General features: G+C 52.4%; 55 protein-coding genes, 2 pseudogenes and 1 riboswitch (2 of these 58 cut by a window edge). Of the genes and pseudogenes, 12 read left to right on the forward strand and 45 right to left on the reverse strand.

Annotation, left to right across the window (positions count from 1 at the left end):
* The 3 genes from H5T67_01240 to H5T67_01250 form a co-directional block, all read left to right on the forward strand.
* Positions 1–1,130, forward strand: partial view of a PTS ascorbate transporter subunit IIC gene (locus tag H5T67_01240; protein MBC7243943.1) — the 3' portion only. It extends 469 nt beyond the left edge of the window; 1,130 of the gene's 1,599 nt are visible here — the last part of the coding sequence; its start codon lies beyond the left edge, outside the window; the stop codon is at positions 1,128–1,130.
* Between the two features lie 13 nt (positions 1,131–1,143).
* The gene (locus H5T67_01245) at positions 1,144–1,797 is read left to right on the forward strand and encodes an SIS domain-containing protein (protein MBC7243944.1); all 654 of its coding nucleotides are present in this window, start codon (positions 1,144–1,146) and stop codon (positions 1,795–1,797) included.
* A gap of 98 nt (positions 1,798–1,895) precedes the next feature.
* Positions 1,896–3,044 carry a hypothetical protein gene (locus H5T67_01250; GenBank protein ID MBC7243945.1) on the forward strand — a complete coding sequence of 383 codons (1,149 nt, stop codon included), beginning with the start codon at positions 1,896–1,898 and terminating at the stop codon, positions 3,042–3,044.
* A 137-nt stretch (positions 3,045–3,181) separates the two neighbouring features.
* Here the strand turns inward: H5T67_01250 and H5T67_01255 are convergent, their stop codons facing one another.
* The 12 genes from H5T67_01255 to H5T67_01310 all read right to left on the reverse strand — a co-directional run bounded on the left by H5T67_01255 (position 3,182) and on the right by H5T67_01310 (position 14,865).
* Positions 3,182–4,171 carry a sugar phosphate isomerase/epimerase gene (locus H5T67_01255; GenBank protein MBC7243946.1) on the reverse strand — a complete coding sequence of 330 codons (990 nt, stop codon included), beginning with the start codon at positions 4,169–4,171 and terminating at the stop codon, positions 3,182–3,184.
* 60 nt (positions 4,172–4,231) lie between these two features.
* The gene (locus H5T67_01260; protein MBC7243947.1) at positions 4,232–5,374 is read right to left on the reverse strand and encodes a Gfo/Idh/MocA family oxidoreductase; all 1,143 of its coding nucleotides are present in this window, start codon (positions 5,372–5,374) and stop codon (positions 4,232–4,234) included.
* Entirely contained in the window at positions 5,374–5,796 is a 423-nt protein-coding gene (locus H5T67_01265) for a cupin domain-containing protein (protein MBC7243948.1), read from the reverse strand. The genes H5T67_01260 and H5T67_01265 overlap by 1 nt, the downstream gene beginning before the upstream one ends.
* A gap of 4 nt (positions 5,797–5,800) precedes the next feature.
* Complete coding sequence (locus tag H5T67_01270) at positions 5,801–6,952, reverse strand: 4Fe-4S binding protein (protein MBC7243949.1); 1,152 nt, start codon at positions 6,950–6,952, stop codon at positions 5,801–5,803.
* 11 nt (positions 6,953–6,963) lie between these two features.
* Positions 6,964–7,857 (reverse strand): sugar phosphate isomerase/epimerase, encoded by an 894-nt coding sequence (locus H5T67_01275; GenBank protein MBC7243950.1) that lies wholly within the window; start codon positions 7,855–7,857, stop codon positions 6,964–6,966.
* Positions 7,857–8,831: a Gfo/Idh/MocA family oxidoreductase gene (locus H5T67_01280; GenBank protein ID MBC7243951.1), complete on the reverse strand. Its 975-nt coding sequence runs from the start codon at positions 8,829–8,831 to the stop codon at positions 7,857–7,859. The genes H5T67_01275 and H5T67_01280 overlap by 1 nt, the downstream gene beginning before the upstream one ends.
* A gap of 12 nt (positions 8,832–8,843) precedes the next feature.
* A complete protein-coding gene (locus tag H5T67_01285) occupies positions 8,844–9,611 on the reverse strand; it encodes an ABC transporter ATP-binding protein (protein MBC7243952.1) in 768 nt (255 codons plus the stop codon).
* Positions 9,508–10,311 carry an ABC transporter ATP-binding protein gene (locus H5T67_01290; protein ID MBC7243953.1) on the reverse strand — a complete coding sequence of 268 codons (804 nt, stop codon included), beginning with the start codon at positions 10,309–10,311 and terminating at the stop codon, positions 9,508–9,510. The genes H5T67_01285 and H5T67_01290 overlap by 104 nt, the downstream gene beginning before the upstream one ends.
* 5 nt (positions 10,312–10,316) lie before the next feature.
* Positions 10,317–11,240 carry a branched-chain amino acid ABC transporter permease gene (locus H5T67_01295; protein ID MBC7243954.1) on the reverse strand — a complete coding sequence of 308 codons (924 nt, stop codon included), beginning with the start codon at positions 11,238–11,240 and terminating at the stop codon, positions 10,317–10,319.
* A gap of 180 nt (positions 11,241–11,420) precedes the next feature.
* Positions 11,421–12,308 (reverse strand): branched-chain amino acid ABC transporter permease, encoded by an 888-nt coding sequence (locus H5T67_01300; GenBank protein MBC7243955.1) that lies wholly within the window; start codon positions 12,306–12,308, stop codon positions 11,421–11,423.
* A gap of 96 nt (positions 12,309–12,404) precedes the next feature.
* The gene (locus tag H5T67_01305; protein MBC7243956.1) at positions 12,405–13,649 is read right to left on the reverse strand and encodes an ABC transporter substrate-binding protein; all 1,245 of its coding nucleotides are present in this window, start codon (positions 13,647–13,649) and stop codon (positions 12,405–12,407) included.
* 199 nt (positions 13,650–13,848) lie between these two features.
* The gene (locus tag H5T67_01310; GenBank protein ID MBC7243957.1) at positions 13,849–14,865 is read right to left on the reverse strand and encodes a LacI family DNA-binding transcriptional regulator; all 1,017 of its coding nucleotides are present in this window, start codon (positions 14,863–14,865) and stop codon (positions 13,849–13,851) included.
* Positions 14,866–15,127: 262 nt separating this feature from the next.
* On the opposite strand from H5T67_01310, the gene H5T67_01315 reads away from it, so the two are divergent.
* Positions 15,128–15,289 (forward strand): hypothetical protein, encoded by a 162-nt coding sequence (locus H5T67_01315; GenBank protein ID MBC7243958.1) that lies wholly within the window; start codon positions 15,128–15,130, stop codon positions 15,287–15,289.
* Positions 15,290–15,409: 120 nt separating this feature from the next.
* On the opposite strand, the gene H5T67_01320 is transcribed toward H5T67_01315, so the two are convergent.
* Together H5T67_01320 and surE are read right to left on the reverse strand one after the other, a co-directional pair.
* The gene (locus H5T67_01320; protein MBC7243959.1) at positions 15,410–16,477 is read right to left on the reverse strand and encodes a site-2 protease family protein; all 1,068 of its coding nucleotides are present in this window, start codon (positions 16,475–16,477) and stop codon (positions 15,410–15,412) included.
* 101 nt (positions 16,478–16,578) lie between these two features.
* Entirely contained in the window at positions 16,579–17,400 is an 822-nt protein-coding gene (surE, locus tag H5T67_01325; protein MBC7243960.1) for a 5'/3'-nucleotidase SurE, read from the reverse strand.
* A 276-nt stretch (positions 17,401–17,676) separates the two neighbouring features.
* Here surE and H5T67_01330 point away from each other — a divergent pair, with 276 nt between their 5' ends.
* Entirely contained in the window at positions 17,677–19,188 is a 1,512-nt protein-coding gene (locus H5T67_01330) for a glycosyltransferase (GenBank protein MBC7243961.1), read from the forward strand.
* On the opposite strand, the gene mutY is transcribed toward H5T67_01330, so the two are convergent.
* A complete protein-coding gene (mutY, locus tag H5T67_01335; protein MBC7243962.1) occupies positions 19,185–20,300 on the reverse strand; it encodes an A/G-specific adenine glycosylase in 1,116 nt (371 codons plus the stop codon). The two genes, H5T67_01330 and mutY, sit on opposite strands and share 4 nt — an antisense overlap.
* Entirely contained in the window at positions 20,281–20,772 is a 492-nt protein-coding gene (locus H5T67_01340) for a hypothetical protein (GenBank protein MBC7243963.1), read from the reverse strand. The genes mutY and H5T67_01340 overlap by 20 nt, the downstream gene beginning before the upstream one ends.
* A 198-nt stretch (positions 20,773–20,970) precedes the next feature.
* Here H5T67_01340 and H5T67_01345 point away from each other — a divergent pair, with 198 nt between their 5' ends.
* Positions 20,971–22,464, forward strand: a complete 1,494-nt coding sequence (locus tag H5T67_01345) for a glycoside hydrolase family 13 protein (GenBank protein ID MBC7243964.1) — start codon at positions 20,971–20,973, stop codon at positions 22,462–22,464.
* Positions 22,465–22,614: 150 nt separating this feature from the next.
* Here H5T67_01345 and H5T67_01350 read toward each other — a convergent pair whose 3' ends face one another.
* The gene (locus H5T67_01350) at positions 22,615–22,989 is read right to left on the reverse strand and encodes a hypothetical protein (GenBank protein MBC7243965.1); all 375 of its coding nucleotides are present in this window, start codon (positions 22,987–22,989) and stop codon (positions 22,615–22,617) included.
* A gap of 36 nt (positions 22,990–23,025) precedes the next feature.
* On the opposite strand from H5T67_01350, the gene H5T67_01355 reads away from it, so the two are divergent.
* Positions 23,026–23,463, forward strand: coding sequence for a tetratricopeptide repeat protein (locus H5T67_01355; protein MBC7243966.1), 438 nt, complete (start codon positions 23,026–23,028; stop codon positions 23,461–23,463).
* Positions 23,464–23,533: 70 nt separating this feature from the next.
* Here H5T67_01355 and H5T67_01360 read toward each other — a convergent pair whose 3' ends face one another.
* From H5T67_01360 to H5T67_01370, 3 genes are all read right to left on the reverse strand, one after another.
* Positions 23,534–24,559, reverse strand: a complete 1,026-nt coding sequence (locus H5T67_01360; protein MBC7243967.1) for a nicotinate phosphoribosyltransferase — start codon at positions 24,557–24,559, stop codon at positions 23,534–23,536.
* A 124-nt stretch (positions 24,560–24,683) separates the two neighbouring features.
* Positions 24,684–25,199 (reverse strand): cysteine hydrolase, encoded by a 516-nt coding sequence (locus tag H5T67_01365; GenBank protein ID MBC7243968.1) that lies wholly within the window; start codon positions 25,197–25,199, stop codon positions 24,684–24,686.
* 31 nt (positions 25,200–25,230) lie between these two features.
* Positions 25,231–26,010, reverse strand: a complete 780-nt coding sequence (locus H5T67_01370; protein MBC7243969.1) for an SAM-dependent chlorinase/fluorinase — start codon at positions 26,008–26,010, stop codon at positions 25,231–25,233.
* Here H5T67_01370 and H5T67_01375 point away from each other — a divergent pair.
* From H5T67_01375 to H5T67_01390, 4 genes are all read left to right on the forward strand, one after another.
* Positions 26,003–27,136, forward strand: coding sequence for a hypothetical protein (locus H5T67_01375; protein MBC7243970.1), 1,134 nt, complete (start codon positions 26,003–26,005; stop codon positions 27,134–27,136). The genes H5T67_01370 and H5T67_01375 overlap by 8 nt on opposite strands.
* On the forward strand, positions 27,133–29,040 hold the full coding sequence (gene gyrB / locus H5T67_01380; GenBank protein MBC7243971.1) for a DNA topoisomerase (ATP-hydrolyzing) subunit B: 1,908 nt from the start codon (positions 27,133–27,135) through the stop codon (positions 29,038–29,040). The genes H5T67_01375 and gyrB overlap by 4 nt, the downstream gene beginning before the upstream one ends.
* 136 nt (positions 29,041–29,176) lie before the next feature.
* The gene (locus H5T67_01385) at positions 29,177–29,623 is read left to right on the forward strand and encodes an OsmC family protein (GenBank protein ID MBC7243972.1); all 447 of its coding nucleotides are present in this window, start codon (positions 29,177–29,179) and stop codon (positions 29,621–29,623) included.
* 140 nt (positions 29,624–29,763) lie between these two features.
* Positions 29,764–31,065, forward strand: coding sequence for a ribulose 1,5-bisphosphate carboxylase (locus H5T67_01390; GenBank protein ID MBC7243973.1), 1,302 nt, complete (start codon positions 29,764–29,766; stop codon positions 31,063–31,065).
* A 151-nt stretch (positions 31,066–31,216) separates the two neighbouring features.
* Here H5T67_01390 and H5T67_01395 read toward each other — a convergent pair whose 3' ends face one another.
* From H5T67_01395 to H5T67_01405, 3 genes are all read right to left on the reverse strand, one after another.
* On the reverse strand, positions 31,217–33,637 hold the full coding sequence (locus tag H5T67_01395; GenBank protein MBC7243974.1) for an HAD-IC family P-type ATPase: 2,421 nt from the start codon (positions 33,635–33,637) through the stop codon (positions 31,217–31,219).
* Between the two features lie 613 nt (positions 33,638–34,250).
* Positions 34,251–35,063: a CPBP family intramembrane metalloprotease gene (locus tag H5T67_01400; protein ID MBC7243975.1), complete on the reverse strand. Its 813-nt coding sequence runs from the start codon at positions 35,061–35,063 to the stop codon at positions 34,251–34,253.
* A gap of 63 nt (positions 35,064–35,126) precedes the next feature.
* On the reverse strand, positions 35,127–36,242 hold the full coding sequence (locus tag H5T67_01405) for a hypothetical protein (GenBank protein ID MBC7243976.1): 1,116 nt from the start codon (positions 36,240–36,242) through the stop codon (positions 35,127–35,129).
* A 368-nt stretch (positions 36,243–36,610) separates the two neighbouring features.
* Here H5T67_01405 and H5T67_01410 point away from each other — a divergent pair, with 368 nt between their 5' ends.
* The gene (locus H5T67_01410; GenBank protein ID MBC7243977.1) at positions 36,611–37,258 is read left to right on the forward strand and encodes a hypothetical protein; all 648 of its coding nucleotides are present in this window, start codon (positions 36,611–36,613) and stop codon (positions 37,256–37,258) included.
* Between the two features lies 1 nt (position 37,259).
* On the opposite strand, the gene H5T67_01415 is transcribed toward H5T67_01410, so the two are convergent.
* The 22 genes and pseudogenes from H5T67_01415 to lon all read right to left on the reverse strand — a co-directional run.
* The gene (locus H5T67_01415; protein MBC7243978.1) at positions 37,260–38,102 is read right to left on the reverse strand and encodes a substrate-binding domain-containing protein; all 843 of its coding nucleotides are present in this window, start codon (positions 38,100–38,102) and stop codon (positions 37,260–37,262) included.
* A gap of 92 nt (positions 38,103–38,194) precedes the next feature.
* Positions 38,195–39,346, reverse strand: a complete 1,152-nt coding sequence (chrA, locus tag H5T67_01420; GenBank protein ID MBC7243979.1) for a chromate efflux transporter — start codon at positions 39,344–39,346, stop codon at positions 38,195–38,197.
* A 45-nt stretch (positions 39,347–39,391) separates the two neighbouring features.
* Positions 39,392–40,123 (reverse strand): phosphate ABC transporter ATP-binding protein, encoded by a 732-nt coding sequence (locus tag H5T67_01425; protein MBC7243980.1) that lies wholly within the window; start codon positions 40,121–40,123, stop codon positions 39,392–39,394.
* Positions 40,120–40,824: an ABC transporter permease gene (locus H5T67_01430; protein ID MBC7243981.1), complete on the reverse strand. Its 705-nt coding sequence runs from the start codon at positions 40,822–40,824 to the stop codon at positions 40,120–40,122. Before H5T67_01430 ends, H5T67_01425 begins: the two co-directional genes overlap by 4 nt.
* A 16-nt stretch (positions 40,825–40,840) precedes the next feature.
* Entirely contained in the window at positions 40,841–41,362 is a 522-nt protein-coding gene (gene mog / locus H5T67_01435; protein ID MBC7243982.1) for a molybdopterin adenylyltransferase, read from the reverse strand.
* A gap of 29 nt (positions 41,363–41,391) precedes the next feature.
* Positions 41,392–42,645 carry a molybdopterin molybdotransferase MoeA gene (locus H5T67_01440; GenBank protein MBC7243983.1) on the reverse strand — a complete coding sequence of 418 codons (1,254 nt, stop codon included), beginning with the start codon at positions 42,643–42,645 and terminating at the stop codon, positions 41,392–41,394.
* The gene (locus tag H5T67_01445) at positions 42,642–43,061 is read right to left on the reverse strand and encodes a molybdenum cofactor biosynthesis protein MoaE (GenBank protein ID MBC7243984.1); all 420 of its coding nucleotides are present in this window, start codon (positions 43,059–43,061) and stop codon (positions 42,642–42,644) included. The genes H5T67_01440 and H5T67_01445 overlap by 4 nt, the downstream gene beginning before the upstream one ends.
* 58 nt (positions 43,062–43,119) lie before the next feature.
* Positions 43,120–43,365, reverse strand: a complete 246-nt coding sequence (moaD, locus tag H5T67_01450) for a molybdopterin converting factor subunit 1 (GenBank protein MBC7243985.1) — start codon at positions 43,363–43,365, stop codon at positions 43,120–43,122.
* A complete protein-coding gene (moaC, locus tag H5T67_01455; GenBank protein ID MBC7243986.1) occupies positions 43,365–43,844 on the reverse strand; it encodes a cyclic pyranopterin monophosphate synthase MoaC in 480 nt (159 codons plus the stop codon). Before moaC ends, moaD begins: the two co-directional genes overlap by 1 nt.
* A 57-nt stretch (positions 43,845–43,901) precedes the next feature.
* Complete coding sequence (moaA, locus tag H5T67_01460) at positions 43,902–44,900, reverse strand: GTP 3',8-cyclase MoaA (protein MBC7243987.1); 999 nt, start codon at positions 44,898–44,900, stop codon at positions 43,902–43,904.
* A gap of 88 nt (positions 44,901–44,988) precedes the next feature.
* Positions 44,989–45,109, reverse strand: a riboswitch (molybdenum cofactor riboswitch).
* Positions 45,110–45,168: 59 nt separating this feature from the next.
* Positions 45,169–45,528, reverse strand: coding sequence for a hypothetical protein (locus H5T67_01465; protein MBC7243988.1), 360 nt, complete (start codon positions 45,526–45,528; stop codon positions 45,169–45,171).
* Between the two features lie 66 nt (positions 45,529–45,594).
* Positions 45,595–46,575 (reverse strand): HEAT repeat domain-containing protein, encoded by a 981-nt coding sequence (locus H5T67_01470; GenBank protein ID MBC7243989.1) that lies wholly within the window; start codon positions 46,573–46,575, stop codon positions 45,595–45,597.
* A 55-nt stretch (positions 46,576–46,630) separates the two neighbouring features.
* The gene (locus H5T67_01475; GenBank protein MBC7243990.1) at positions 46,631–47,470 is read right to left on the reverse strand and encodes a zinc ribbon domain-containing protein; all 840 of its coding nucleotides are present in this window, start codon (positions 47,468–47,470) and stop codon (positions 46,631–46,633) included.
* A gap of 11 nt (positions 47,471–47,481) precedes the next feature.
* Entirely contained in the window at positions 47,482–48,549 is a 1,068-nt protein-coding gene (locus H5T67_01480) for a site-2 protease family protein (protein MBC7243991.1), read from the reverse strand.
* Positions 48,550–48,745: 196 nt separating this feature from the next.
* Entirely contained in the window at positions 48,746–49,549 is an 804-nt protein-coding gene (locus H5T67_01485) for an isopentenyl phosphate kinase family protein (protein MBC7243992.1), read from the reverse strand.
* Positions 49,542–49,925 (reverse strand): DUF126 domain-containing protein, encoded by a 384-nt coding sequence (locus tag H5T67_01490; GenBank protein MBC7243993.1) that lies wholly within the window; start codon positions 49,923–49,925, stop codon positions 49,542–49,544. Before H5T67_01490 ends, H5T67_01485 begins: the two co-directional genes overlap by 8 nt.
* Positions 49,926–49,977: 52 nt before the next feature.
* Positions 49,978–51,213, reverse strand: coding sequence for an aconitase X catalytic domain-containing protein (locus tag H5T67_01495; GenBank protein ID MBC7243994.1), 1,236 nt, complete (start codon positions 51,211–51,213; stop codon positions 49,978–49,980).
* Between the two features lie 3 nt (positions 51,214–51,216).
* Positions 51,217–52,566, reverse strand: coding sequence for a UbiD family decarboxylase (locus H5T67_01500; GenBank protein ID MBC7243995.1), 1,350 nt, complete (start codon positions 52,564–52,566; stop codon positions 51,217–51,219).
* Positions 52,551–52,598, reverse strand: a pseudogene (locus H5T67_01505) (PD40 domain-containing protein). Before H5T67_01505 ends, H5T67_01500 begins: the two are co-directional and overlap by 16 nt.
* A 17-nt stretch (positions 52,599–52,615) precedes the next feature.
* A pseudogene (locus H5T67_01510) lies at positions 52,616–53,524 on the reverse strand (ribonuclease Z).
* A gap of 117 nt (positions 53,525–53,641) precedes the next feature.
* A complete protein-coding gene (locus H5T67_01515) occupies positions 53,642–55,351 on the reverse strand; it encodes a putative DNA binding domain-containing protein (protein MBC7243996.1) in 1,710 nt (569 codons plus the stop codon).
* Between the two features lie 16 nt (positions 55,352–55,367).
* A protein-coding gene (gene lon, locus H5T67_01520) for an endopeptidase La (protein MBC7243997.1) crosses the window boundary here: on the reverse strand, positions 55,368–57,671 show its 3' portion. The gene runs 168 nt beyond the window's last position; the window shows 2,304 of its 2,472 coding nt (coding positions 169–2,472); the start codon falls outside the window, past its right edge; it ends in the stop codon at positions 55,368–55,370.

Raw genomic sequence — 57,671 nt, forward strand, 5'->3', positions numbered from 1 at the left:
TCACCGCTTTGACTGCTACCAGGTTTAGCGCTCAACTGATTATCACCACAGTCGGAGCGTTTTTGGTACATGTTATTTTGGCGCGTTTTACTCCTTTACATTATATCTTCTTAAGTGGTCATAATATACTGTTCATTGCGGCTGTATGCGTTGCCATGCTGGTGAAATCTGGACTGCCTAACATCCAAGTTCTGCTCTATGCTTCGCTTATATCTGGCATCTTGATGACCGTTATGCCTGCCTTCTCGATGCCGTTTATGCATAGAGCGACCAAGGGCGCTGGCTTTGCCATGGGTCACTTAGCGACTGCTGGCTACTGCGTGGCTGGTCTGATCGGCAAGTGGGTTGGAAGCGATCCCGAACAGACAGATTCCGAAAAGATAGGGTTCCTTGGAAACTTGGGCCTTTTCCGCGAGTTATTCCGCGAGCCACTCTTGTCAATGGGGCTAGCCATTATCGTCATTTGCACGCTTACCGTGATCTTTGAGTTGAGCCAAGGTGATGGAACGTACCTTAATCCATTCGAATCTGTTGTCTGGTCAATTATGCAGGGGTTTACTTTTGCTGCAGGAATAACGATCATTTTGTTGGGAATGCGTATGTTCGTTGGGGAGATGGTGTCAGCATTCCGCAGCATCTCAGACAAATTTGTACCGGGTGCTATTCCCGCACTGGATTGTCCGGCTTTATTCCCATATGGGCCGAACAGCGTGGTGATTGGATTCTTTGGCTACACCGTAGGAATGGCCTTCATGATCGTGTTCTGTTTGATCATGAGGTATCCCTTAGTAATTGTACCCATGTTGTTCCATAGTTTCTTCATGGGCAGCACCGCGGGTGTATTTGGAAATGCCACAGGTGGTCGCCGCGGCGCTTTCTTGGGGGCAAGTCTTCATGGTTTTCTAAACACTTCCCTACAAGCCTTCTTATTCACCCTGATAGACGGTTCAGGTTTGAATGGTGCAATGTTTGCCGATACGGACTATTGCATAACTGGAATTATCATTGGCAAACTGAGCAGTTTTATGCCACTGGCACTGCTTGTGTTTGCTATTATACTAGCCCTTGCTACTTGGATCGAGGTGCGGATCACTCGTCCTCTATTAGCGAGGGAAATCAAGAGCAAATAGAAGGAGAAAAACAATGCGAAATGAAATGGAAGACACTGCAGTTATCACAGCCATCTTGCAGCAACGAATAAAGGAGAATGTCGAGGCATTGAACGCTTGCCTGGCAGAGACTCCTGCTTTTATAAAAGCAGTTGCGCTGGTTAAAGAGTGTTTATCCAGTGGGGGCAAGATCTTGTTTTGTGGCAACGGTGGTAGCGCAGCAAATGCATCCCACCTTGTGAATGACTTTACAGGCCATATGTACTTCGACCGTCCCCCATTGACCGCAATTTCCCTAGCAGACAATATTTCCACAATAACTGCCACAGCCAATGACTATAGTTATGACCAAATTTTTAGTCGCCAAGTAGAGAGTCTGGGTCGACGTGGGGATATCTTGATTTGCTTCTCCACTAGTGGCAACTCTCCCAATGTGCTCCTGGCAGCGGAGGTCGCGAAGGCAAAAGGGATGTTAGTCATTGGCTTTACCAACAAGGAGGGGGGAAAACTAGCCAAGCTGGCTGACATCTGGCTGCGTGCGGACTCGCTCAGCGCAGCCTGCTCCGAGCATGTGCACCTTATCATGATGCACACGCTTGGAGAGTGCGTGGAGAAGTTGATATACAGCGATTGTCCTCCTTGGGTATCAAAAAAGCAAACCACGGGATACGGCACATTGCTTGCTTGATCACGAAACGTCCGTATCTTATATCTATTCTCATTGGGCTGACAGAGCCCAGAGTCCATAGCAATGCAGGAGTTCACATATCTCAGGGAGGTGTGTTTATGGCTCAAATGACTTCACGGGAACGAGTCATGGCTGCTTTACATCACGAGGAACCGGACCGTGTCCCTTTTGATCTCGGTGGTAGTGGTACAACTAGCTTGACAATAGAGGCTTATGAAAACCTAAAGGCGTATGAAGGAATCTCGGCGCCCACGCAGATTATGTACAAGGCCTTCCGAGTTGCTAGGCTGGATGAGGAAACGATGCGTCGCTTGGGAAGCGACCTGCGACCTATCGTGATTAGGCCTCCGAAAAATTGGACCTCTCCGCCATCGGAGCCGGGTACCTTTGTGGATGAATTTGGAATCAAATGGCGTCAAGTTAATTACTCGAAGGGCTATTATTGGGAACTGGCAAGCCATCCATTGGCTAACGCAACTATCTCGGATCTGGATAGGTATCCTTGGCCTGATGCGGGTGATCCCGGCCGATACAAGGGATTAGCCGAAGAGGTTCGTGATCTCTTTGAACATACGCCATATGCACTGGTAGGTGACAGCGGATTCAAGGGGTTCTGGGAGCCTGCATCTATGCTGCGTGGTATGACTCAAGCGTTGATGGATCTGGTTCAAGACCCAGACTTTATACACGCATTGCTAGACAAACTGTTTGAATTGAACGCTGTTATCACGCAACGCTTCCTAGAGATTACTGGCCCCTATCTAGCAGCAATTCGCCTCGTTGATGACTTGGCTACACAGTCTGCTCCAATCATGTCCCCAGCGACCTACCGAGCGATGATCAAACCCTACCATAAGAAGTTCTGCGCACTGATTAGGCAGTACACAGATGCAATCATCGTTCTCCATTCCTGTGGGAACATCACTCTCCTGGTAGATGACCTGATTGATGCTGGTGTGCAAGCATTGAATCCAGTTCAAGTTTCAGCGATTCCTGATGTCGCTGGACTCAAAGCAAAATATGGAGATCGTTTGTCTTTTTGGGGTGGAATTGACAGCCAGCATGTGCTACCCCACGGGACGCCTGAGAATGTGCGTGAGGAAGTGGGACGGCGCATCCATCAATTAGGACAGGGAGGGGGCTACATCGCTGCTGCAGTACACAACATTCAGCCTGATGTTCCACCTCGTAATATTATCGCCATGAGCGAAGCAGTACGAGAACTAGGTGTGTATCCCATTCGGTAGATGACAATGACCATCTACTATTGGGATAATCACCTCTCAACAATGGTTTCTACTCTGGCTTACTCGCTACGCGAGAGCATGCAATAATTACCTCTTAAGACGGGTCAGCATCCTAAGAAGAATGACGCCATTCGTCTTCAATCATGCTTGATTGACTCATCGAATGCCATCTTAGAAGGAGCAAAATTCATCCTTTTCATGAACTCGCAGGCTTCGGTTGCTCCTAGGATACGATCCATGCCGGAATCTTCCCATTCGACGGAGAGCGGCCCTTGATAGCCTATCCAGTTGAGCATACGAACGATTTTATCAAAATCGACATCGCCGTGCCCCAGAGATACAAAGTTCCAGCCCCTGCGTGGATCACCGAATTTGAGGTGTGAGCCAAGGATTCCGCTCCTGCCATCAAGGTTAACATAGACATCTTTGACATGGACATGGTAAATCTTGTTTGCAAATGCCTGGAGAAAAACCACCGGATCCACCCCCTGCCAGACAAGGTGAGAAGGATCAAAATTGAATCCTAGCGTGTCACGATGGTCGAAAATTGCCAGCAATCTCTCTGCAGAGTAGTAGTCAAATGCTATTTCTGTGGGGTGAACTTCCAGTGCAAATTTGACGCCATACTTATCGAATTCGTCAAAAATAGGCGTCCATAGATCGCAGATTTGTTGAAAGCCCGCTTCGATCATCTCTTCACTAGTGGGTGGGAAAGAATACCAATACCTCCAAATGGGGGATCCCATAAAACCGTTAACGACCTGCACCCCAAATGCATATGCTGCTCTGGCAGCATACTTCATCTCTTCAATTGCCCATTCTCGAATCTCTAATGGCTTCCCAGCCAGTTCTACTGGTGCAAAACGATCGAGTCGAGGATCCCAGAGATCCCCCACGCATTGCCCAGCCAGGTGTGCACTAATGGCCCAACACCCCAGATCATACTTAGACAGGAGATCCTTGATCCTCCTGATATAAGCGGGATCGGTAGCGGCCTCGTGGGTGTCAAAATGTCCCCAAGTTGCCAGTTCTAATCCATCGTATCCCATTTGTTGGGCAAGTCTGCACATCTCTTCTAAAGGGAGGTCTGTCCACTGCCCTGTGAAGAGAGTAATGGGTCTTGTCATTCTGAAAGCCTCCTTAGCACTTGCTGATGGGCATGGTGTTATACATGTTCCGATGGCTAGTTACAGGTTTACCCAAATATTCCCGTTTGCCGAACTTTTGAGGCAGGCCTCAATGAACTTGATGCCTTGAACCCCATCGCTCACGGTGGGGAAATCAATCATATCGCTGTTGAAGCTGCCGGTTTGCTTGGCATGAATGCATTCAATGAAACTGCGATACAGATTCGCCATTGCCTCCAGCCAACCCTCAGGGTGGCCCTTAGGAAGCCTACCGTATTTAGCAGCCTCTGGAGCAATGGAACAATAGCCCTTGTGATGCTCAGTAAAGGGTGCTCCGTCCTGCTTGGCAATAATGACCTTTTCTGGATCTTCCTGAGACCAAAAGATAGCACCCTGGTCTCCATAGATGCGTACGCGTAAGCCATTGTCATGTCCTATGGCTATCTGAGAAGTCCAATACATGCCAGTAGCACCGCCTTCATACTCAACCAGCACGAAATCGTTATCGTCCAAAACGCGGCCAGGAACCATAATGTCCATTTTGGCGAGAACGCGTTTCACTTTGAGGCCGGTCATGGTCGCCACGGCATTTTCTATGTGCGTACCTAAATCGGCAAGACAATTGGATTGGCCGGATTGAGCCGGATCACAGCGCCAGGACCCTTGTTTGCCACCCCAATCCCCTTCACGAGCTAACCATCCCTGTGGATACTCAGCAACGACAGTGCGAATTTTGCCGATTTCGCCTGCTCTGATCACCTCTCTGACGTGTTTTGCTGTCACATATCCCATGTATGTATAAGTAACCATGAAAAACAGATCTTTTTCTTTTGCCAGTTTCTCAAGTTCATAGGCCTGATCAGTGTTGATGGTCAGGGGTTTGTCACAGGCTACATGGATGCCTGCCTCCAAGAATGCCTTGCATATAGGGTGGTGGGTGTTATTCGGGGTTACGACAACCACGAAGTCAATTCCATCGTCGCGCGCTGCCTCGGCCTTCGCCATTTCCTCAAAGTTCCTGTATAGGCGTTTGGGATCTATGCCAAGCGCAGCACCGGTAGCCAGTGTGTTCTCATAGGAACGAGAAAAACATCCCGCTACCAGCGTGGCTTTACCATCTATGTTGATCGCTTTCCTATGTGCTTCGCCAATGAACGCGCCCTGACCGCCACCAACCATGCCATAGCGCAGTACCCGGCACATCAATCGTCCTCCGCAAGCACATCATAGCCAATTCGGTTGTACAGGTCGAGTTGTGGTGGAGTTGCGACTCCAACGGTGACGAATCGTCCTGTACTCCCGGCAGGTTTTCTAGTGCCATGAAGAACACCCGGAGGCGCGTAAAGAACGTCCCCCGCTTTTACAGGAATCCACTTATCGTAGAGGAAAAATTCTCCTTCCCCTTCAAAGCAGAAAACTAGCTCTTCCGAGAGTGGATGAACATGTGGCTCAAATTCCATGCCCGGTAGATGCACGCCACTGGTAATGCCTACATTGCGAGAACCAAGACGTGGCGTTAAGACCAAATGAACCTCGAGCCCTGTCGATTTTGCCCAGTTGTAGCCTTCATGGATGTTGAAGATCCCACCTCTCTCTTGTACTTCTTTCTTTGTTCTGCTCGCCATTTGCCTACCTCCTCTGTAATTTTATCGCACCTACACGGCAAACACTCGCGCAAAGCCCGCACCCATCGCATTTTTCGCGGCCGATAACGGGTTTTTTATCCATGAGTGTGATAGCATCATAAATGCACACATTCTCACATTGTCCACAGGCAACGCATATATCACGCTCGCAGTATGCAAAGTAACGTGTCTCGCGGTCGTACTGCTCCATACTCAGCATATTCTTGCTTGCAACACCGATGATATCAGCAAGCGATTCAATACCTTTGCATTCCATGTATGCATTAATTTCTGCCAGCATCTTTTGCACCCAGGCGTAGCCTTTGAGGTAGACGACCGTGGCAATCTGGACAGTGTTCGCACCGGCGAGCAGGCATTTGATTACGTCACCGCCTGTCATCACCCCTCCAGTTGCGCTGATGGGGGCTTGCACTCGCGGGTAAATGACGATCACCCAGCGTAATATGGTGTAGATTGCCCAACTGCCGCCGTGCCCCGCGAGGCCGCCGAACAGGATCGGCTTCTGAGCATCGATGTCGATTTCGATGCCAGTGGAACGATTCATTATCGTCAGTCCATCGGCGCCGGCCTGATCCAGGCAATAGGCGGTGTACAGCGGGTTCGAAAGCTGCCCCGACATTTTGGGCACTATTGGGATCTTGACTTTCTGTTTACATGCCTGCAAGGCCGCTAGTGTAATGGAATGAATGTCGTTGGAAGGATCACGGATCAGAAGGCCTGTCGGGCAGCTTGGCACTATTTCAATGGCATCTGCTCCTGCTTGTTCGCAAACCAATGCGTACTCTGCCCAACTTTCTGGGTTAATACAGTTGATGCTGGCAATAACTGGGATGGAGACTCGTTGTTTGGTGCGTTGCACTGTTTCGGCGTAATCTTCCAGATCCCCTTGATAGGCCTGTTCGTAACTATAAAAGGTGGTTGATTCATAGCCCTTGATACCGCTGCGCAGTACTGCAAAGCGGGGAAAAGGGTTGTAACGCATCAGTGCTTCTTCTTGCACTGATTTGAGCACAACAGCGCTATAGCCGTTGTCCTCGCACTTTACTGCTTGTTCGACACCGCGGGTTGTGCCCGCCGAGGCGGCAATTATGGGATGCTCGAGTTTTATTCCCGCATAAAAAACCTTTTTGTCCACATGCAGTGCCCTTATAAGGTCTTGATGATATTGCGAATGTACTCCGCGGCACGCACCATTCCCTCGGCAGCGGGTGGTAAGTCAATTTGCTGCCATCTGCGCTCGTATTCCAATGAGATCCAGCCATCATAGCCGATCTCTTTCAATCTCTTCAGAATGGCTGGCCAGTCAAGGATTCCCTCGCCTGGAATGCGCGAGTGCACTGTACGTTCTGATTCAGGAACGAAGGTAACGTTTGAGAATTTGGGTTTTTGAGGACGTCCGCTGCGGTAGACAAGATCTTTGCAATGAACAAAGAATATCTTGTCCTTTAGTAACTCAATCGCTTCCTCGTATTCCTCGGCTGGGAAAAAGGCCAGATTCGCTTGGTCATAGAGCACACCTACATTGGGGTGGTTAATCTCCCTCAAAATCTCTGCCGTCCTTGCCGCAGTAGTGGTCATAGTGCCAAAGTGTGTTTCCAGACAAAGCTTCACATTGCGTTCTGCTGCATAGTCGCCACATTCGCGCATTGATTTCACGAGCGCTTGCAGTTTCTTTTTTCCCGGGTCGGTTTCCCCATCCAAGAACTTGCCTCCGTAGACCCGAATGTGGTGGCAGTCGAGTAAGGCAGCCATGTCAATGATTCGTCTCAGGCCAGCGCACTCCTTTTGGCGTATTTCTTCATCGAGTGAATTATATAGATTGAGATAGGGCGTGAGCCCTGCAACCAATAGGCCTGATTGTTGGACTTTTTCCTTAACAGAAAGCACTTCAGTGTCCGTTGCAGCAAGAGGGATAGCACATCGGTAACCATCAGTCTGTACAATTACTTCAATGCCGTCCAGTCCAATCTGGGCGAAAAATGCGATTGCCTCATCAAGGCTGTATTCTGGTGTGCCCATCGTATGTCCACATATCTTCATCACTTGGAACTCCCCCAGTCTCTTGAGAGATCGGGCAATCCTGCTGCCCGTAATATTTTATCCATCAGCTCATGAGTCCTATATGCGTCTTCAGCGTTAGTAAGCGGTTTCTCGCGCGTCTTGACGCAGTGGAAAAAGTGTTTGATGCAGTCTTCGAAGCCTAGCCGGTGCACCACGGTGCACCAACCCTTATTCAGTGGCGTCATAGTCTGCCCTTCCTCCCGGTCCGGATAGATCACCCTGTAACTGTCAAGATTATCACTGATGGCAGTAATGCCTCCACCGTACATCTCGACATGTTCGCGCCATTGTCCGGCTTCACGTGAGGCCACCAATAGCCCAATTCCACCATCCTTAAATCCAAGCAATGCCGTACAGGCATCCTCGTAGAATGGATCAGCAAACAACGCGCGCGCCTCAACACTTTCGCATTCACCCAAAATATGGCGTAGCAAATCGACCATGTGAATAGCATTTTCTAAAGTTCCACGGAACTCTTTGAATTCGCGACTCTTGTTGGCAATCACCAGATGAGGGCGTCTATTGCCGAAAGCGGCTAAAGCGCGGGTATTGCAGGGTGCAAAACGTCGGTTGAATGCAACCATCAATATCCGCCCAGACTTGACCGCGGCATCTGTCAATAAGGCGCACTCATCCAGGGTCATGGCTAGCGGCTTTTCGCAGAGGACGTCCAGCTTGTGCTCGAGTAAGGGGAGGAGGTATTCCCTGCGCACCGTCTTGGGCGTCAATAGGATTGCACAATCGAGTTCGGTATCCAGAAACTCGTCAAACGTTTTGCATGCCTTTTTTGCGCCAAAACGCGCTGCAGCGCGCTCAGCATTCTGGTACGTTCTGCTGTAGACTGCGGCGATTTCCACGTCCGGCATAGATGCCAGAACCGGGAAATGGGCAATCTGCGCGATAGCACCTGTTCCAATAACCCCGACTCTGATCTTTCTTTGTTCCGTCGTCATGCTCATGATGTATTATCCTCCAAGATAGGCACGCTTGACTTCTTCGTCATTAAAGAGATCGGATGACTTGGCGTGTTTTCGGATTCGACCATTTTCCAGTACGTAGGTGTAGTCGGAGATCATCATGGCTTTGCGTGCATTCTGCTCCACCAGCAAGACCGTGATGCCTGATCGAGCAATGTCAGTGATGATGCCAAAAACCTGATCCACGAGCCGTGGCGCAAGCCCGAGGCTTGGTTCATCCAGCAACAGGATCTGGGGCTCAGCCATCAAACCACGCGCAATGGCTAACATCTGCTGTTCTCCGCCTGATAGCGTTCCAGCCAACTGGGAGCGCCGCTCACCAAGGACCGGAAATAGCTCATACATTTCGAGCATCTTCTTTTTCGCAGTGGAGGCTCTGATGCGCCATGCGCCCATAAGCAGGTTCTCAGCGACCGTTAGATTGACGAAAACGCGACGTCCTTCGGGAACTTGAACAATACCTGCTTTCACAACCTCGTGTGGCGAGGTTGGCAACGGCTTGTTGTGCAGCAGAATCTCACCACTTCGTCGCTTTACAACACCTGATATGGTGTTGAGCAAGGTGCTCTTGCCGGCGCCGTTTGAACCAATGATGGAAACGACCGAGCCTTTTGCGACGAATAAAGTTACATCTTCGAGCGCAACTACGTGATCATAATTCACGCAGAGGTTTCTGATCTCTAACACTCTTGCTGTCCTCTCCGATATACGCCTTGATAACCTCCGGATCGTTGCACACGGTTTGGGGTTTCCCATGTGTTAGCAGATGTCCGAAATTGAGTACGTAAATGTGCTCAGACAGTTCATTCACTACCTGCATGCGGTGCTCGATAATCAGAATTCCGAAATGGAATAGCTCTCTAAGTTCCGCAATCAAGCCAATGAAGGCTACTAATTCGCTAGGGTTAAGTCCTGCTGCAGGCTCGTCTAACATCAATAACTTGGGCTGGCTCACGATGGCACGCGCAAGCTCGACACGACGTTGCAATCCATAAGGGAGGTCGTGAGGGTGCTCGTTTTTGTACTTGGTCAGACCTACGATCTGAAGCGCTTCGAGTGCACGAAGCATGTTCGCCCTGTCGGTGTGGCGTTTGTGTGGCAATGCCAGCATAGCACTGAGCAGCGAGTAGTTGCTGTGCGCGTCAAGCGCAGTCATTACGTTTTCCAGCACGCTAAGTCCCCTGAACAGCCGGATATTCTGAAAGGTGCGTGAAACACCCATGCTGGCAATTTCGTGCTGCGCTTTGCCAACGATATCTTTTCCCATAAAGAGAATCTTGCCCGCGTCGGGCTTGTAGATGCCAGAGATCAAATTAAAGATGGTGGTCTTTCCCGCACCGTTAGGCCCGATAATGCTGATAATTTGGTTGCTGTCCACCGACAGCGAAACGTCTCTAACTGCTCTTACTCCACCGAAACTCTTGGAGAGATTATATACTTCTAGCAACATTTCCATCACCGCTATCCTTGCTCTGCTCCCTGTGTTTGAGGCAGGGCAAAGACCCTCTTGAGGAACCTCATCAGTGTCAGTACAATCCGCTTTATGGTTTTTCTATCGAGCTCCGCCTCGCCAAAAAGCCCCTGCGGGCGGAAGTTGACAATAAAAAGAACAATGATGCAGTAGAGCACAATGCGCAGTGGGTCGGAAAAACGCAGAATTTCAGGAATGAGTCCGAGGACGATTCCGGCAAAGACTGACCCTGTCAGGCTGTTCACTCCGCCGAAAAACACCATGACGATCCACATGGACGATTGAGTCCAGCCGAATGCAGCGGAGTCCAGGTAGGTCGTGGTATGGACATAAAGACAACCACCGAGCGCTGAGATGGCACCTGCCAAGGTAAAGATCAGCAATTTGACCCGTGCCACATTGATGCCCATAGAGGCAGCGGCGAGTTCATCACCCTTGATCGCAATGCACTCGCGGCCGAAGCGAGAGTTTTTGAGGTTCCAGATAAAGATGATCATTAGTATAAACGTGGCAATGATCATAGCCTGATTGGTGTACTTTGGGATTGCCGTGAGTCCCAGAGCTCCGCCAGTGATGCTGGCGGTGTTGTTCAGAAATGCCACCAGCGCTTCGCTAAATCCTAAGCTGACGATGGCAACATAGTCACGGCGCAGCCTTACGGCAGGTAGGCCAATCAGGAAGCCGAACAGCGCGCCCGTCAGTACTGCCGCTGGTATGGTAACAAGCAATGGCATGTGGAAGTACTTGGACAACATAGCTGCAGTATAGCCACCAACTGCCATGAAGGCAGCCTGCCCCATGGAGAACATACCCGTAAGGCCGGTGAGTACGTACACGCCCAGCATTCCTATCATCAAGATGAGAACATTGTTGATAAGAAAGGAATACAGGTAACTTATATATGTTGCAACCACTACCACCTCCCTACCATATCCATTGCTCCTGTTTGCATAGATTTCTCACAAATCCAAAGGCTCCGTGAAATGAGCGATGAACCGCCACTGGGAGCCTGCTTGCTCGTCTAGGTCAAGCAGGCGTACGCTGGCCATGTGCACAGAGGCTATCATCCATTCTCGGCAAAGGCCTACTGGCCACTAGGCTTTTTCCATCGCAAAGACACCTGCAAGACCCTGCGGACGGAGAAACAGGAAGATGAGCATGAAGAAGAAAGTGCCAACTGGCGCAAGGCTAGTGCCGAGAATGACTGAGAAGGCTGTTTCGACCAGACCAAGGATGATCGCAGCAAACAGTGCGCCATTGAGGCTGCCAAGACCACCGATGACACAGACCATGAAACCTTTGACAGTGTACATGCTGCCAATCTGAGGCGAAAGGATGGTTCGGATTCCAACGAACACTCCAGAAACTCCAGCAAGCGCGCCAGCGATAAAGAAGGTTGCCAAAACAATCAAGTCCACATTGACGCCCATCAGGCTCGTGGTACGTGGATCCATGGATAGGGCACGGACGGCCATGCCGAAGCGGGTCTTGTGCAAGATCAAGATCAAGATGCCAAGCATGACCGCTGCGACTGTGAGCATCATGAAGTTGGATATATCTAGGCTAACGCCTCCGAATTGAACAAATCGCTGTTTGAAAAAATTGGGATAGGAATAGAAAAGGCCGCTGAACTTGAGCGCAACCAGGTTCTGCAGGAGCATGCCCATTGTAATGGAAGAAACAAAGAACAGCAGAACTTGTTTCGAGGACTTGCGCAGGCGATGAAAGCTGATGAGCTCTACTATGATGTTAATTATCCCACCGCATAAGGCGGCAACAGCCAGAGTCAGCCAGAGGTTGGCGCCTATAATCCTGGTGGCGAGCAGCCCCAAATAGGCACTGCACACCATGGTACCACCATGTGCAAAGTTCGAAAACTTCAAGATGCTGAATATCAGAGCCCAGCCCACGGCAATAATGGCATACATGGCGCCATTGGAGACGCCGCCAATCAGCAACTGCAGATAGTAGTTGAGGTTCATAGGATCCACTCCCGTCCATACCTAGAGGAGACTTGCCCCTGCCAAACCACGATGCAGGGGCAAGTCCGCTCTTGGTTTACGGTAGGAATCTTAGTTCTAATGCTTGAGATACTCGGGAACGTAATAGCCCAAGTTCTTGTATCCACCGTTTTCGATGTTGTAGATGCACATGCCAAGTCCCAGAGGCATGTGAGTCTTGGGATCGATGCTGAAGTTGTCCGTGATGAGGCATTTGACGCCTGAAATATTCTCGAGAGCGTCGCGAATAGCCGCACGGTCGTCGCTGCCAGCCTTCTCGATGGCGGCCTTTGTGACCAGGATGGTATCATAGGCGATCCAGGACTTGGGCGTCGGCTTCTCGTTGTAAGCCGCGACATAGGCGGCTGTCACATCGGCAAGGTGAGGAGCCTCCATATCCAGGTTAACCGGGAAGTAGATGCGGCTCGCTGCCTTGGGATCAGACACGAGAGTCGCGAAAGGATAGCTGAAGTCGAGGCTTCCGCACTGCACGATATCCATGCCCATCTGGTACATCTGATTGGTCGCCACAACGAGAAGCTGAGTGTTGCAAGCGTTGAACAGGAATTCTGCCCCGCTGTTCTTGATGGCCGTGAGCTGCACCGTCAGATCGGTGTCGGCGATCTTGCATTTCTGAATGGTCTTGATCTCGATGCCGACCTTGCTGGCATAATCCAGAAATGCATTGGCCTGTGTAACGCAGTAGGCATGATCCTCAGCGATGAGAACCGCGGCCTTCTTCAGCCCCAGCACTTCAAATGGGTAGGCGCCCCCGATAATGCCGGTCTGAATAGCGGACGGCTGCACGAGGAACATGTAGGGATGCAAGGAATCGAGCTTCTCGCCCAGCATACATCGCGGGTCGCCAAACTGACCGAAGAAGACAAGGCCCTTCTCGTCCGCTACAGGCGCAACCGCAAGGCCAACGTTAGAGAAGGGAGGGCCCACAACGATAGCTGCTTTGTCCACGTCAGCCAGGCGCTTGAAGAGCGAAATGGCTTCCTGTGGATCGCTTCTGCAGTCGTAAACGATCAGCTTGACCTGGCGGCCGAGAATCCCGCCTTTGGCATTGATGTCATTGACTGCGAGTTCCCAACCGCGGGCAACAGCGGTGCCCAGAACCGAACCGTTGCCTGTGAGATCCGTGATGCCGCCAATGATAATGGGCGCCTTGACCTCCTGGGTGGGTTGCGCGGTTGGTTCGGGGGGCTTTGCGGTGGGTGCCGGTGGCTTCGTAGGCGTCGGTTGTGCGGGCTGGGCACAAGCTGCCAGCAACGATGCCACGAGCATGAGAGCAAGCAGAGTGGCGAGTAACTTTTTCATTTTCTTTGATCCTCCTTGATGTGTTTTCTTGGACAACCTTTCGTTGTCCGTAGAGCCTCACAGCAGACAGTCTACCGTGTGCAATTTCGCTGCAAGACTTAAGTTCCGATAATACTTGCAATCTCACAATCTGTCAAACAATCTGTATCCATCACTATTGGGCTTCGTTCCATTACCTCCTTTCCTAATGACAGCCACATCAGTCATCCCTATACCTCCTCGGTGCGCATGAGCCGCGAACTACCAATTTCACATCAAGAATAACCTTTCGACTAGAGCAGGAAGCTGATGCAGACATGCGTTCGATGAGCAAGTCGGTGGCGATTCTACCAATGTCCTGGATAGGCTGCGCAATGGTGGTGAGAGGCGGGAATGTAAAGGATGCCTGAGGGATGTCATCAAAGCCAATAACGGATATATCATCTGGTATGGCGAGAGCCTTCTCACGGATAGCGGCCATAGCCGCCATAGCCATAACGTCGTTGCAGGCAAAAATGGCGGTCGGGGGTTTCTCCAGACTAAGAAGTTTTTGCGCTCCGCTAATGCCACTCGCGTAACGGAAATCGCCCCTCACAATCAGGTCCTCGTCGATTGGCAGACCGGCGACGGTCAGCGCATCTTTGTAACCACACACTCGATCGGCACTGGGCGTAGTGTCTGAAGGTCCGGTGATGCACCCGATACGGTGATGGCCCAGTGAGATCAGATACTCCGTGGCGAGGTAGCCCCCATGGTAGTTGTCTACCAAGACCACGTCCACTTGTGCATTGGGCATCTGCCGATCCGCAATCACAACGGGGACCTTTTCTTCTGTGAGCAGGGTGATATGCTCGCTCTGGCTACTAGCGGCAATGAAGATGACGCCATCCACCTGTTTGGCCAGGAGCACGTTGACATAGGCCAGCTCCTTCTCCAGTTGGCCATCGGAGTTGCACAAGATAGTGCTGTAACCAGCCTCAAAACCACGTGTCTCTATCACCCTAGCTACATCGGCAAAGAAGGGGTTGGAGTTATCAGGAACGATCAGACCAATCGTATGGCTTATCCCTTGTCTGAGACTGCGGGCCAAGCTGTTGGGATGGTAATTCAATTCTTCCATCGCTTTCAACACTCTTTCGCGTAGCTCTTCGCTTACGTGGCGCGTTTCATTAATCACGTGTGATACAGTTGTGACTGAAACTCCAGCAGCTTGGGCCACATCCTTCATCGTCGCCATAGCCCAGTCCTTTGAGCAGAGTACTGAAAGTCCACAGGGCTTTTTCTGAATAATTATGCCCCTCAACAGCGAAATCTTGGTTAAGCAAACGGTTGCGCAAACGATTGCTAATTAATATAGCACAAAGATGTTCATTTGTCAAGAGCTCAAGTGCGCTTGGGCCAATAGATCGTTACCAGGTGATGCAGGCGATCTTGACAAAAGGTGGTGCTCCTGTGGTAAAAGAGTTGTGGCAAAAACTTCACCAGGAGGAGCACCACCTATGGCCGATCTGGCCTACCGGGAAGTATACACTATGAATCGCGTTCAAGCAAGACACCATCTCGTGCAAACCCATCAGGAAATGGGCAGCATCAGCACCACAGCACGCCGCTGGCATACCTCTAGGCAAGGTCGTGCGCAAGTGGCTGCGCCGTGCCGATGAGCACATTGCCTTGTTGCCTCCGCTCTCGCTCGACCCTATTAGCACGGACTTATTGCTGCCTTGCGACAAGCAGGATGGAACGATCTATTGGCCACTTACATCTTCTGTGGGTTTTGGCAATTAACGTCCGCCAAAGGGATACGGAGCCGTGACGTCATAATAGGTCACGATTAGAACCAGCACAAGCATCAGGATGATACCTACAAAATGGATCAGATTCTCTCTGGCGGGGTCTATGTGCTTGCCTCGTAAGGCTTCGAGGGTGACAAAGAGCAAACGACTCCCATCGAGACCAGGAAAGGGTAAGAGATTTGTTGCAGCGAGCGCTGCACTGAGAGTTGCGATGAGTTGCAACAAGGGGAACCACCATCCACTAGTTACTATCTGCTGGGCAGCCTGCCCAGTCAATTGAGCGATGCCAACCGGGCCAACCGGACGCACCAAGTCCACGGGAATTAGACCGCGCAGTATTTTTATGGGCAGTAAGAATAGAGACGAGACAGAGAGCAGTGTTTCCATCACTGCTCTGCGGATAGCTTCAGGCCATGGGTAGGAGACGACCTCTACCCAGCCGGCATCGTTGCGCACCGCCACACCGCGTGATTCCATTTTCACAAACCAAGGCCCTCCAGGTGGCAGAGACAAGGTCAAGCGGCGTCCATGACGGCGAATGGTTACCTTTCTGATGTCACCGTTCACCGACCTGGCATAGACGATAAGGTCCAACACAGTAGAGACTTCGTGATCATCCACAGCTAGGATTAGATCGTTGTCCTCAAAGCCTATCGCATATGCCACAGAACCAGGCAATACTTTCTGTACCCCTACTGCCAGGTCATGTGCGACAGGCCAGCCCGTTACAAACCCAATGCTGAAGAGGACAACAGACAGCATCAGATTCAGCGCAGGACCACCGAGCAAGAATGCAGCACGCGCGTGTGCCTCTTTATCGGTGAACAAAGTGCCTGGTGCCCCCTCTTCTGCTAGGCGGACAAATGCTCCAAAGGGTATCAAATTCAGGGTATACATTGTTTCGCCGATGCGAGCGAGGGTAATCAGACGCGGAGGATATCCCAGTCCGAACTCTTCTACATGTAACCCAATCCGTTTGGCCATAACCAGGTGGCCAAATTCATGGACAAACATTAGTAGGCTCAGTACAACGATGGCGGAAAGGACAATGATCAAAGATTCCCCCCTTGCAATCAGCAAGTGTCCATAGCTATGCCTTCTCTATGAGCATTATAGCAGAGGAAACGCTTTTCCACAAGCATCGCTCTCTTGGTGGGTTAAGGGATTGTGTCCTCTATAGATAATGTTGCCTGTAGATGCTGCAAATCCACCTTGGCGGTAAGATCAATGGTCAAAGGGCTAATGGAGATCACTCGATCCACAGCCACGGCATGGATATCAGAATCAGGTTCCAATGCTTCATAATCAATTTCACGCACATATCCAGACAGGTGCTTCTGTCCTTCTATATCAATACTCGATGGAGAAACCCAGTACTGTTGTCGGGAAACTCGGGTGAAGCGCCAAGGAGTATGGGGCCTGGCTGTACAAGGGACATCGAGCTTCAGAATGTCAATTCCCCTCGGCATGCCGTGAGTCAGCAGCCATTTGGCAAATCGGTGCACGAATACCGCCGCTGTGCTAAAGTCCACTTCGGTACTTTGGCTAAAATGAAATCTCCGCTCCGTCTCCAGTGAAGCAGCCAATGTCGGGATACCGAAGCCAGCTGCTTCTAGCGCTGCTCCAATCGTTCCAGAAATTGTAATGCCCGCACCCAGATTTTCGCCGTAATTAATGCCTGAAATGACTAGATCAGGCATCCTGGGCAGGATACACAGCAAGCCATAGCGCACTACCTGGGCAGGCGGTTTGTCCACAGCAAAGGCACGCACTCGCGTACCATCAACAACTAGGTTGCTTTCTTCTACATGGGTTGGACCCCCGATGAAACTGCGGCTGAGTCCCGAGCACTGTACCGATGGAGCTACTACCCAAACTTCTGCCAGTGAAAGCACACTGCGAACAGCTGCCACCAATCCCGGTGAGGCAATCCCGTCATCGTTGGTGATCAAGATTAGAGCATGGTTTCCCTTATCCATTGGATCTTCTCACATATACTTCAGCATTTCCAATCTTCAGTGAATTTGTGGTTTTTGTCAAATATCGGCTTGTCTGAGGGTGAAAGTTGCCTCTTGCGAACCGAAAAGTAGACAAGTTGCCCACGACTGAGTTGCGCAGTAGATGAAGAGTGGATTATGCGTAGCTCCGAGCCGACTGCGTGCATGAAAAGTTCCGCAAGGTTCCCGTTTGCCATCGAGGCAACAACGGTAGTAGAATAGCGCATCTTTGGCAATGCCAAACGGAGAGTGCTGTGCATGGTTTGTTTGGAGCTGTTGTATGGAATCCTAGCAGCGTGGCTTGCTTTGTACGGTCTGAATAGCCTGATGCTGACCGTCATCTATCTCTTAGGGAGCTTGCGCCAGCCGCAACTGACAGCACGATGGGAGAGCTGGCCAGCAGTTACTGTACAGTTGCCCATTTACAATGAACGACATGTAGTGGAACGCCTGATTGCTGCCGTGGCAGCCTTGGATTACCCACATGATTTGTTACAGATTCAGGTTCTAGATGATTCCACAGATGAAACCACGGTGATAGCGCAGCAGGCTGTTGCTCGCTACGCTCAGATGAGTCTTTCAATCCAGTATCGGCATCGTTCACAGCGGATTGGGTTCAAAGCTGGCGCTCTGGCCGAAGGACTGCACCATGCCAAAGGAGAGTTATTGGCTATTTTTGATGCCGATTTCATCCCTCCGAAGGATTTCTTGCGCCGTATTGTGCCCTATTTCTCATCAGACAATGTCGGCTGTGTGCAGGCACGTTGGGGGCATTTGAATCGCACTCATTCCGTCCTAACACGAGCGCAGGCACTGGGCATAGACGGGCATTTCATTGTCGAACAAGGGGCACGTAGTCAGGCACACTTCTTTCTCAACTTCAATGGCTCTGCTGGCGTATGGCGCCGTGCGTGTATAGAAGGGGTAGGAGGTTGGCATACTGATACGCTGACGGAGGACCTGGATCTCAGCTACCGTGCCCAATTGGCAGGGTGGCGCATTGCCTATGTTCCTGATATCGAGGTGCCTGCCGAATTACCACCTCAGATGGATGCTCTGCGCCGCCAGCAGGCGCGTTGGGCCCAGGGCAGTATCCAGGTAGCGCGGAAACTCTTATGGCCATTGTGGTGCGCTGCGTATCCCTGGTTCATCAAGGTCGAAGCAGCGCTTCATTTAACTGGCTATATGGTGCATCCTTTGATGCTGGTGACGTTGCTGTTGACCTTGCCCATGTTGCTGACCAGCAGCCGGGTAGCCGCTTTTGTGCCCTATTTCCTTTTTGCCTCCATAGGGCCGCCGCTGCTGTACCTAGTGGCGCAGCGCAGGCGCGGCCCTGGCTGGTGGCGAGAATTGCGGTTTATGCCGTTTTTGCTGTCGCTGGGCATGGGATTGTCCTTGAACAACACAGTGGCTATGGTGCGTGCGTTGCTTGGGCAGCAGGAAGAATTTCAGCGTACACCTAAATTCGATATCCATGATAACCGTGGGCATTGGCGCGATAGCATGTATGCACTGCACTGTACCACACTGGTCTGGTATGAGACAGGGCTTGCTGCCTTTTCTCTGTCCATCGCAATGCTGGCTGTGCGTCAGGGAAGATTTCCTCTTGCTTTGTGGTTGGTGATTTATGGGCTGAGCTACTCCTATGTTGCTGGGACGAGCCTTATCCAGAGCCTGCAACGAAGACATAAAGAGGCTACCTCAAAGCAGACGCAGCGTCTAACAAGGGAAAAAGGCTCAAGGTCAAAACAATTTCGGAAGATAGCCTAGAGGCTCGGAGCGTCTCGTGATGGATGATGGCCAGCCTGCAGAGCTTGGATGATCGTGCGGTTCGCAGCAGGAAAAGCATAATCGCACAGTTCGTGGGGTTGTATCCATTTCCAAGCAGCACAGCCAAAATTCTGCGGCTCCCCGCTCACGTACCGGCAGTGGTAAGCATATAGGGTGATGCGGAAGTGTGTGTACGCATGGTGTACTTGAGCCAGAGGCTCTCCTACTTGAATCTCGATACCAAGCTCCTCCCGTACTTCCCTGATCAGACATGCTTCCAAGCTTTCCCCTGGCTCCCGCTTGCCCCCTGGGAATTCCCACAGACCGCCGAGCAAGCCTCCAGGAGGGCGTTGAGCAATGAGGATAAAGCCATCGCGCCAGATTACTCCAGCCGCAATGTCATAGTGGGGTGTGGCTTTCTTCGGTCGCCGCACGGGTAATTCTTCCTGGATGTGCAAGCGCCATGCTTGACATTCCTCATGCCAAGGGCACTGGCTGCAAGCAGGGTGGCTGGCGGTGCAAATGGTAGCTCCCAGATCCATCAGCGCTTGGTTGAATGTGCCAGCCTGCCCGGGTGGAAGCAGTGTGGAGGCAAGTTCCTGAATACGTTTTGCCCCCTTGGGGGTGGTTAGGTCTGTCTTAATCCCGAACATGCGGCTGAGCACGCGCTTGGCATTGCCATCTATAGCTGGGCGGTCCTGGCCAAAACAGATGCTCAAAATAGCGCCAGCAGTGTAAGGGCCAATGCCAGGCAATGCCAGGAGCGCTTCGAGCGAGTTAGGGAGATCTCCATCGTACTGGACACACACTTGCTGGGCCAGTGCATGGAGGTTGCGTGCTCGGGCATAGTACCCCAACCCTTCCCATGCTTTGAGCACTTCATCTAATCTTGCCTCAGCCAGCGAACCCCAGGTCGGGAAAAGCTTCAGAAACCGTTGGTAGTAGGGAAGCACAGTTTGTACCCTAGTTTGATGGAGCATGAATTCGGCAACTGTAATGGCATAGGGATCGCGCGTGTTGCGCCAGGGCAAGTCTCTGCGGTTTTCTTGGTACCAATCGAGAAGCTGCCGGGCAAGGCTGTGGGACAAGGGACTACCAGTCGCCAAAGTCATCCTCTTCTGCCAAACGACCTAACCTGCGCAATGCACGCCACAATCGCTCTTCCCAGATGCTACCATGCAAGAGTTGATTGATCTCCTGGGCTTCCTGCAGGCGTCCCCAATGGGTAACGATGAAAGTGATGCGCCGCCATTTATGGCTGGCAATTGGATGGGGTAGAGGACGCAATTCCCCAAGATGCACCTTATAGTAGAGTTCTTTGGCATGAGGATGATCGGGCTCATCGGGTAGGAGTTGGATCCGTGGCATGATCTCCCAAACGGAGGTATGAGCATAATAATTGATGGACCATTTCTGATCGCCAAACTCTTTGGTCTGGTAAAAGGCCAGTATGGGTGCATTCAGACCACGCTTAGGCAGGTGCTTCACTGGAATACGGTACCAATGTTGGTCACGAGCTATGATCAAGTCCTGTGGTTTGTTCAGAATCGCAACCAGTACAGTCGTATAGCGATCGGGTCCCATGTTTACTCCTTGTCCCATGGGAAATGGACAAGTCCGAAGTAGCACGGTGCATACATGGCCCAACTGTAGCGCAAATGTGTCTGCTTGTCAAAGAGATTTCATATTCTGAACATTTGACTGCATCCCGCGACCTTTGTAATATAGTCGTTGCTCAAGACTCTTCGTTGAGGCAGCGTTCCAATGGAGAAAACACAGACTATGCCGTTTGCAACTCCCGAGTGGGTTAAAGATGCCATTTTTTACGAGATATTTCCCGATCGCTTTGCTTTCAGCAAGGCAGTGCCTAAGCCGCACAATCTGGAACCGTGGGATAGCCCTCCTACTGTACATGGTTTCAAAGGCGGTGATTTGTTGGGCATCCTAGAGCATCTGGATTATTTACAGGACCTGGGCGTTAATGCCATTTACCTGACCCCCATCTTTCAATCTACGGCCAATCACCGCTATCACACGTATGACTACTACCATGTTGATCCGCTGCTTGGCGGCGATAGCGCGTTTCGCACTTTGCTAGATGAAGCCCATCGGCGTGGTTTGCGCATCATTCTGGACGGCGTCTTTAACCATGCCAGCCGGGGATTTTTCCAGTTCAATCACATTTTGGAAAATGGGGAATCTTCGCCTTATTTAGACTGGTTCATTGTGAATGGCTGGCCGTTACATGCCTATGACGCACAGCACAAGCCCAATTATGCTGCTTGGTGGGGGTTGCATGCTTTGCCTAAATTTAACACTGATTCGCCGGATGTGCGCGAATTTTTGCTAGGCGTAGCACAGTACTGGGTGGAACAAGGCATTGATGGCTGGCGCCTCGATGTCCCTGGGGAAATCAACGATGATAATTTCTGGCGCGAATTTCGCCGACGCGTCAAAGAAGTCAATCCTGATGCGTACATCGTAGGCGAAATTTGGCACGATGCCCGCCATTGGCTGCAAGGAGACCAATTCGATGCTGTGATGAATTATCTGTTTACCAAGGCTTGCCTTTCCTTCTTTGTTGGGCGAGACCTGAACCCAGCGTTGGTCTCCGGAGTGGGTTATTATCCGGTTCAACCAACATCAGCGGAGGAATTTGGCTCTGCGATTGACCATTTGCTTTCGCTGTATCCCCCAGAAGTAACTCAAGCGCAATTGAATCTCCTGGATAGCCACGATACCGCACGATTTCTGACCTTGGCACGTGGTGATGAATCTGCCCTGCGCCTGGCCATGCTGTTTATGATGTGTTATCCTGGAGCGCCCTGCATCTACTATGGTGATGAAATAGGTATGGAAGGAGGCAAGGACCCGGACTGCCGACGTGCTTTCCCATGGGATGAGCAGCGGTGGAACAAGGAACTGCTTGGCTATGTTAAGCGTTGCATCGCTCTGCGCAAAGCCCATATAGCGCTACGTCGTGGTGAATACAAGTCCTTGTTGGCTCAAGAGCAGGTGTACATCTTTGGGCGTAGGATTTCCTTCGCGGGATTGGCACATGAAGGGTTATCTGAGGAGACTTTGCTATGCCTGCTCAACGCAGGCAAAAGCCCCTGGGAACTGCGCGTGCCCGTACATGGCTATCTCCCAGACGGAGCATTGTTGCGTGATGTATGGGGAGAGGGTACAGCAATTGTGTGGGATGGATGGCTCGTCGGGCTCACCGTGCCAGCCCGTACTGGTATGGTGCTGGAGGTTGCCGCTCCCAATGGATGACCAGTAAGCCTATCCCTGCTACTTTTTTCGCATAATGGCGGCGTAGCTCAGTTGGCAGAGCAGGGGACTCATAAGCACCGGGGCACTAGTCGCTACCATATTTGTTTCTCAGTAGCAAAAAACGCTTTCTCATCTGAGAAGGCGTTTTTGCTACTCTGCGTCAAAAGAGATGTCCAAGTTCTTGGGTAGCGTGACTTTGGCAGTAACCAACCGATTGACAACCTGACTGATGCCGCCATTGCCAACGATGCTGAGCAGCCGATAGGCCTCATCAAAGTTCACGTGATAAGTGCGACAAATAAACTCCACCATATCCGCGGCAGCAATGGTCAGTGCCTCTTGCAGCGTCGGAGCACTAGCAAGCGTAATCCATGCCTCCTTAGTTTGCACCCGTGGCCGCAACAGGGTCTCAGGAGAGATGTGGACGCGAAGCTTTACCCTACCGGCTGTCTCTACTCCTTGGCCACATAATTCTCCATCACCCTGTGCAGTGTCTTCTTGCCAAAATGGATGATGTGGATACAATTATAATCTACTTAGATTCAGTTGTAGGAGATGAACATGGACTTGAACGTGTCAAAATACCAGATCAAGGAGGAACTCCGTAAACAATGGACGACACGAGCGGTGCAATCAGCGCTCATGGGCCATTGGGATGAAGCAGTCCAGGCCAATTTGCGCGTGCTCGAAATGTTTCCCGACGATATCCAAGCTCGTAATCGACTAGGTAGGGCATACCTTGAATTGGGGCGTTACGAAGAGGCAATAGCAGCGTACGAGGCAACTTTGCAGCGACAACCCTCGAACAATATTGCCAGAAAAAGATTAGCAGGGCTATATGCTCAACTTAACCGCAAGCCCACAATACCGCTTGAGATTACCCCTGCCATTGAACTGGCTGAGGAAGAAGAGGAAGAAATCGAAGAATTTGAAGAGTATATCGAGGAAGAGGAAATCGAACCTGGAATTGACCTCGAGGAAGACAGCGGCGAATTCTAAATCCGCTTCCAATCATATTGGAGCATCGCAACGAAGTATAACTTGACTTGTAAAGTATGCCTCGGCAGAGTTAGCGAGTTGCCTCTTTGATCTTGGCTAAATTAACACGTTGCAGGCGTGGATTGGGCGTAATACCGGGAATTCGGCCTCGTTTGGCGATAGGCTTACCTGCGATCACTTTGAGGTCTCCCGTGAAATCAATTGGCGGGGCACTGCTAATAGCACTGCCTACGCCGAATACGTCTACAGGTGCTTTTTGTTCGCGAAACAAGCGAATGCGCTCTGCATCTACTCCACCGCTCACCGTGATCTTGACCCACGTGTATCCAGCCTGATCTAGGCGTGCCCGCAACTCTTTGACCAATTCCGGGGTCACACGGCCACGCTCTGGCGGCGTATCCAGTCTTACTCCCCACAACCTGTAACCCAAAGCCTCAGCTACACGCAAGCTCTCCTCGCATTCGTCCTTGAAGGTATCCACTAGTGCTATACGGCGGATATGAGGTGGCATATGTCGGTCGAAAGCCTCTGTGGCCTTTACGGTATCGCCAAAGATCAGGACCATTGCATGTGGAATTGTCCCAGTAGCCTCCAACCCAGCCAAGTCCGCTCCTACAGGCGTAGCACAGCCAGCGCAACCACCCACAATCGCGGCATATTCCAGACGTCCCGCTACGCTCGGGTGGACATGGCGCGCACCAAAACTGATCACTGGAATGCCATCTGCTGCTTCTACACACGCTCGCGCCGCAGTAGCCCAGCCACTGGTTTGCGCTAACATACCCAATATTGCTGTTTCGTACAGCCCGAATCGCGAGTAGGATGCCGTGATGCGCAGCACTACCTCCTTGGCCGCCATTGGCTCACCTTCAGCCAATGCCCACACTTCACCGTCTTCTGGCAATACCTGGGCCAGTAACTCAAGCACTTCATTCATCCCACAAAGAATGCCCTCTCTATTGGGGAAAATCTCCATAGTAACCACTGGATCCAATCCCTCGGCACGCAGGATAGCCTGGGTGCGCGAGAAATAGATATCAGCAGTATATCCAGAGAGGATGCTTTTATTGATCTTAGAGTTCACCATAGTATTCATAGCTCCTTAACCACAAGTTAGGTACCAGCACAAAATGGAAAAGCATGTAGTGACGCCTTGTTCTTACCAATCGGTTGCTATGAAGACATCGTCACCACAAGCTTGCCATTCAAATTTGACAGAGCTAGACTATCTTAGCTCCGAGTATTTTCTCCATATGTTTCAGCGCGAAGGCATGAGCCTCGGGATCAAAACTTGCCACGCAATCGCGCGGTACCTCCACCACGTAATCGCGGTTGCGCGCATCCGCAACCGTATGCATTACGCAAATGTCCGTGCACACTCCCACGACGATAATCTTATCAGGTTGCAGTTCCTTCAGCCTGTCCTCTAAGACCGTATCGTAGAATCCACTGTAACGCCGCTTCGGTATAACTTCTCCAGGAAAGTCGGCCAGTTCAGGGATGATCTCGCATTCCGAAGTACCTCGCACACAGTGGGGTGGGAACATGGCGAATTCTTTGTCGTCAGGATCGTGGGTATCAGCGAGGAAGATGATATGGGACCCTTTCTCCTTTTCGTTTTGTAGCAATTGCCGCACACAAGGAATGATCTCGCGAGCAGCCGGGCCACAAAAAAGCGTATGCCCTTCCTCTAAAAAACCGCGTAGCATATCCACCACAATCACTACATTGCTCATCCTAGATAACCTCCCTTGACTATCTCTCCCTCTATATAGGCGTTACGACCACCTCTGTCCCTCGATCTGCCTTCAGCATCGCTGCCGCATTGCCGTTGCGCACAGCGATTTCCAAATGACCACTGCTGCCAATCAGTGCCAACAATGCACCATCAGCAGCCCCGGCATAAGTTTTCGACAAACTATCTACTTCATAGCCTGCGATGTGCACTCGCCAACTCTGCCCAGTCGTCAAAAGTTCACGCGGTACGTTCGTGATAATGTTGCCAAACCGATCTACGTGCAATACCTGGCCATGAATGCTACCATCGTTCTGCACCAAGGCCTCCGTAACTGCAAAACGCACCGGATCTTGTATAGCAGGCCCCATGTCGCTCAGTGCCACTCCTAGCGAGATATGCGCTGCCACGGGTGCAAAAAGATCGCGCCCATGAAATGTATTGCTGAGCGGCGAGAGCCAGTACCGTGCATTCGTGAGATGCACCACCTCGCTAATAGACTCGCGTGCAAATACGTAGCTCAGCACACCGTTGTCGGGCGCCACAAACGTACCGTGTGCAGTGCGCACCGCTAGAGCACGCCGTTCACTACCTACCCCAGGATCGACAATGACTACGTGAACAGTACCCGCCGGGAAATACGGGTACACTGTAGAGAGCACAAAAGCTGCTGTGTGTATATCCTGCGGGGCAATGTCATGGCAGATATCCACAACGACTGCTTTGGGGTTGATACTCAGGATCACGCCATGCATTACGCCCGCGTAACCATCGGCTGTTCCAAAATCGCTGAGCAGCGTGATAATGCTCATGGTTCTTCCTTCGCCGGATATTGTAGTCACGAAGGAGCAGGGCGTCAAAATCGTTATCCTCGGCTTGACAAAAGAACTTTTGTTCTATATAATGAAACTGACGAGGGCTTTTCAAAAGAGGCGGATTGTGTTACAATTCCTCTCTGGAGGAACGCGAACAGTGGGCATTATTGACACCCTTTCGGATGGATTCGACCGGGTTACCAAGCGGCTATGGCTAATTCTTATCCCCATCTTAGTTGACGCAGGTATCTGGTTAGGACCCAAGCTGTCCATCCGTGACTTGGGTCAAAGAGTAATTGCTGCATTGCCCAACACTTCTGAGCTGGGTACGCAATATCAACAGGCACTCGAACTGATACAGGCTAGACTGGCCGACCTGAGTGCAAGGGCAAACATTCTGACCATGCTTTCGATGCGCTTTCTTGGGCTACCTAGCCTAAGCGGAAACCTTGCGTTGGAAAGACCGCCATTTGGACTAGCTCACCATCTCATTGAGATTCCAACTTGGCCTACACTACTGGGTCTTGCGGTTCTGCTCACTTTGCTCGGTCTCTTGATCGGCTGCTTTTGCCTGTCACTCATTGCGCAAGAGGTGCGCGAGGAAGAACTGGATATAATGTATGTGTTGCAGGTCACATGGCGTTCTTGGTCGAGACTAGTCAAACTGCTTTTCGTGATCCTGCTATTCGCTGCGATGCTGGCCAGTGGAGTTAGCATCTTGAGTGCGCTGCTGGGCATTATCAGCCCGGAACTATCTTGGTTGACTTTGAACCTATTCAGATGGGTCGCATTGTCAGTTGGAGTTTATGTGGCGATCATTCTCTTTTTCACTTCGCGCGCGATTATTCTGGATGATATGGGGATTGCGCGCTCCCTATGGAACAGTCTAAATGTCGTACACCGCAACTTTTTCGCGGCTATCGTCTTCATCTTATTGATCAATGTCGTCCAGACAGGGTTATGGTATATCTGGCGTATGCTCGCTATCAATGCAATAGGCACGCTCATTGGGATTATCGGCAATGCTTATGTAAGCACCGGACTGGTGATAGCCAGCTTCATTTTTTACCGTGACCGATTTGTTGCTTGGCAACAAGCCAGGTTTGAGGAAGAGAACCGATGACGACAAAAGCAAGTGGGACAACCTATACTGCTGAAGATATTCAGGTTCTGGAAGGGCTGGAAGCTGTGCGCCGTCGCCCTGGAATGTACGTGGGCAGCACGGACGTACGAGGTCTACATCATCTGGTCTATGAAGTAGTGGATAACTCCATAGACGAAGCCCTGGCTGGCTTTTGCGACCACATTGTGGTCACCATCCACAAGGACGCTACTGTAACCGTAGAAGACAATGGCCGGGGCATTCCTGTTGACATCCATCCCCAGACTGGCAAATCAGCCTTGGAAGTCGTGCACACCGTCTTGCATGCCGGTGGCAAATTCGGCGGCGATACCTACAAAGTAGCCAGTGGACTGCATGGGGTAGGAGTTTCAGCCGTAAATGCCCTCTCCGAGTGGCTGGAAGTGTGCGTACAGCGCGATGGCAAGCGGTACTACCAGCGCTACGAACATGGCGTGCCGGTCACTCCCGTGCAGACAGTTGGCACCGCCAAAGGAACTGGCACGACAACTACCTTCCTGCCCGATAAAAGCATTATGAAAACGCTTGACTACCAATATGACACCCTTGCCCAGCGCTTCCGGGAAATGGCTTTCCTGACTCGGGGGCTGACGATCACTTTTCGCGACGAACGGGCCGACATCGAGAACAGTTTTTACTTCGAAGGCGGCGTGATGTCCTTTGTCCGTTACCTGAACCGCAACCGCAAGGTGCTTCATCCCACATTTCATGTCGAGAAAGAAGCCAACGGCACGCTGGTCGAAGCAGCTTTGCAATACACAGATGGATATGCAGAGTCAGTTTATGCCTTTGCCAACAACATCAACACCGTAGATGGCGGTACTCACCTCACTGGCTTCCGCTCCGCACTGACCCGTACCCTAAACGATTATGCACGCAAGGCAGGACTTCTCAAGGACAATGAAAGCAACTTTAGTGGAGAAGACGTCCGCGAGGGTCTTACCGCTATCATCAGCGTCAAGCTAAAAGACCCTCAATTCGAGAGCCAGACCAAGTCTAAGCTGGGCAATGCCGAAGTGAAGAGCCAAGTTGAATCTGTTATAGCAGAAAGCTTGTCGGTTTGGTTAGAAGAACATCCCCGTGAAGCAAAGGTAATTATAGAGAAGGCTCTGACCGCATCACGGGCACGAGAAGCAGCACGCCACGCCCGTGACCTGGTGATGCGCAAGAGCGCATTGGAGACGCTCACTTTGCCCGGCAAACTGGCCGATTGTTCCGAGACCGATCCTGCCAAATGCGAATTGTACATTGTCGAAGGCGATTCAGCCGGAGGTTCAGCCAAACAAGGCCGCGATCGCCGTTTTCAGGCTGTACTGCCCTTGCGCGGCAAAATCCTGAATGTGGAAAAGTCCCGCTTGGACAAAATGCTCAGCAGCAAAGAAATCAAGACCTTGATCACCGCTTTGGGCACCGGCATTGGGGATTCCTTCGACTTGAGCAATTTGCGTTATCACCGCGTGATGATTATGACGGATGCTGACGTGGACGGCGCACATATACGAACTCTGCTGCTGACCTTTTTCTTCCGCTACATGGAACCTTTGATCGAGAACGGCCACCTGTTCATCGCCCAACCGCCGCTTTATCGCATCGAAACCGACCGTCAAACCCTTTACGCTTATTCCGAAGCCGAGCGAGAAGAGATCCTAGCCAGGCTGAAAGGCAAGAAAGTAACCATACAGCGTTACAAAGGCTTGGGAGAGATGAACCCCGAGCAGCTCTGGGAGACGACTATGAATCCGGCCAAACGCACTTTGTTGCAAGTCACTCTGGAAGATGCGCTGACCGCTGACAGCACTTTTGACATGCTGATGGGCTCCAGCGTACCGCCGCGCAAACGTTTCATCCAAACCAATGCCAAGAATGTGCAGAACCTGGACATCTGATGGATCGGCAATCGCCTGTTAACTGCGCTAGGCTTCCTGATCACGAGATACCCTGCTTTCACCAGAAGGGGTTCAACTATCCTCGCTGCGCGGTGCAGAGCGCAGGAACCCAGTCCATCAAATAGGAGGTATACCCATGGCAGAGATCGTCGTCGTGCGTCAGAATAGCAAATTCGAGACTGAATTCCAGTATGCAGATACAGAAGCCCCCGATGCAGCCAGCCGTGAACTCAGACCCATTCACGCCATCCATGAACTGACGCCGTATGGCATGTTGCTTGCCGGTCTGGGATCCTGCACAGCTATCCTCCTGCACTCCTACGCGCAGAATCATGGGGTAAAGCTAGAGGAAGTGGAAGTGCGCCTGCGCTACGACCGCATTTTTGCCAAGGACTGCGCAGAGTGCGAAGAAACGGAAAAATACACCGAGCAGATCGATGCGGAGGTTGGCTTCGTTGGCGACCTCACGCCTGCAGAGCGCAATAAACTATTCCTGATTTCAAAGCACTGCCCAGTGCACAAAATTCTGCACAACGGCATTCGTACGGAATTCCGACCGGCCAAGATCCCGCAACCTTCCTGACAAAATCTTACCATCCTAGCGGATGTGCTCTGAGTGTACTTGACAGCAGTATATCCTGGGTGTTACAATGCCATCAACACGTAAAAGTGTTATTGCCCCGCAGATCAACCAGGATGATCAATATTTACAAGGAGGTAAAAATGGATATCGAATCTTTGCCCATCGCCCTGCCCGATGGGGTGGATTACGATGAGTATGTCATTGGAACATACCTTGTTTCCTATCCCAAATCAATTCCGGTGGCCAAGTTAGCTCCTGCTCTGGCCATCGAGCAATCCACCGGTACCTGGGTGCCTGTGCCAGGCGAAACACCCGAGGTACGCCGCAAGCACGTGGCTAAAGTGATTGGCGTGTACGAAGTTCCGGACTATGAGTGGATGGTTCCTCCCGAGGTGAATGAACGCCAATACATCATCCAAATCGCCTTCCCGGAGATCAACTTTGGCGAGCAAATCCCGATGCTCTTGACCACAGTCGTTGGAAACATCTCCATGGCAGGCAAACTCAAGGTGCTGGATTTGCGCTTCCCCGAGAAGTACGTCGCGGGCTTCAAAGGCCCTAAATTCGGCATCCCCGGCATCCGCAAACTGCTTGGCGTGCCCAAACGACCCTTGCTCAACAACATGATCAAGCCCTGCACCGGCTATCCGCCCGAGGTGGGGGTAGAACTATTCCGCCTGGCCGCTCTAGGTGGTTGTGATATCATCAAAGACGATGAGTTGCTGGCCAATGCTTCGTTCTGCGAGTGCGAAAAACGAGTGAAACTGTACATGGAAGCAGAGCGGCAGGTCTACGAAGAAACGGGCGAGCACACCCTGTACACGGTGAATGTCACTGATGAGATCCCCAAAGTCTTTGAAAATGCCCGCCGAGCAGTGGAATTGGGTTGCAACGCACTGATGGTCAACTATCTGGTGACCGGCTTCCCCGTGCTGCGGGCATTGGCAGAAGACCCTGCCATCAACGTGCCCATTCTGGCGCACATGGACCTGGCCGGCGCATTGTATGCCTCAGAATGGCATGGCATCAGTTCCCACTTGGTGCTGGGCAAACTCCCCCGTTTGGCGGGAGCGGACATTGTGGTCTTTCCCGCACCATATGGCAAGGCTCCGGTATTGGTGGACAAATTCCAAAACGTGGCCCGCAACTTGGCTTTCCCATTCTACCAAATCCGTCCTACTTTCCCCATGCCCAGCGGTGGCATCACGCCCAAAATGGTACCTCAGGTTATGCATGACTTGGGAACGGACATTGTGATTGGCTCCGGTGGTGGCATCCATGCCCACCCGCAAGGTCCCGTGGCTGGAGCCAAAGCCTTCCGGCAGGCCATTGACGCGACCATGCAAGGACGCTCATTGGAAGATGCCGCAAAGGAATATCCAGAACTCAGGGTTGCTCTGGAGACCTGGGTGGATCCCTTTGGCAAGGGCCTCGGGATGTGAACTAATGGAACAGGCAGATAGGATAGAGTGAATCGCCCGCATGAAACGGGCTTATCCAAACTCCTTAGCAGGTGCTAAGGAGTTTGGCTTTTGCAACGCTTAGGCTAAAAACACTTTCGCTGCGCTTTTGTGGCTGAAACCCTCTGGGGACTCAACCCATTTGACTATTTTTGCTCAGGAAGCGGGCAAGCGGTCGCTTCACGATCTCGGAAATCACGAGATAGAGCATTGCAAGCGATACAATGAGCACCAAGTGGGGCATTGTTGGTCTGGTAAATTCGAAAAAGGCGGCAGTCCACGGGATCACAGGCAGTGCAATCGCCAGCACAAAAGCCGTTGTCGACAAGAACGTGATGAGTGGCGCTGGCCAACCCGCCTTTTCGATGGGCAACATGGAGCGGATGGATACCAGAAGTAGAATCTCCGTGATCACGCTGGCAATGAACCAGTTGGTCTGCAGCACTCCTGGTGAAATGCGGTAGAAGAGCCCAAAATAGATGAAATCAAACACGGTACTGACGAGTCCCAGTGTGATGAAGATGATATACAGCGAACGAAAATCATAGCGCTGTGGATGGGCCACTTCCTGCTCGGAGACGCGGTCAAAAGCGATTGCCATCATGGGAAAATCCGAGAGGAGATTGAGCAACAGCAACTGCTTGGGCAACATGGGCAAGAAGTCAATGAAAAGCGAACCAATCGCTACGGCGTAGAAATTGCCAAAGTTGGAGACAAGCGTAGCCCGAATGTACTTCAAGGTGTTGGCGTGTGTCTCACGCCCCAAGCGGATGCCATCCACGATCACGCGCAAGTCATTTTCCAAAAGGACGATATCGGCGATCTCACGCGCCACATCCGCCGCCGATGGCACCACCAGCGAGACGTGTGCTGCTTTCAGCGCCGGCGCATCGTTGATCCCCTCCCCCAAGAAGCCAACGGTATATTGCTCCTTGAGCAGTTCGATTAACTCTAACTTTTGTTCGGGCGTCGTGCGTGCAAACACGCGGATTGTTCCAATGCGTTTGCGTTGCTCCTGGATGGGAAGAGCCAAAAAAGCAGCCGCTTCCATGATTTCATCGTCCGTGGTCACGAGCCCGGCTTCGCGCCCAACGGCATCAGCCACCAGTAAGGCATCGCCAGTGATAACCGTGATTGCCACATTCAGACGCTTAGCCGCCTCGATAGTGGCAATAGTAGTGGACTTGAGCCGATCAACAAACGAGACAAAGCCGCCAAACCGAGCGCCATTGCCATCATGGTAACTGACGCCGAGCACCCGATGCCCCTGTCGTTCCTCTTCTACAAGCCAACCTCTGACCTGCTCCGGCGCGATCAGTCCCTGCTCAAAGAAGTATTCTGGGCTGCCCCGACGGATATGCAGCCGCAGGCCATCGTTGCCCCGTACGATAGCCCCGTTGCTGCGCAGCGCTGGATCGAACGCTTCTTCTTCCAGGAGTTCAAATGTATTCACCTCAGCCTGTTGCTCGGGCGAAAGTGCTTCGTCAATAGCGCGATCAAATGGCTCAGGATTAGGCCCGGATAAGCGATACGCCGCCAAACGTGCTAGCACGAGCGGATGAAAGCGCGATTCTGGCACGACATAGCAATTGGTGTAGACGAGGCGATTCTCGGTAATCGTGCCAGTCTTGTCTGTACAGAGCAAATTCACCGATCCCAGGTCTTGCACCGAGGAAAGCCGCTTGACAATGACCTGCTTCTGGGCAAATTGGAGCGCGCCCCTCGAGAGCGAAAACGTCAGGACGAGCGGCAGTGCCTCGGGTATCACCGACACAGCAAGTGCGATCGCAAAAATCAGAAGGTGGGGAATATCCGCACCCTTGCCCTCAATCAAAATATTGGCCAGGACCATAAACAGAAGCGTGATCAGCGTCACCCGTAGGATAAAGGCACTGATGCGGTCAATGCCCTTGACCAACTCGCTCTCCGCCTGCACGGAAGAAGCTGTCGCCGCGATGGCCGCCAAGCGCGTCCTAACCCCGGTAGCAGTAACTTCCGCCAGGGCATTCCCTCGTACGATGACCACCCCTTGCAAGAGGCGATGCTCGTCGCGTATTTCTTGCGTTTCGGTGGTGACAGCCAATTTGGCTACCGGAATGCTCTCACCCGTAAAGGTTGTCTCATCAACCAGCAGATTGCGCGCCTGGCGCACAACGGCATCTGCCGGGACAATGTCGCCGGCTTCGAGTTTGAGGATATCGCCAGGGACAATCTGATCAACGGGCACTTCCTGATCCTGGCCATCGCGCCGCACGGTCGTCGTGCGCACCAGGTATGACTTGAGTTTGTCCACCGCCGCGTTCGACTTGTACTCCTGGAAAACATTGAGCGCCGTCCCAAGAAACACAAACAGCAGGATAAACGAGGCATCAATCGGCTCGCCCAGTACAAAGGTCACAATGGCTGCAACCAACAACAGCAGGTTGAAGATGCCCCGAAACTGGCGCACAATCAACTGTGGCAAACGATATCGCGGCTCAGGCAAGGCATTGGAGCCATAGCGCACAAGGCGCTCGGCTGCTTCAGCCGACGAAAGTCCGTCCAAATCGCTCATACATCATCCTTTACCCAACCGATTTGTCTTTTGAAACGCCATATTGACCACGCATTATCCACCAATTGCCCCATTTCTGCCAAATGGCTGGCATCAGCCATGCGAAAGCACTTCAGTGTGGATAGTGAGTAGTGGGTCTTGAAGCGAGGGAGGATTACCCAGAGAGGCACACGGAACTGCAAGCCCTTGGCCCACTCAAGAGTTTCGAAGGGGCTCAGAATAAAATGCTCAAGGCAGTGGCCTGCTAATGCGTGCACGGGGTTGCGAAGGGCGTGCCATCGTGGTAGAGATTTGCCCAAGCGTAAACTGGCCAAAAAGTCACATCAAATGCGAGACCCAGAAGGGGGCTAAACACTTCTGGCTCTACAAATTCACCGCGCGCGGCTCGCGCTTCCCGGCACGCCGCTAATGCGCTCCTCCATTTGAAGTGGAACCCCAGCCCAACGGCGAGATAGAGGAGGACAAGCGTCAGGAGGATAAGCAGAATTCGAGCAATCATTTGGCCAGTGCGAAAACTACGTATTGCCATTTTCACCCGTCTTTCAAGCCCACTGAATACTTGGCTCGGCTGCACGCGCTTGTTAGCCCGTGGCTCGGTGGCGAGCCCATGTTCTCACATGAACCCAAGCGATGCCGCTAGCGCTTGTGGCAGCCCATGCAAAATCGTCGGCGCGGCAATGCTCCCCGTTTTCTCGCGCACAAAACCGAGGGCCAAGCCAGCAAAGAAGGTCCAGAACCCCCACCAAGGCGTCAACTGCCAAGCGCCCATTACCAAACTGCCAAGATTGAGGACGTGCATCAACCCAAATAACGCAGACGTGATGATAACGCCCCATCCCCAATTGACCCCATAGAACTGAAAAGGTCTCCCGAAAACGGCATTCAGCCTCGATTGAATATAGCCCCGAAAGAAAAGTTCTTCTCCTAAGCCAAGAAAGAAGACGTAGAAGAGTAATGCTGAAATAGCATTATTCAAAGAGACCTTCTGAGCGAGATGCGAATAAGCCATGACCAAGGCTACGCCGGCCAGTGTGCCGTGTTCATTCCGTGTCGGTTTGCTCTGGAGCAACCAACCTAGTGCCCAGAGCAAAGCGATATGGACGCCCGCCATGAGAAGTGCGCCAGTCCAGTGCTTGTAATTGACCAACCCTAGAACCGCGTTGGCAATAGCCATGGGCACGAATGCGGTCGCCGTTACGTCCAGATGGTACGAGATAGGGCGCAGAGACAAGCCATAAGAGGCCAGGTCTCTGCGAGTGACCACCAGCCAGAGCAAGGGAAAGGCAATCATCACAGCGTATTCGATGAAAAAGCGATTCGATACTTGCCTTTCCCACTTGCCAATAGGGGAGAGGCCTACCAGTGCGGTGAGCAGCAAGGTAAGGCTAAAGACGACGACAACTTCGATGACTGCTTTCGCTTTCATTGGCATTGCATTTCGTAATCTAGCTGCACAACGGTTGGGTTTAGCCGCACGCGGAGTTACGTACTAGCCCGCCTGATTGCTTGCACCACGTCCTACGCTTGAGCCAACCGTGTTTCCAAGCCACTCAACTGCCTGTTTGAATTTCTCGAGTTCTTCTGAACCCTTGAAGCCATCAGCAACTCTGATTGTAGGATACTTGGAAAATACGGCGGGTACATGGCGAAAAGTGGGTATCTCCGTTATCCTTCGATGAAATTCCTCAAGCACTTCTTTGCCTACCTGGAGCAATAGCATTCCGTAGTTCAATGCCAGCCTCCCGTTTGTGTACACCGTGAAGACGGAGATAGTTTTCCCCTCCTTGATGTAATGAAAAGTGAAGGAGCCTGTTTCCACTCCTGTCCCCAGCCACACCCTGTCGGCTGTATCCTCAGCCCACTCGTACAAACTCTCCACGATGGCCACAATACCTGGTTCGACATTCCCGGCAAGTGCTTCGAAAATCTCCTCTCTAGTCCACTTTCTACTCTTGTCACCTTTTGGGACAGCAGACTTCACAGAAAGACCGTGCAATTGCGGTACAAGGATTTCAATCCCAGCAGCCTGAAATCTGCGAACTTCAAGAGCGTGGAGTGAGAAGATTGACTTGCTGCACTCGTTTATGTATCGGATTATGCGTCTCAATTCCTCGTTGATCTCGTCTACAACAATGATCAGGGTAAAGCCCCCATTCTCCAATGACTGGGTAATCCCTTCCTCAAAACTGGTCCGATCCCACTCCCCAGCTACTGCCTCCTCGATAAGCTCCGTTAATCTCTTGCCTTTTAGTCGCTGCACTCGATTGTCAAATTCTCGATAGTTCATCCCCCAAAGATATGAAGCATATTCAAGGATCTGACCAATGACTTTGCGCCTGCTCTCTGGGTTAGCAACAAGTTTGCACTCAATAATCGCGATGTCGCCATCAGCACTCAACGCTAGGATGTCCGTATTTCCCGAACCGGGAAGGCCAAACTCACCAACTGCAAATACAAGAGGTGAAACGCCTTCCCGAATCTCATCAATTGGTATCAAGAACGGAGATTCTATTAGGAGATGCTGAAGATCAGCCTCGGCCTTGCTCCTAACCAGGTCTGCAGACTCCCATCTCTTTGATTGCCCATTGCGCACAAGGATTTTCATAGGACTATTTCACTCCTTGCCATGAATCAAATAATCTCGCATTCCCCCCATCTGAGCCCACGGTATTTCTGGCTGACTGGGTCTTGAGATCTTCCAGAAATTGCCCTTCTAAATCCATCAGATAACTTTGTAGTTTGGTATGAGCCGCACATACATTGATTATCTGGAATTTTCCCCTATAATACCTCCCAATCGGGCTTTTCGCGGCGATTCTGTATCGCAATTTTGCAACAGAAGCCGTTCTATGTCAACTTCTGCGTGAGATACCAGATGGGGAAAACACTCTGCCCAATCCATGAGGCTATCCAACTCCAAATGATGCTATCATTACCCAGTGATAACCAACGAGAAGGAGAGCATTGACCATGATGGATTCACCCTGGACTGACGAGGAACGAGCCTTCCTGGCCCAGCTTAACACCCCTTGGAAGATCCAACAGTATTTGGACAGCATCCCTTACAATACGGATGGCCAGACCCGCTCACCACGCCGGGTCATGCGCGACGGACGAGCGCACTGCACGGAAGGTGCCATCTTTGCCGCCGCCGCGCTGCGCTTCCACGGCCATCCACCACTGCTCCTCGACCTGCGCGCTGAGAACGACGATGACCACGTCATTGCCATTTACCGGGTGCGTGGATTCATTGGCGCGGTGGCCAAGTCGAACTTCTCGGGGCTCAGGTTTCGCGAACCCATCTACAGAACCTATCGCGAACTCGCCCTCTCCTATTTCGAGTCATATTTCAATACCTTGGGCGAAAAAACTCTCCGCTCCTACTCGCGCCCGCTCGATCTGAGCATCTTTGACCAACGAAATTGGATGACCACGGAAGAAGACCTGGCATGGATTGGGCAGCGCTTGGATGCGCTGCGCCACTATCCCTTGGTCGATGCAATCAGGGCACAGGGCCTATCCCCAGTGGATAAAAGGATGTACGATGCTGGCTTTTTGGGCACGGATATGGCCGGCGTGTACCAGGCAAAACCAAGAAACGCTGGAGAGTATCCAGGCTAAGTTACTTGGGATGCGCCATACGCCAGGGGGTCGAATTAGGCACGAAGATGGACTGTCCAAACTGATCCCTGCCAAACTGACTAATCTTTTCCTGTACGGGCACGGAGATGATCCAGTCCAGAAACGCATTGGCCAGCTCAGCGTTGATCTTCTCATTCTTGACGGGATTGACTGCAATAACCCCGTAGGGGTTAAATAGAATGGGATCACCTTCCACCAGGATCTCCAAATCAAGCCCCTGCAGCTTACGGACCAGATAGGTCGCACGGTCGCTGAGTGCATAAGCCTGCTTTTCATCAGCTATGGTCAGCACCGCACCCATGCCCTGCCCAGCTGAAATGTACCAGGTACCCTGCGGCTCAATACCGACTGTTTTCCAAATAGACTTCTCTTTACTATGCGTACCTGACTCATCACCACGTGAAATAAAGGGGGCCTGTGCCTGGGCAATCCTCTGAAAGGCTTCCGCAGCGCTGTTTAACCTCTTGATACCAGCCGGATCGCTGGCTGGCCCGACGATCACAAAATCATTGTACATGACATCCTCGCGGCGGATGCCATGTCCTGCTTTCATGAACGCCTCTTCGTTCACCCGAGCGTGTACTAGCAACACATCTGCATTGCCATCCTCCCCCAACTTCAATGCCTGCCCAGTGCCTACGGCAATGACATCCACTTTGGTGTTATACTGCCTTTCAAAATCGGGAAGGATGAACTCAAGCAAGCCTGAGTCGCGCGTGCTTGTTGTCGTGGCTAGGATTAGTCTCCGCAATGGCACCTGGCTAGAGGAACCAGAAGGCGTCTTACTCGTCAGGTTAGGGTTTTGTAAGACAGCCTCCGGCAAGGGTAAAGCTGTCCCTGCACACCCGCAAAGCAGTCCAAGAATACATAGCAATGTCAAGAGATCAAAGATGAACTTTCCAAAGTTTTTCACTTTCAGCCTCCCCTAAGTAGATACCGTGCCAGTCCAACAACCATACCACCGAGCACCATCCATACCGTGTCAATTTGGAAATGGAGTAACGCTACCACCCCTCCAAGCAAAATTAGCGCTGTCCAGACATCAACAATCGCCGCACGAAGTAACACCAGGCCAACCGACAGGATCAGCGCCACCACGGCGGCGTTCACGCCGCGCAGGAAACCCTGAGCTATAGGCGACGCACGCAATTGCGGAATCAATGGCCCGCTTAAAGAAACAATCACAAACGAGGGGAGAAACATGCCTAGAGTAGCTACTACGGCACCCGGCACTCCAGCGACCAGGTAGCCGATGAATGTTGCCGCAGAAGATACAGGGCCTGGTGTAATTTGACCCACAGCAATCGCGTCCAGAAGCTGCTGTTGATTCAGCCAGGCATAGCGTATGACCACATCCCGTTGGATAAAGGCAAATAGCACCATGCCACTGCCAAAAAGGAGAGAACCAACTTTGAAGAAAAACAGACCCAAGCGCACCAAGCGACCATCCATAGGTGGTATCATAAACTGTGGCATCAAGGAGAAAAAGCTGCCACCAATAATGCCATGCACCAGCCAAGGCCAGCGCTGCTTGGCGGATAACAAGAGGCTGATGGCCCCAGCCGCCAATAGCACCACTGCCTCGTTGACACCGGCTAGGGCTGCTACCAGAGAAACTATACCCAATACAAGGGAGAGCCGATCGCGAATAGCCACACGTGCCAAACGATAAACCGACACCAGGATGATAGCCATCACTGCCGGGTTAATGCCATAGAACAGGTTGGCTACCTGCGGCAGTGTCCCCAGGCGCACGTACAGCATAGCGATTGCCAGGCTAATCAGAAAAGCGGGTACGATAAATGCACCGCCACCTGCAATCAATCCCAGCCATCCCGCACGGACAAAACCAATGTGAATTGCCATCTCCGTGGCATTAGGCCCAGGCACTAGGTTAACAGCAGCCAGTAAATCAAGAAAGTGCTCTGGGCTCAGCCACCGTCGTTTATGAACAGCTTCTTGCTCTATCAGGGCAATGTGCGCTGCTGGCCCCCCAAAACTGATTATGCCCAGTTTCAGAAATAGCCAAGTAACCTCTAATAGCCGTCCTTTGGAAGCCCTATCCATCCTTCGTGCTCCTGTAATTGGTGTTATCATTCTAGAAGGTCACCCTCAGTACACCATCTCACCACGGACAAAAGCCCTGGTGCGCGGATCGCGGGGAGACTGGAAAAAGACCTCTGCATCTGCTACCTCGATGAGTTCACCGCTTAATAGCAATGCTGCTCGATGGGCAAGCCGACGTGCCTGGAAGACATTGTGCGTCACTAACACTACAGTTATGCCACTGTCGCAGTTCAGCTTCCATACAATATTCTCGATAAGCCCCACATTATACGGATCCAAGTTGGCTGTTGGCTCATCTAGCAACAATACGTTGGGTTGTAAGACCATTGCGCGCGCCAAAGCCACGCGCTGCGCTTCGCCCCCAGAAAGGGTCCGCGCGGGCTGATGTGCCAGCGCTGTTAGCCCTACCTGGTCCAAGACTTTCTGAACCAGAGCATCGGAATCACGTTGGCCACGCAGCCACAACCCGTAGGTTACATTCGCCCACACGCTGCGATCCAAAAGTACAGGACGCTGAAACACCGTCGTCACTCGCCGACGCAGTTCCAGCGGCATGGGCTGAACTGGATTGAATTCAATATCTAGAAAACGGATGTGTCCGGTTGTGGGCGGCTCCAGGAAGTTCAGCAAGCGCAGCAGGGTGCTTTTGCCTGCACCGCTTGGCCCGACCACGGCAAAGATCTCGCCTCGCCGGATGCCCAAGTAATCCACGCGTAACACGCATCGGTCGCTATAAACCTTGGTCACGTTGCGCAATTGGTAGATGAACTCGTTCATCGCTCGAGTGCTCTCCCCTGAAAACGGAGCATGGCTACGTTGGTGAGAAAAGCAAGGCTCAACAAAATTAGCCCGAGCGCCATCGCCAGGCTAAAGTCACCTTTGCTCGTCTCCAGCACAATAGCCGTAGTGAGAACGCGCGTGCTGTGCTCGATGTTGCCTCCAACCATCATGACTGCCCCCACCTCGGAGATGATGCTGCCAAAGCCAGCGATAATCGCGGTTACAACTCCAATCCGCGCTTCCAGGAGGATGGTTAGCGCAGCCTGCCAAGGCGTGGCGCCCAACGCCTGCACTTGTTGCCGCAAGCCCGGATCTACACTCATCACGGCGGCCATGGTGAACCCGGCGACCAAAGGGAAAGCGATGATGGTTTGCGCCACGACCATAGCCGCTGGGGTGAACAACGAGGGGATAATGGGCCAACCTAACCGGCCCAGAGGCCCACTGCGCGAGAGCAGCATGTAGACGAAAAGCCCCACCACCACCGGGGGAAAGCCCATGCCGGTGTACAAGAAGGCGATAACCAGCCGCCGCCCGAGGAAACGTTTCAGTCCTAAAAAAACACCTAAGGGAATGCCTAAAAGCGTGCTGAACAACAGTGCTGTGCCTGTAACCCTCAGAGACAGTACCACGATCTCCATCAGCGTAGCATCTCTAGCAACAATTAGATGAACTGCACGAACTAGACTCTGGAACATGGATACTGAGCCCTATTTATCTGCTATTTGCTCTTTTGTATTCATGTCTCTGATTTGCCCCATGTACCCCTTTGAGAATCTCGATCCCGTGAGGTAGAGCAGGCCGGATAACCGCCAGACCTTCCTTCACCGCCTTAGGGTTACCAGGAAGGTTCACAATGAGCGTCCGTCCTCGGATGCCGGCTACTGCGCGCGAAAGCATGGCATGAGGTGTGGTTTTCAGCCCTTCCACCCTCATTGCCTCGGCCAATCCTGGTGCTTCCCGTTCAATCACGTCACGTGTTGCCTCTGGCGTTACATCGCGGGGTGCAAAACCTGTTCCACCCGTGGTGAAGATGAGATCGAGGCTATCCTGATCGCTCCAGGCACAGAGAATCTCTCGGATTCGTTCGCGCTCATCTGGCACGATAGCCTGCTTCTTAACCTCAGCTCTCAACTCCTCTTTAGCCCACTGACAGATAACCGGGCCGCTTATATCCTCTGTTTCCCCACGCGAACAACGGTCGCTGATCGTCAAGATTCCCACTGCAATCGCCATGTAAACCTCCCTTGAGTGCTGCTCCAGTTTTAATCGCCCCAGTCCAGCATCATGACCTGCACGCGAGTTCCAGCAGGGACCCGCCGCATATCCTCAGGGATAATCGCCACTCCATTGGCGTAAACCATCGAACTGAGAATGCCTGACCCCTGATCCCCAGTAAGGTAAGCGCGGTATCCTGGCTCTCCAGAGGCGACTGCTGCTTTTTCGATGCGTACACGCAGATAATGCCGACGTTCATCTTTGCGCCTCACCTCATCCATGAGCACTGCCTCAATGGTTGGCCTTTGCCACTTTTCAATACCTAACATCTTGAAAATGGCCGGCCTGGCAAATAGTTCAAAAGCGATCATGACTGAAACTGGATTGCCTGGCATGCCTAACAACGGTACTCCACCAATCTGCCCAAAAGCAAGCGGCTTCCCAGGTTTCATGCGCACACGCCAGAAGGTGATATCTCCTTCTGCCGCTAGGACCTTTTTCACGACGTCGAAATCGCCGACTGATACCCCCCCAGAAGTAAGGAAGAGGTCCACCTTCTGAGCCAGTCCCTCGCGGATCTTTTGTGTCAGGTCAGCGATGTCATCGCGCGCAATGCCCAACAAGATAGGAATCCCGCCACAGCGCATGACCTGCGCGGCATTGGAATAACTATTGGCGTTGCGGATTTTGCCCGGTATAAGCGGGGCATCAATGTCCACCACTTCATCGCCAGTGGCCAAGATTGCAACACGAGGACGGCGCGTAACAAGCACTTCCTTGCGCCCCAACGTAGCCAGCATTCCCACTTCCTGCGGACGGATACGAATGCCACAGCGCAAGACCAACATCCCTTTGCGCACATCCTCACCAGCAAGGCGCACATTCTTGCCTTTTGGCACCTCCACCATGATCTTTACCCACTCGCCTTCCTGCTGTGTGTCCTCAAATTGGACTACGGCATCTGCTCCAGGAGGAATAGGCGCTCCTGTCATGATACGGATAGCAGTCCCCGGTGTAACCGAGGTGTCCGTAACATAGCCAGCCGGCAGGTCAGCAATTACTCGCAACAGCTTGGGGCTCTGAGTACTGGCCCCTTGTGTGTCTGCTGCCAGAACCGCATAGCCATCCATGGCTGAATTGGAGTGCGGTGGTATGTCCACATCTGCATAGACATCCTCCGCCAAAGCACGCCCCAAAGATTCTAGGATAGGAACCCGTTCAGCTTCCAGCGTATGGAAATAGTTCAGCACACGTTCCAACGCTTCCTCAACACTCAGCATTGGATACAATTCTTCTGTCATCTCTCATTCCTCCATTCCGAACCATCAGTCCAGACTTCCTTCTTCCAGATGGGAACAATTTCCTTTAAGCGATCAATCGCGTAATGCAGCGCATCAAAAAGCTCCGGACGATGCGCTGCGGAGAGAGCAATAACCACACTAATTTCCCCCACTTCAAGCCGTCCCACCCGATGTACAATCGCAACCTGTTGGATCGTTTTCCAGCGGGCTTGGATTTCTTCGCCGATCTGGCGCAGCATCCCCTCAGCCATCTCAGGGTAAGCTTCATACTCCAGATGGCGCACCTCGCGGCCATCTGTATTGTCACGCACCACACCAACAAAGACACTTACCGCTCCGATAGCTGGATTAGCCAGCCGTGCCATCACATCGTCCACAGATAGTTCCTCGGTTGTGATTTCAAACAACTTTGTCATTGTCCATATCCTCCCAACTGTGCTATATGCGGCCGGCAGCACATATTGAACAACTGCGTTATCCACCGCCCACAGGTGGTAGGAAAGCTACCTCATCTGCGTCATGCAACTCCGCTTGCGGAAAGGCATACTTGCGATTAACTGCAATCAGCGTAGCGTCAAGAGAAGAGCGTAGCAGAGGATACTGCTCAGCAATCTGGCTCATTAACTGCTGCACCGTCGCGCCAGAAGGTAGCTCTAACTCCATTTGTGTCCTGCCTATTGCTTCGCGCATGGCAGCAAAGAACCGCACCTTTATCTTCATTAATCTCTCTCCAGCACGAGCTCACCACTTTTGCCACCGCTCTTGCGCACCAACCTTATATTGCCGATGCGCATGGTCCGTTCCACCGCCTTGGCCATATCATAAATGGTCAATGCCGCAACGCTGACAGCAGCGAGCGCCTCCATTTCCACTCCCGTTTTCCCCCTGCTGCGCACTGTCGCCGTGATCTCGATGCATGATGCAACCTCGTCAATCCGAAAATCCACGTCCACTTTGGTCAACAACAAGGGATGGCAGAGAGGAATCAGCTCCGGCACACGCTTGGCTGCCATAATCCCTGCTACCTGCGCCACAGCCAGCACGTCTCCCTTCGGCAAGCCCTTCTCCACGATGAGGCGCAGTGTTTCTGGGCGCATCGCAATCTCGCCACGGGCTATAGCCACTCGCTCTGTGTCCGGCTTTGTACCTACATCCACCATGCGTAGGCGTCCTTCTTCATCCACATGTGTCAGTTCCATTACGTTACGACCTCCGTTTGATTCAACCAGACCACTAAGAAACCAATAACCAGGAATTCATCCGCCAATTTGGGACATAGTGCGTCTCTCTGGCAACTCGCATTCGCTCAGGTGATGCCGCAATGGCTTGCTTTCAATCGCTTGAAGGATCAGCGCCTTGATCTGAGTCACATCTGCCCCCTGCCGCAGAGGAGTACGCAAGTCAATCTCCCTGTCAGAGAGCAAGCAAGGACGTAACTGTCCATCAGCGGTGAGGCGCAAACGGTTGCAATGGTAACAGAAATGTTCGCTAACTGGAGTAATAAAGCCAATGGTTCCGTTGGCCCCCGGCAAGCGGTAATAGCGGGCGGGGCCACCCCCTTTGCTTGCCTTTGCCGGCTCTAGCGTTCCCAGCGCCTCTTCCACCTTCTGGCGAATTTCCTGTGCAGTCACCACACTATCCCGCCAGTTGGATTCCATCAGTCCTTGTACATTGCTAACCGGCATCCATTCAATAAAGCGTACGTTCCATCCTGCCTCCATGGTCTTGCGTGCCAGATCCCCCACCTCATCATCGTTCATGCCACGAATGACTACGGTATTGATTTTGACTGGTTCCAGCCCTGCCTGATGAGCCGCTTCAATCCCAGCGAGGACATCCTCGATCTGACCCCAACGTGTGATGCACCTGAAACGCTCCGCGCGGAGCGTATCAAGGCTGATATTGACCCGCTGCAGACCCGCTCCGGCCAGAGCCTGGGCATAACGCGACAGCAGGATGCCATTGGTAGTCATTGCCAAATCGTCAATACCTGGGATATGCGCCAATATGCGCACCAAATCCACAATGTCCAAACGAACTAGAGGCTCTCCACCGGTCAGCCGCACTCTGCTGATACCCAGTTCTGCTGCGGCCTGCACTACAGTCGCGATTTCCTCATACCTTAGGATCTCCTCGTGTGAGCGCCAAGGAATGCCTTCTGGTGGCATGCAATAGAAGCAGCGCAAATTGCAACGGTCTGTCACGGAGACACGCAGGTAGTTAATTGGACGGCTATATGCATCAAAATGAGCCATTCGTAGTGCTGCCTTCCTATTCAGATCATGCCGTGCTTTGATTAGATACAAAAATCGGCGCTACCTGGAAAGCGGTGAGCGCCGATTGAGACCCCGTTAACATTCTCCTTTCCAAGCACGGGAGGCGCAGCCGTTTCCAGCTACACCCTATCGCCCAACATCCATAGCTTTTGGCCATCAGGCGTATTGGGTCGGAGAAAACGATTGATTTGGTTTTATTTTATCTTTCTCTCGTCAAAAGTCAAATCGAATGTTCAAAAGCAATTGTTTAGGATAGTTCCGAAGGGTTCTCTTCTGCTCCTTCTCTTGTCTCTAGCATGTTGCTGTAAACCTTGTAATCCTGCTCGTTGGCCTGAACACACTCCACCAAAAAATCGCCTGGTACGCCCATTGGCGCACTGAATTCGTCCATGACCTCCTGCACAAACAAGCGCAATTCTTCATCTGAGTAATGCGCAAAGGGCGCACGCCAAAGGAGCAGAGTGCCATATGTTCCATCAACCGTATAGTGCAGGTCTAGTTTGCCCAGGCTGGCTGGTAAACCTTCTTCATCCAGCCTGTCCAGATCAAACAATGCGTATTCCTCTGATTGCACAGTACGCACAATGCGTTTCAATTGTAGCCTCATGGTTCCTCCAAAGGAAAGAATCGCTAAGGTAAAGCCTGGGCCATCCGACATCATGAGCAAGAGCCATTAGTACTCCTCTGGCTCGATGTCCTCATCGTGATCCATCCCATAAACGAACAGGTCAAGAGGTTGCTCCCCTAGCTCCAATTCCGCTAAAGCATCCTCGGCTGCTAGGCGCACGACCTCGTCCGCACTGCGACAACAACGCTCCAAGAAGCGCCGCGCTCGTGTACCTCCTATCTGCCCCAATGCTGCAATAGCTGCAAACTGTACTTCGCGGTCGGGATCAGAAGCCAATCGAATCAAAGCAGGCACCGCTTCTTTTACCTCTAATTCCCCACAGGCACGAGCAGCCTCGTAGCGCATGGCGGGGTTGGCGTTAGAAAGCTCTGATTGTACAATCCTTGCCCAGCTTGTATCGGCACTGCGCCCCATAGCGAATATAGCGCTAATCCGCATGGACTCCTCAGCCTCCTGGTAAGCCGCAGCAATGATTTCTCGTACATAATCCTCGCCCAAGTAGGCAATGGATTCTACCGCGCGGCGGCGCACTTCGACATGCTCACTCCTGTTGCTAATCGTTTCCAATAAAGCAGCACTCATTAAGCGAGCATAACGCTCATCCAGTTCCTCCAGTTCTGCCATCAGGACAAAACGACCTAACGAACTGGCTGCAGCCGCGCGCACGGATACAGCCGTGTCATGTTGCAGTGCATGAACCAAGGGGGCAATCAGCGATACTTCATCATCTTCCCAGAGCCCTTCGATTGATACGGTGCGGACATGCTCATCTTCATCCATCATCGTGATCCGAAAAAGGGCATTGAAATCCAGCTCGAAGTTGGCTTCGGCACTCTCTGCGAGCAAGGAAGCAATCTTTCGCCGCCGCTCCAAGGAAAGAGTAGGCCATTGACGCTGAAACAGCCGTACTTCCTCCGAGCTAGGCCCAGAAAGCGCATATAGAACAGAGCTCGAAAGCGGTGCTCGCTCATCAGCGAGGCGCAAAAGCGCCTCTTCAAATGTCATACATTCACTGTCATTGATCATAAACCACACTCCCAATACATAGAACCGCACTCACATACATCAGATACACTCTTATCTAATACCAGAAGAAGATGCGGGTTTCACTAGGTGGACTCAAGGCGATTCCCTCGCGGTTGCCGTCCTCTGTGATGCCCGTCTGCTTCATGACCGTCACATTCCATTGAAAGGCACGCTCTGACTGACCTGCCTTTGTGTACAGTTCGCTTGGGACCACCCAATTCGTTTCCTTTGTCCAGGTACCGCTGTACTGCGCCACGCCGCCCGACATGAAACGCAGGTTTACTGCATACCACTGATCCTCAGCCAGTGTCCCTACCGAGTCCCAACTCAGTTGAATCTGTGCATCACCACCACGAAATTCCACTTGATTCTCCGGCCCAATTAGGCGTAGTGCAGTGAAGGGCAGTGTCGGCGTACGTGTCGGGGCTGGCTTGCGCGTGGCGGTCGGCGGTGGCATAGTAGGTGTATCCGTAGGCGGCAGAGGTGTGCTAGTGCGCGAAGGAGTTGGCGTGGCTGTGGCAGTCAGCGTACGGGTAGGGCTCGGCGAAGCAGTGAAGGTAGCGGTCACCAAAAAAGCGAGGGATGGCGCCTGTACACGCCGGGGCAATAACCCCCGCAGTTCAGCCCATGGCACGTAATGCATGTAATGCATAAGCAGATAAACTGTTGTAGACAAGATAGCCAGTATCATCAGTCCTCGCAGTACCCCACGCCAACTCCGCTTTAGTGGCGCTGCGCAGTATGGACAAAAGCTCAAACCGGATGGCACTCGCGCTTGACAGGACCGACAACGCACTGTCCGTCCCAAGAGTTTGGAACCTCCTAAAGTTGCCCCACACTCAGGGCATAAGCGTAACCCCGGCTTGACTTCAGCGCCACAAGTTCTACATCGCATGTTGCCAACCTCTAAGGCAATGGACTCCCACCTTGGGCAATGCGCAAAATGTCAAAATAGGACACCACCAGCATGAACGCCATAAGGAGCATTAAGCCAATGAAATTGATAAGTCCCTCTTGTTGCGGCGCCATGCGCCTACCGCCGCGCAGTTTCTCCAGCAAGATTAAAAAGATCCGACCGCCATCCAACCCTGGCACAGGCAGTAAATTGAGAATGAACAGGTTGACGCTGAGGAAACCAGTAAAGTGCATGAAATTCACCAGGCCGCTTTGAGCAACGAGTCCGCTTATCTGAAAAATGCCCACTGGCCCTGTTATTTCCTTAGGTGACACCGTGCCCTGGAACATCTGCACAAAACCTGCAACAGTCAAAAGCAAGGTTGTCCCCACCTCACGCAGGCCAAGCCAGGCTGCTTCCCAAGGCGGGTGTCTCACCGTCTTGAATTGATACCCCTCCTGCATGCCAATCGTAATGCCCATCGCGCCTTCACCGGCGGGTGGTTTCACTCGTGGCGTCAGACGAACTAACAATTGCTCATCGCCTCGCAACACAGACAAGCTGATCTCCCGGCCTTGAAAGGCGCGCGTATATTCGACCAACTCTATTACATTTTGAATCTGCCGGTCTTCTAGGGCCAATATGACATCGCCCGCGCGTATGCCTGCCTGCTCAGCCGGCGAATTAGGTGCCACTGACCACACGACCACTCTACCGACAACGACCTGTTCACCGATCATAAAGGCACAAGCAAAGAGCACGGCTCCTAAAAGCAAGTTCATCACGGGGCCGGCCAGCAAGGTGCGGATGCGCACCCATGCACTTTTTCCAGCAAAACTCCCAGGGTGGCTGGGATCTTCTTCACCCAGCAAGCGCACAAAACCACCCACAGGGATAGCGTTGAGTGTGTACTCTACACCATTGCGCACAGCCAATGTCTTCAGACGAGGAGGATAGCCGAGCCCAAATTCTTGGACGACAATGCCCCCGCGCCTGGCCATTAAGAAGTGTCCCCCTTCGTGCACGAGCACTACTACGCTGAATACAACCAGAAAAGCAACCGCACTAGTAAGCATCATGATGTATCTCCAAAGGCGTAAAACCAGATGGAACCCCTATGGTGTGAGACCAACCTTCGCCAGCCCTCAAAAAGTGGCTCATTCGCAATGCTCTCAGCATCATAAGCATGGATTATTATAACCTCATTGGGGGTCAGAACGCAAACTATTCTGGTACGCGGTGGATAATTCAATATATCGCGTCAAACCCAGCGATTCAGTAGGTGATGAGTGTACCGGGATTGAAATCTGGGTTGTCTAAAGCTTGTTGTAGCAAACCAGGTTCCAGACCTGATAACAAATATACACGTAATTCAGGCAGATTGCGCACCAATTCAACCATCAGTTGCACTTTGGTTTGCATCCCTCCGGTAACATCCACGCCGTGCGAACCACCAAGAACGCTTTTTTCTTCATTTACTTGACCGGCATGAATCACGGGAATTAAATGTGCCTTTGTATCTAAACGGGGATCAGCACTGTAGACCCCCTTCACCTCTCCGGCCAAGATAATACGCTGTGGATGTAGTAGATGAGCCAAGTAAACAAAGATGATCTCCGTAGAAATAATGGCAGTACCCCAAAGTTCATCAATGGCTACATCACCATAGACCAACGGCACCAAACGCTGTTCCAAGACTTTCTGTAGCGGATAGATACTCAGCTCAATTAACTTCCCGCCTCGGCAGTGAGCAGAAGCCGATGGCTGTATCGAAACTACGGGGACGCCTGCAGCCCAAAATATGTCCGTGACTAGGCGGTTCAACCGCGTAGCAGCTGCTCCGGTCTCGGCATAACCCCGCCAATCCGTGCATCCAACCTGAACCTGATAGCGCTGCGCCACGAAGTGGCCAAAGGACCCGCTTCCATGACCCAGCAACAGACGCATATCGGGGCGCCTATCCAAAGCATGGCACACCTCTCGGGCCAATCGTTGAATTACCTCGGGACGTGGAGTGGCCTCGACGTTTTTGTCGGTGATCAGCGACCCTCCCAGTTTGACAAACACTAGTTCAGACAACCACTATCTCCTCATCATTGATTTCAACCATATTGCCAGTACGGATCTGGGCAATATCCACCTGGTCTACCATTGGAATGCCCGCCATGATTGCTCCTACTGCGACAATGGCCTCACTGCGAGCATTGATGATCGCTGCTGGAGCTTTGCCCCGCTTAGCCAAGCGGTAAAGCGTGTACGAACCCACAGTGCTGCCCTTCCCAGTGGGGAAAACCAGCACGCGACCCGCAATGCACTCCCCCTCCAAGGGATGACCCACCTCAATAACCACGCCTGTTTCTGCGTCAACCCCACCCAAAAAACCAATGGGCGCGGGTGATACCAGGGCCAGTCCCTGTGCCCTACCCCGGCAAATAGCGCGTCCATGCAACTTGATCATGCCTTATACCTTCCCAACACACCCATAGATCTTCGCAGGTTCAGAAGCCCTAGCGTGACACTTCCCAGCGCCCCGTAAGCGCAGCTTGTAGGCATTGCTCCAGCGAGCCAAAGCGACGAGGTAGCTTGGAGTGCATGGGGCTATAGAAAGCAGCCTTAGCTGAATTGGTGGCCATAGCTTTGAATCTCAACTCCTCTATCGGTGCAACAACTAAACAAGTATCGGAAAATACTCTGCCCCCTGCAGCTTCTATGGCGGCAACCAAGCCTTTTTGCTCTGCTAGCTCCCGTACAGCACGCGAAGTGGTGATCCACAGCGTCGCTTTTACATGCTCGCCTCCCAAGAATGCAGCCACCTTTTCGATATCGGCCAGCGTACTGTGCGGACACCCTAGACTAACGAAATCAATCTCATCGAGGGACGAATTAAGCGCTTCATAGCCATCTGCCAAATCCTCGATCGGGATCAGGGGTAGTTTCTTGTGCAGCGGCATCGCGTGTTGAGCTTCTGGAGTGACGCCCTCGATATGGTACAATGCCACAGCGCCACTGGCAGCCATGGCTGCCCCTAGCGCCATCAAGTGCTCTTGTTGGGGTAGAAACCCTGCTTTTTTCCAGGTCTCGGCAAGAAAGCGGAAATAGGGGACGCCGTCTCCAACCAACAATCCGACGAGGTAACCAAGCGCCCCATAGTCAGCTTCGCTGTATAGGGGACAGCGCACTTCAACGATATGGGTCGCTTGGCGATTCTCCGACAAATGCAACCCGTATGCTGCCGTTCGTCCAGTGATTGCTGCTGCTAGGGCGCTAGGTCCACCCTCCCGATTGCTGCGTGCTGCCAAGACCGAATTGGCAAAACTCACCGCGGATGACTCGCTCCAAGCTAAATGATCGCCCGCCCGTGGGGCATAGCCAACTAGGTACGGTGTGCACGTGCAGGTCGGAGCCACTCCCATTGTTGTAAGCGCTTTGATCACCCGTTGCTGTTGACGAGCAAATTCAGGTGGAATGCCCATCTCAGTCCAACGTTCTAGGTCCATGCCGGCTGGGTTCATAAATGTAGGCACACGCACCCGCGCACCTTGAGCCGCCCATTCTTCCAGAAATTCTACACCGGCATCGCCCAGGTTCTTGTAACTCACGCCTGCCACCTGTGCACTGGCCACGTGAACTAGACCCTGCGCGTCGTAGATCTCGGCTAGGGTCACCACAATCTGCATTGCTTTTTGCACGGCCGGCCCTTGCGCGCCAGCCAACATGGCTTGCTCTTCTTCCGTCAACTGCATAACTCAGCCAATGTACTTTTCCAAAGGCATAGACGGGTACCTAACCTTGCGAAACGTCGCGCGCTCTTCCTCAGTGCGCAGTGCCCCAGAGGGCTTACGCCAGGGGATGGTCGCATCCAGACCCATCTTGGCCGTGCGTGATTTTTCTCCAGCGATATGCAAGGCGGAGGGATCCAACGAACTACCGCCCTGATCACTTAGAATAACCACCCCGCTGTTCGCCTGTAACCGCGTTGCAATAGCCCATTCGAGTTCGTCCGGATTATAAATATCGATGTCATCGTCCACTACGAGCACGTGCTTCAGCGAAGCATGTCCCCGAAACGCAGCCTGAATGGCCAACAGGCCATCGTCTGGCCCACGCTTACGGATTTGCACTACCGCATGCAGCCACGAACCGCCACCCGGGGTGAGGAGCACGTTTACGCAATCGCACACTTTGCTCACCTCGGCATAGATGGTTGGCTCACGGGGCAGTCCCATGAGCAACTTATGCTCCAATCCACCAGGCAAAAGAGCTTGGTAGTATGCATCCGGGCGGTGTGTTACACAATGGATTTCGATAACAGGCTGACGGCGCACGATGTCCATCGTTTCCGTCAAGTCTAGGAACGGCCCCTCTTGTGTCTGTTGTCGCGTGATGCGCCCCTCCAACACAATCTCCGCTTCCGCCGGCACCTCCAGGTCTACAGTACGGCACTTGACCAAAGGCGTAGGCGTCAAGGCATTGGCAATAGCCAATTCATCCACACCAGGAGGCGGGCTCATCGCCGCTGCGAGCAGCACCGCCAGGCTATTGCCAATGCAGATGGCAATGTCCAACTCACCCCCTGCCTTTTGCAGAGCATTATATGTACCACGCCCTTCAACAAGCCGTGCAGCAAAATGCGTAGCATCCAACCGCATCAGCCGGTGAAAGCTCATATTGCGGCCATACTCCGGGTCCTTGACAATCGCTATCCCTGCTGTTATGTACGGGCCACCATCGCTCGGCAGGTGCATGAGAATGGGTAAACAGTACAGATCCACCTGTTGCTCAACGACTTCCTGGCAAGGCCCTGAAGTGATAATGGGCGGTGGGACAGGATTGTGCAATGCTTCAGCTAAGGTGAAAAGCAATTTCTCCTTGGACACACCCAAGCCGGAAGCTAGAAGCGACCTCTGCGCGCAGATACCCGCAACTACAGGATAGTCAGATCCCTTCACGCGCTGAAAAAGCACTGGCCGTTCACCCAACTGGTGGATCAGCGCTGCCATTTCCAGGTGGGGATCTACCTCCTGCGACACAGTCAATAACTGCCCAGTATGTTTCAGCACATCCAAGAATGTACGAAAGTTCATCTGCTCAGCCATTTGCCATCTGGGCTCCAGGAGTGACAATCTTCTGTTCCTCATCACCTGCACGGGTAAGGCGGTAGTGATCTAGATCCTTCGCCACTACTGTGTTGGGAAAGATAGGACAAGCTTCAGCCAGAATCTGACTCGCTGAATACCGTCGTGAGATATGCGTCAAATACAGTTTCTTGACCCCTGCTTGGTAGGCCAGAGTAGCGGCTTGGGAAGCTGTCAGATGACCAAAACGCACTGCCATCTCTGCTTCTACATCCAGATACGTAGCCTCGATAACCAGGGCATCTGCTCCGGCTACATGCTCGACCAATCCGTCGATCTGAGCAGCATCGCCAACCCAGGCAAGTTTCACGCCAGGAACCAAAGGTCCCAATACCTGCTCTGGATAGACCATGCTTCCGTCAGCCAGTGTAATCGCCTGGCCCTGTACCAAGAGCTTGCGTTCTGGCCCAGCCGGCACACCTAATCGCTCCGCCTCGCTCACAAGGAAGGGGCGTCGGCTCTCCTCCTCGAACAAAAAGCCAAAACAGCCAGGGCCTCGGTGGATAACGGGGAAAGCAGTGATCGTCAATCCGTGACGCTGCCAAATGACACCAGGATGGATCTCATGGTACTCGATTTTCAGTTGCACCTCTCCGCCTCGCAATACCACGTTCATCAAATCGCGAACGCGCTCCAGAGCCCAACCACCAGCGTATATGCTGAGATGGTTTGCTGCTTCCCAACGGGCGAAAGTAGATACCAGACCACCTAATCCTAGAATGTGATCAAGGTGACCATGTGTCAACAGTACTTTATCCAGTCGCTTGAACCCAAGGCCGCTTTTCAAGATCTGACGTTGCGTCCCCTCGCCGCAATCCACCAGAAACCGCTGATCCTCGTACATGACCATCGCTGCGGAAAGTCCACGCTCCACAGAGGGTGCTGAGGCGGAGGTGCCGAGGAAAACGAGTTCGATCATGATGCTTATGACTCCATAAATGTGCTCGCTGGAACAACTGCTTCATAGCGGACAATCCACTGGTGGCGATTGCCCTTGCGAAGTATCCAATAACTTACCTGCCTGTAGTAATTATCCTTATTGTTTTTCCTTGACGAACTGGCGCCAATCGCCGTGGATTCCATCGTCCGTCACGCCATAGTAGACGTGTAATTGGCCATCGCTTCCACGCTGCACGAAATCATAGCATTTGTAACGCGCACGGCGATAGGATTTCCACAATCCAATATTCCCGCGCCACTTAACCTGCTCGGCCTGCACTGGCCGGTTCTCAAATTCGGTGATGGCATAGCGCCACAGACGGCGCGCTGACGGCCGCGTTACATTTCGCACTAAATTGCCGTTGCGCAGGTCCTTGAGTGTATAATATTTCACCCCTTCGCGCTCTACAACCTCGACTATCTCCACACCCGTCCGAGGTGGGGCAACCAACTGCCCGATTGCTGGAGCAGTCGCTGCAGCCGCGGGAACAATTGCCGTCGTGGCAGGAACCTTCTGTGGCACAACTGAGGGAGCGAGAGCTCGCTGGACAAGTTGTACCACCTCGTCACGCAGGGCGCGACTTGTTTCCGATTCTTGCCGCACATAGATTTCAACCCCGTGCAAGGCATAGGGCGGGTTCTCGCCCTTTGGCACGGTCACACGCAGAACATGCGCACCTTGCGACTTCACAACATCAACAACCACCTCAATCGGTGGCGTAACTGCGCGACTGATCTCCGCAATCAGAGTACGGGTTGCCTCCTCGGGATGATCTATGCCAATTACATGGCTTCTGGGCTTTGAGCCTGCACCAACATAGATCGTGCCGCCATTGGTATTGGCAAAGGCCACTACGTCACGGAGAATAGCCCGCAAATGCCCACCCTTACGTGTCATGCTCTCATGAAACGATTGCACAATGCTGGGGCCAGCTTCTTGAGCGACTTGAACATAGTCAACAACAGGCGCGGTTGGTTGATAAGGCCGCGTGCGCGTGAAATCATCGCCAAGAAAGACCTCTTTCAATGCTTCGAAAGTGAGCTCGGGAAGCAGAATCTCGGTTACCCGATCCCCAATGCCAAGAGCATGCTCGTCTTTCGGATCGCGATCAAGGCGATGTGCATCTGAAGACTGAATACAATGCATACGTCGTGGATATTCCGGTTTCGAACCATTGTAGAAGGATGCTGTCGTATGACGTCCCGATTCCTCCAAATCAGTAACTTCAAGCGCGTGTAGGTGGGGATCCTGGGTGTAGGCGATCTTGGTCTGCCCGCCAAAATCGTAACCACGCATGGCTACTCCATGGGCCGAGTTAGCATGCGCAGCGATGACCAATCCACCCGCTTCAGCAATAATGCGGTAGGCAGTCAGCACGTCTACAGTAGCCCCAACTTCACATGACCCAAGATCGAGCTTATCTGGCGGGATCCTTAGGTCAAGCAGGATGTGCTCTAGCTCACGAATAGAGGTTTCGGGAGGAAAAATTCCTAGTATGTGAAAGCCCAAGGTGGCCGTGAACTCGAATCCTGGTAAGATGAGCATCTTCTTCTCCAGGCGCCGGTACTCTTCCAACTCCTGCTTTTCTTCGCTGCGCAGGCGCTTCAGACGCTCCAGCAATTCCAGCTCGTGAATGCGCGTTCTGATAGCAGCAACACCGGCTACTGTGTTGTGGTCAGTAATCGCAACAATGTCGAGCCCTCGCTCCTCGGCTTTTTGTAAAATTTGCAGATAAGTAACATTCGGTTGTTGATAGCAGGACGAAGCTGGAGTATGAATATGCAGGTCTGCACGCCTCCAGCTCATCGGCTGCTTTGCTTTTCTATGTTTCGGCACTTGTTTTCGTTTTCTTCCTTCTCTTAACACTCGTTGTAGTATTTGTCTTGGGGAGGCCATCGGTTAACGCCGCCGCTAGCACTTCATCTACGGTGTCTACCAGGACAAATTTCATCTCCCTTCTGACCTCCTCCGGAACTTCTTCTAGGTCGGGCTCATTACGCCTGGGCAGAATGACGGTATCGAGACCAGCACGCCGTGCAGCCAATACCTTCTCCTTCACTCCCCCAATAGGCAACACCTGACCGCGTAGCGTGATCTCACCAGTCATTCCCACCTTTGGATTCACCGGCCGACCTGTGAGCAGAGAGACCAGCGCAGTAGCCATCGTCACCCCAGCGGAAGGGCCATCCTTGGGGATGGCAGCAGCAGGAATATGCAGGTGGATATCGCTCTTAGCAAAGATATCATCAGGGATGCCCAGATCCTTGGCTTTTGAACGCACATAGCTCAAAGCTGCCTGGGCCGATTCCTTCATCACATCTCCCAGTTGCCCCGTGATCAAAAACCCTTTGCTGCCTGGCATGCGGGTGGCTTCAACAAAGATGATGTCCCCTCCAGTGGCCGTCCAGGCTACACCAGTGGCAACACCAGGGATCATCGTCCGCTCCGCTGCTTCGAAGAAGTAACGGGGCTTACCCAGCATCTCGACGACCACCTCGGGCGTGATCACCTTTTTCTCCGTTATCTTCCCTGCCGCGATTTGCGTAGCCACTTTGCGACAAATGGAACCTATCTCGCGCTCCAAATTCCGCAGCCCAGCTTCGCGTGTATAGTCGCGGATGATGCGCTGCAATGCCTCATCCGTGAACTCGATTTCGTCTTTGGTCAGTGCGTTCTCGCGCAATTGCCGTGGGATAAGATACCCACGTGCGATTTTCACCTTCTCTTCCTCGGTATAGCCAGATAGTTGCAAGATCTCCATGCGATCCTTCAATGGCGGCGGAATCGGGTCAAGCAGATTCGCCGTAGTGATGAACATGACCTGCGATAGATCAAAGGGCACGTCCAAATAGTGATCGCGAAATTCTCGGTTCTGCTCTGGGTCCAGCACCTCTAGCAAAGCGGAGGAAGGATCCCCGCGCCAGTCTGCGCCGATCTTGTCCACCTCATCCAACATAAAGACTGGGTTCTTAGTACCTACGCGTTTGATGGCCTGTATGATACGTCCAGGCATGGCCCCGATGTAGGTGCGGCGGTGTCCCCGAATCTCCGCCTCATCCCGTATTCCACCCAAGGACATTCGGGTGAACTTGCGGCCTAAAGCACGAGCAATGGACTGCCCCAGTGATGTCTTCCCTGTCCCTGGTGGTCCGACAAAGCACAGAATAACCCCTTCCCGCTCTCGGCGGATGTAATCCACGGGTTCTTCAGTGGGCTCCTCACCTTCGGCCTTCTTCCGCTCCTGACGCAGCTTGCGCACGGCCAAATACTCCAAAATGCGCTCCTTGATTTTTTCCAAATCATAGTGGTCCTCGTCCAGTACCTGGCGTGCGCGCTCAATGTCCAAGTTGTCCTCGGTTACCACCTGCCAGGGCATGCTGACCAGCCAATCCAGATAGGTCTTGATGACCGAGTACTCCGCAGCAGCAGGTGGCATCTTAGACAGGCGGTCTAACTCGCGACGAGCTTCCTTCTCGGCCTCTGGTGGCATTCCTGCCTTTTCGATCTTGGCGGCCAATTCGTTTATCTCAGCCTGCTGTTCATCCTCCTCACCCAGTTCCTTCTTGATGGCCTTTAACTGCTCGCGCAAGTAGTACTCGCGCTGCATCTTTTGCATTTCAGACTGAGCCTGATCCTGGATCTTCTTGCCCAACTCCAGGACCTCTAACTCCTTGTTCAGGACAACATTCAACTTTTGCAACTTGGCTGTAACGCTATCGGCTTCCAAAATAGCCTGCGCATCCGTCATGTCCATGCGCACATAGGAAGCTACCAGGTAAGCGAGCTGCCGTGGATCTTCGACGCTAAGCGTGGCCATAATCAATTCTTCGGGTATATAGGGCATCAGCGAGGCCATGCGTCGGAATAACTCAATCGTGTTACGCATCAATGCCTGGACCTCGACGCCTTCTTCCACTGTGTCAGGGCTCACTTGCACTCTTGCCATCATGTACGGCTCAGTCTGGGTGAATTCTACGATTTTGATGCGCTCTATACCCTGCACAAAAAGCCGTATAGTGGAATCAGGAGCCTTGGCAAAGCGGGCAATAAGGGCCGCCGAGCCAACACGGTAGACATCGTCAGGACCTGGCTCTTCTATACTCGCATCCTTAAGGGCCACCAGAGC

Source organism: Chloroflexota bacterium, from assembly GCA_014360905.1.
In the GTDB taxonomy this organism is placed as follows: Bacteria; Chloroflexota; Anaerolineae; order UBA2200; family UBA2200; genus JACIWX01.

Bases quoted from the DNA above. Each gene is read 5' to 3' on its own strand.
- H5T67_01245 (MBC7243944.1), top strand. From the start codon at position 1,144: ATGCGAAATGAAATGGAAGACACTGCAGTTATCACAGCCATCTTGCAG.
- H5T67_01250 (MBC7243945.1), top strand. From the start codon at position 1,896: ATGGCTCAAATGACTTCACGGGAACGAGTCATGGCTGCTTTACATCAC.
- H5T67_01255 (MBC7243946.1), bottom strand. From the start codon at position 4,171: ATGACAAGACCCATTACTCTCTTCACAGGGCAGTGGACAGACCTCCCT.
- H5T67_01260 (MBC7243947.1), bottom strand. From the start codon at position 5,374: ATGTGCCGGGTACTGCGCTATGGCATGGTTGGTGGCGGTCAGGGCGCG.
- H5T67_01265 (MBC7243948.1), bottom strand. From the start codon at position 5,796: ATGGCGAGCAGAACAAAGAAAGAAGTACAAGAGAGAGGTGGGATCTTC.
- H5T67_01275 (MBC7243950.1), bottom strand. From the start codon at position 7,857: ATGAAGATATGTGGACATACGATGGGCACACCAGAATACAGCCTTGAT.
- H5T67_01280 (MBC7243951.1), bottom strand. From the start codon at position 8,831: ATGACGACGGAACAAAGAAAGATCAGAGTCGGGGTTATTGGAACAGGT.
- H5T67_01285 (MBC7243952.1), bottom strand. From the start codon at position 9,611: ATGGGAAACCCCAAACCGTGTGCAACGATCCGGAGGTTATCAAGGCGT.
- H5T67_01290 (MBC7243953.1), bottom strand. From the start codon at position 10,311: ATGGAAATGTTGCTAGAAGTATATAATCTCTCCAAGAGTTTCGGTGGA.
- H5T67_01300 (MBC7243955.1), bottom strand. From the start codon at position 12,308: ATGAACCTCAACTACTATCTGCAGTTGCTGATTGGCGGCGTCTCCAAT.
- H5T67_01305 (MBC7243956.1), bottom strand. From the start codon at position 13,649: ATGAAAAAGTTACTCGCCACTCTGCTTGCTCTCATGCTCGTGGCATCG.
- H5T67_01310 (MBC7243957.1), bottom strand. From the start codon at position 14,865: ATGGCGACGATGAAGGATGTGGCCCAAGCTGCTGGAGTTTCAGTCACA.
- H5T67_01315 (MBC7243958.1), top strand. From the start codon at position 15,128: ATGGCCGATCTGGCCTACCGGGAAGTATACACTATGAATCGCGTTCAA.
- surE (MBC7243960.1), bottom strand. From the start codon at position 17,400: ATGGATAAGGGAAACCATGCTCTAATCTTGATCACCAACGATGACGGG.
- H5T67_01330 (MBC7243961.1), top strand. From the start codon at position 17,677: ATGGTTTGTTTGGAGCTGTTGTATGGAATCCTAGCAGCGTGGCTTGCT.
- mutY (MBC7243962.1), bottom strand. From the start codon at position 20,300: ATGACTTTGGCGACTGGTAGTCCCTTGTCCCACAGCCTTGCCCGGCAG.
- H5T67_01340 (MBC7243963.1), bottom strand. From the start codon at position 20,772: ATGGGACCCGATCGCTATACGACTGTACTGGTTGCGATTCTGAACAAA.
- H5T67_01345 (MBC7243964.1), top strand. From the start codon at position 20,971: ATGCCGTTTGCAACTCCCGAGTGGGTTAAAGATGCCATTTTTTACGAG.
- H5T67_01355 (MBC7243966.1), top strand. From the start codon at position 23,026: ATGGACTTGAACGTGTCAAAATACCAGATCAAGGAGGAACTCCGTAAA.
- H5T67_01360 (MBC7243967.1), bottom strand. From the start codon at position 24,559: ATGAATACTATGGTGAACTCTAAGATCAATAAAAGCATCCTCTCTGGA.
- H5T67_01365 (MBC7243968.1), bottom strand. From the start codon at position 25,199: ATGAGCAATGTAGTGATTGTGGTGGATATGCTACGCGGTTTTTTAGAG.
- H5T67_01375 (MBC7243970.1), top strand. From the start codon at position 26,003: ATGCTCATGGTTCTTCCTTCGCCGGATATTGTAGTCACGAAGGAGCAG.
- H5T67_01370 (MBC7243969.1), bottom strand. From the start codon at position 26,010: ATGAGCATTATCACGCTGCTCAGCGATTTTGGAACAGCCGATGGTTAC.
- gyrB (MBC7243971.1), top strand. From the start codon at position 27,133: ATGACGACAAAAGCAAGTGGGACAACCTATACTGCTGAAGATATTCAG.
- H5T67_01385 (MBC7243972.1), top strand. From the start codon at position 29,177: ATGGCAGAGATCGTCGTCGTGCGTCAGAATAGCAAATTCGAGACTGAA.
- H5T67_01390 (MBC7243973.1), top strand. From the start codon at position 29,764: ATGGATATCGAATCTTTGCCCATCGCCCTGCCCGATGGGGTGGATTAC.
- H5T67_01395 (MBC7243974.1), bottom strand. From the start codon at position 33,637: ATGAGCGATTTGGACGGACTTTCGTCGGCTGAAGCAGCCGAGCGCCTT.
- H5T67_01400 (MBC7243975.1), bottom strand. From the start codon at position 35,063: ATGAAAGCGAAAGCAGTCATCGAAGTTGTCGTCGTCTTTAGCCTTACC.
- H5T67_01405 (MBC7243976.1), bottom strand. From the start codon at position 36,242: ATGAAAATCCTTGTGCGCAATGGGCAATCAAAGAGATGGGAGTCTGCA.
- H5T67_01410 (MBC7243977.1), top strand. From the start codon at position 36,611: ATGGATTCACCCTGGACTGACGAGGAACGAGCCTTCCTGGCCCAGCTT.
- chrA (MBC7243979.1), bottom strand. From the start codon at position 39,346: ATGGATAGGGCTTCCAAAGGACGGCTATTAGAGGTTACTTGGCTATTT.
- H5T67_01425 (MBC7243980.1), bottom strand. From the start codon at position 40,123: ATGAACGAGTTCATCTACCAATTGCGCAACGTGACCAAGGTTTATAGC.
- H5T67_01430 (MBC7243981.1), bottom strand. From the start codon at position 40,824: ATGTTCCAGAGTCTAGTTCGTGCAGTTCATCTAATTGTTGCTAGAGAT.
- mog (MBC7243982.1), bottom strand. From the start codon at position 41,362: ATGGCGATTGCAGTGGGAATCTTGACGATCAGCGACCGTTGTTCGCGT.
- H5T67_01440 (MBC7243983.1), bottom strand. From the start codon at position 42,645: ATGACAGAAGAATTGTATCCAATGCTGAGTGTTGAGGAAGCGTTGGAA.
- H5T67_01445 (MBC7243984.1), bottom strand. From the start codon at position 43,061: ATGACAAAGTTGTTTGAAATCACAACCGAGGAACTATCTGTGGACGAT.
- moaD (MBC7243985.1), bottom strand. From the start codon at position 43,365: ATGAAGATAAAGGTGCGGTTCTTTGCTGCCATGCGCGAAGCAATAGGC.
- moaC (MBC7243986.1), bottom strand. From the start codon at position 43,844: ATGGAACTGACACATGTGGATGAAGAAGGACGCCTACGCATGGTGGAT.
- moaA (MBC7243987.1), bottom strand. From the start codon at position 44,900: ATGGCTCATTTTGATGCATATAGCCGTCCAATTAACTACCTGCGTGTC.
- H5T67_01465 (MBC7243988.1), bottom strand. From the start codon at position 45,528: ATGAGGCTACAATTGAAACGCATTGTGCGTACTGTGCAATCAGAGGAA.
- H5T67_01470 (MBC7243989.1), bottom strand. From the start codon at position 46,575: ATGATCAATGACAGTGAATGTATGACATTTGAAGAGGCGCTTTTGCGC.
- H5T67_01475 (MBC7243990.1), bottom strand. From the start codon at position 47,470: ATGCGATGTAGAACTTGTGGCGCTGAAGTCAAGCCGGGGTTACGCTTA.
- H5T67_01480 (MBC7243991.1), bottom strand. From the start codon at position 48,549: ATGATGCTTACTAGTGCGGTTGCTTTTCTGGTTGTATTCAGCGTAGTA.
- H5T67_01495 (MBC7243994.1), bottom strand. From the start codon at position 51,213: ATGCAGTTGACGGAAGAAGAGCAAGCCATGTTGGCTGGCGCGCAAGGG.
- H5T67_01500 (MBC7243995.1), bottom strand. From the start codon at position 52,566: ATGGCTGAGCAGATGAACTTTCGTACATTCTTGGATGTGCTGAAACAT.
- H5T67_01515 (MBC7243996.1), bottom strand. From the start codon at position 55,351: ATGAGCTGGAGGCGTGCAGACCTGCATATTCATACTCCAGCTTCGTCC.